49 protein-coding genes, 1 tRNA gene and 1 pseudogene (1 of these 51 running past the window's edge) are annotated in these 57,671 nt (G+C 68.7%); 34 read left to right on the forward strand and 17 right to left on the reverse strand.

The annotated features are described in order from the left end of the window. From BM076_RS30500 to BM076_RS36875, 4 genes and pseudogenes are all read left to right on the forward strand, one after another. Window positions 1-299 (forward strand): FG-GAP repeat domain-containing protein (locus BM076_RS30500; protein WP_143120677.1); only part of this gene is annotated, 299 nt, incomplete at its 5' end. Between the two features lie 72 nt (window positions 300-371). Further along, complete coding sequence (locus BM076_RS30505; protein WP_093716978.1) at window positions 372-812, forward strand: DUF5753 domain-containing protein; 441 nt, start codon at window positions 372-374, stop codon at window positions 810-812. Window positions 813-874: 62 nt separating this feature from the next. Beyond that, window positions 875-1,387, forward strand: a pseudogene (locus BM076_RS38360) (RHS repeat-associated core domain-containing protein); the annotation flags it as partial. Window positions 1,388-1,394: 7 nt separating this feature from the next. Beyond that, complete coding sequence (locus tag BM076_RS36875; protein ID WP_177246692.1) at window positions 1,395-1,667, forward strand: hypothetical protein; 273 nt, start codon at window positions 1,395-1,397, stop codon at window positions 1,665-1,667. Between the two features lie 607 nt (window positions 1,668-2,274). On the opposite strand, the gene BM076_RS30515 is transcribed toward BM076_RS36875, so the two are convergent. Together BM076_RS30515 and BM076_RS30520 are read right to left on the reverse strand one after the other, a co-directional pair. Next, on the reverse strand, window positions 2,275-3,843 hold the full coding sequence (locus tag BM076_RS30515; protein ID WP_093716980.1) for a hypothetical protein: 1,569 nt from the start codon (window positions 3,841-3,843) through the stop codon (window positions 2,275-2,277). Between the two features lie 534 nt (window positions 3,844-4,377). After that, entirely contained in the window at window positions 4,378-4,782 is a 405-nt protein-coding gene (locus tag BM076_RS30520; RefSeq protein WP_093716981.1) for a type II toxin-antitoxin system PemK/MazF family toxin, read from the reverse strand. A gap of 157 nt (window positions 4,783-4,939) precedes the next feature. Here BM076_RS30520 and BM076_RS30525 point away from each other — a divergent pair, with 157 nt between their 5' ends. From BM076_RS30525 to BM076_RS30610, 18 genes are all read left to right on the forward strand, one after another. After that, window positions 4,940-5,479: a flavoprotein gene (locus BM076_RS30525; protein WP_093716982.1), complete on the forward strand. Its 540-nt coding sequence runs from the start codon at window positions 4,940-4,942 to the stop codon at window positions 5,477-5,479. A gap of 833 nt (window positions 5,480-6,312) precedes the next feature. Further along, window positions 6,313-7,593, forward strand: coding sequence for an N-6 DNA methylase (locus BM076_RS30530; protein WP_177246693.1), 1,281 nt, complete (start codon window positions 6,313-6,315; stop codon window positions 7,591-7,593). Further along, on the forward strand, window positions 7,584-8,933 hold the full coding sequence (locus BM076_RS30535) for a restriction endonuclease subunit S (protein WP_093716984.1): 1,350 nt from the start codon (window positions 7,584-7,586) through the stop codon (window positions 8,931-8,933). The genes BM076_RS30530 and BM076_RS30535 overlap by 10 nt, the downstream gene beginning before the upstream one ends. A 149-nt stretch (window positions 8,934-9,082) precedes the next feature. Next, on the forward strand, window positions 9,083-9,679 hold the full coding sequence (locus tag BM076_RS30540) for a hypothetical protein (RefSeq protein WP_093716985.1): 597 nt from the start codon (window positions 9,083-9,085) through the stop codon (window positions 9,677-9,679). After that, entirely contained in the window at window positions 9,676-10,053 is a 378-nt protein-coding gene (locus tag BM076_RS30545; protein WP_093716986.1) for a hypothetical protein, read from the forward strand. Before BM076_RS30540 ends, BM076_RS30545 begins: the two co-directional genes overlap by 4 nt. Before the next feature lie 11 nt (window positions 10,054-10,064). After that, on the forward strand, window positions 10,065-12,062 hold the full coding sequence (locus BM076_RS30550) for an HsdM family class I SAM-dependent methyltransferase (protein WP_093716987.1): 1,998 nt from the start codon (window positions 10,065-10,067) through the stop codon (window positions 12,060-12,062). Further along, window positions 12,055-13,515 (forward strand): restriction endonuclease subunit S domain-containing protein, encoded by a 1,461-nt coding sequence (locus BM076_RS30555; RefSeq protein WP_143120679.1) that lies wholly within the window; start codon window positions 12,055-12,057, stop codon window positions 13,513-13,515. The genes BM076_RS30550 and BM076_RS30555 overlap by 8 nt, the downstream gene beginning before the upstream one ends. Further along, window positions 13,512-13,970 carry a hypothetical protein gene (locus tag BM076_RS30560; protein WP_093716989.1) on the forward strand — a complete coding sequence of 153 codons (459 nt, stop codon included), beginning with the start codon at window positions 13,512-13,514 and terminating at the stop codon, window positions 13,968-13,970. Before BM076_RS30555 ends, BM076_RS30560 begins: the two co-directional genes overlap by 4 nt. Further along, window positions 13,967-15,103 (forward strand): serine/threonine-protein kinase, encoded by a 1,137-nt coding sequence (locus tag BM076_RS30565; protein ID WP_093716990.1) that lies wholly within the window; start codon window positions 13,967-13,969, stop codon window positions 15,101-15,103. The genes BM076_RS30560 and BM076_RS30565 overlap by 4 nt, the downstream gene beginning before the upstream one ends. After that, on the forward strand, window positions 15,100-16,326 hold the full coding sequence (locus BM076_RS30570; protein WP_093716991.1) for a hypothetical protein: 1,227 nt from the start codon (window positions 15,100-15,102) through the stop codon (window positions 16,324-16,326). Before BM076_RS30565 ends, BM076_RS30570 begins: the two co-directional genes overlap by 4 nt. Then, window positions 16,323-16,928, forward strand: a complete 606-nt coding sequence (locus BM076_RS30575; protein WP_093716992.1) for a hypothetical protein — start codon at window positions 16,323-16,325, stop codon at window positions 16,926-16,928. The genes BM076_RS30570 and BM076_RS30575 overlap by 4 nt, the downstream gene beginning before the upstream one ends. After that, on the forward strand, window positions 16,925-18,100 hold the full coding sequence (locus tag BM076_RS30580) for a hypothetical protein (protein ID WP_093716993.1): 1,176 nt from the start codon (window positions 16,925-16,927) through the stop codon (window positions 18,098-18,100). Before BM076_RS30575 ends, BM076_RS30580 begins: the two co-directional genes overlap by 4 nt. Then, window positions 18,097-22,176 carry a hypothetical protein gene (locus BM076_RS30585; protein WP_093716994.1) on the forward strand — a complete coding sequence of 1,360 codons (4,080 nt, stop codon included), beginning with the start codon at window positions 18,097-18,099 and terminating at the stop codon, window positions 22,174-22,176. The genes BM076_RS30580 and BM076_RS30585 overlap by 4 nt, the downstream gene beginning before the upstream one ends. Beyond that, the gene (locus BM076_RS30590; protein WP_093716995.1) at window positions 22,173-23,081 is read left to right on the forward strand and encodes a hypothetical protein; all 909 of its coding nucleotides are present in this window, start codon (window positions 22,173-22,175) and stop codon (window positions 23,079-23,081) included. The genes BM076_RS30585 and BM076_RS30590 overlap by 4 nt, the downstream gene beginning before the upstream one ends. Next, window positions 23,078-24,217 (forward strand): hypothetical protein, encoded by a 1,140-nt coding sequence (locus tag BM076_RS30595; protein WP_093716996.1) that lies wholly within the window; start codon window positions 23,078-23,080, stop codon window positions 24,215-24,217. The genes BM076_RS30590 and BM076_RS30595 overlap by 4 nt, the downstream gene beginning before the upstream one ends. A 2-nt stretch (window positions 24,218-24,219) precedes the next feature. Next, window positions 24,220-25,914, forward strand: coding sequence for a helicase HerA-like domain-containing protein (locus BM076_RS30600; protein WP_093716997.1), 1,695 nt, complete (start codon window positions 24,220-24,222; stop codon window positions 25,912-25,914). Continuing rightward, window positions 25,911-26,522, forward strand: a complete 612-nt coding sequence (locus BM076_RS30605) for a hypothetical protein (protein WP_143120680.1) — start codon at window positions 25,911-25,913, stop codon at window positions 26,520-26,522. The genes BM076_RS30600 and BM076_RS30605 overlap by 4 nt, the downstream gene beginning before the upstream one ends. Window positions 26,523-26,524: 2 nt before the next feature. After that, window positions 26,525-28,105 (forward strand): serine/threonine-protein kinase, encoded by a 1,581-nt coding sequence (locus tag BM076_RS30610; RefSeq protein ID WP_093716999.1) that lies wholly within the window; start codon window positions 26,525-26,527, stop codon window positions 28,103-28,105. Here BM076_RS30610 and BM076_RS30615 read toward each other — a convergent pair. The 7 genes from BM076_RS30615 to BM076_RS30645 form a co-directional block, all read right to left on the reverse strand. Continuing rightward, on the reverse strand, window positions 28,086-28,817 hold the full coding sequence (locus BM076_RS30615; protein ID WP_093717000.1) for a DUF5131 family protein: 732 nt from the start codon (window positions 28,815-28,817) through the stop codon (window positions 28,086-28,088). The two genes, BM076_RS30610 and BM076_RS30615, sit on opposite strands and share 20 nt — an antisense overlap. A gap of 49 nt (window positions 28,818-28,866) precedes the next feature. Continuing rightward, the gene (locus tag BM076_RS30620; RefSeq protein WP_093717001.1) at window positions 28,867-29,904 is read right to left on the reverse strand and encodes a serine hydrolase domain-containing protein; all 1,038 of its coding nucleotides are present in this window, start codon (window positions 29,902-29,904) and stop codon (window positions 28,867-28,869) included. 85 nt (window positions 29,905-29,989) lie between these two features. Next, window positions 29,990-31,084: a glycosyltransferase family 4 protein gene (locus tag BM076_RS30625; protein WP_093717002.1), complete on the reverse strand. Its 1,095-nt coding sequence runs from the start codon at window positions 31,082-31,084 to the stop codon at window positions 29,990-29,992. Next, entirely contained in the window at window positions 31,081-31,605 is a 525-nt protein-coding gene (locus BM076_RS30630; RefSeq protein ID WP_093717003.1) for a dCTP deaminase, read from the reverse strand. Before BM076_RS30630 ends, BM076_RS30625 begins: the two co-directional genes overlap by 4 nt. Then, entirely contained in the window at window positions 31,602-32,144 is a 543-nt protein-coding gene (dcd, locus tag BM076_RS30635) for a dCTP deaminase (protein ID WP_093717004.1), read from the reverse strand. Before dcd (BM076_RS30635) ends, BM076_RS30630 begins: the two co-directional genes overlap by 4 nt. After that, a complete protein-coding gene (locus tag BM076_RS30640) occupies window positions 32,141-33,331 on the reverse strand; it encodes a metallophosphoesterase family protein (protein ID WP_093717005.1) in 1,191 nt (396 codons plus the stop codon). Before BM076_RS30640 ends, dcd (BM076_RS30635) begins: the two co-directional genes overlap by 4 nt. Then, window positions 33,328-34,617 (reverse strand): UDP-N-acetylglucosamine 1-carboxyvinyltransferase, encoded by a 1,290-nt coding sequence (locus BM076_RS30645; protein WP_093717067.1) that lies wholly within the window; start codon window positions 34,615-34,617, stop codon window positions 33,328-33,330. The genes BM076_RS30640 and BM076_RS30645 overlap by 4 nt, the downstream gene beginning before the upstream one ends. Before the next feature lie 229 nt (window positions 34,618-34,846). Here BM076_RS30645 and BM076_RS30650 point away from each other — a divergent pair, with 229 nt between their 5' ends. From BM076_RS30650 to BM076_RS30660, 3 genes are all read left to right on the forward strand, one after another. Next, entirely contained in the window at window positions 34,847-36,115 is a 1,269-nt protein-coding gene (locus tag BM076_RS30650) for a helix-turn-helix domain-containing protein (protein ID WP_093717006.1), read from the forward strand. Then, window positions 36,112-36,657: a flavoprotein gene (locus BM076_RS30655; RefSeq protein ID WP_093717007.1), complete on the forward strand. Its 546-nt coding sequence runs from the start codon at window positions 36,112-36,114 to the stop codon at window positions 36,655-36,657. Before BM076_RS30650 ends, BM076_RS30655 begins: the two co-directional genes overlap by 4 nt. A gap of 141 nt (window positions 36,658-36,798) precedes the next feature. Then, a complete protein-coding gene (locus tag BM076_RS30660; RefSeq protein WP_245796542.1) occupies window positions 36,799-37,281 on the forward strand; it encodes an ATP-binding protein in 483 nt (160 codons plus the stop codon). A 34-nt stretch (window positions 37,282-37,315) separates the two neighbouring features. Here BM076_RS30660 and BM076_RS30665 read toward each other — a convergent pair. Continuing rightward, window positions 37,316-37,386: transfer RNA gene (locus BM076_RS30665), tRNA-Gly, on the reverse strand. Window positions 37,387-37,787: 401 nt separating this feature from the next. Here BM076_RS30665 and dcd (BM076_RS30670) point away from each other — a divergent pair. Continuing rightward, entirely contained in the window at window positions 37,788-38,363 is a 576-nt protein-coding gene (gene dcd, locus BM076_RS30670; RefSeq protein WP_093717008.1) for a dCTP deaminase, read from the forward strand. 14 nt (window positions 38,364-38,377) lie between these two features. Here the strand turns inward: dcd (BM076_RS30670) and BM076_RS30675 are convergent, their stop codons facing one another. From BM076_RS30675 to BM076_RS30685, 3 genes are all read right to left on the reverse strand, one after another. Then, complete coding sequence (locus BM076_RS30675; RefSeq protein WP_245796544.1) at window positions 38,378-39,310, reverse strand: Yip1 family protein; 933 nt, start codon at window positions 39,308-39,310, stop codon at window positions 38,378-38,380. Window positions 39,311-39,450: 140 nt separating this feature from the next. Next, window positions 39,451-41,724 (reverse strand): (Fe-S)-binding protein, encoded by a 2,274-nt coding sequence (locus BM076_RS30680; RefSeq protein ID WP_093717009.1) that lies wholly within the window; start codon window positions 41,722-41,724, stop codon window positions 39,451-39,453. 210 nt (window positions 41,725-41,934) lie between these two features. Then, a complete protein-coding gene (locus BM076_RS30685; protein ID WP_093717010.1) occupies window positions 41,935-43,212 on the reverse strand; it encodes a nucleotide sugar dehydrogenase in 1,278 nt (425 codons plus the stop codon). A 130-nt stretch (window positions 43,213-43,342) separates the two neighbouring features. Between BM076_RS30685 and BM076_RS30690 the strand changes: the two genes are divergently transcribed. From BM076_RS30690 to BM076_RS30710, 5 genes are all read left to right on the forward strand, one after another. After that, window positions 43,343-44,224, forward strand: coding sequence for an LCP family protein (locus BM076_RS30690; RefSeq protein WP_093717011.1), 882 nt, complete (start codon window positions 43,343-43,345; stop codon window positions 44,222-44,224). A gap of 133 nt (window positions 44,225-44,357) precedes the next feature. Continuing rightward, on the forward strand, window positions 44,358-46,235 hold the full coding sequence (dnaK, locus tag BM076_RS30695) for a molecular chaperone DnaK (protein WP_093717012.1): 1,878 nt from the start codon (window positions 44,358-44,360) through the stop codon (window positions 46,233-46,235). Further along, complete coding sequence (grpE, locus tag BM076_RS30700) at window positions 46,232-46,900, forward strand: nucleotide exchange factor GrpE (RefSeq protein ID WP_093717013.1); 669 nt, start codon at window positions 46,232-46,234, stop codon at window positions 46,898-46,900. The genes dnaK and grpE overlap by 4 nt, the downstream gene beginning before the upstream one ends. 65 nt (window positions 46,901-46,965) lie before the next feature. Beyond that, window positions 46,966-48,165, forward strand: coding sequence for a molecular chaperone DnaJ (gene dnaJ / locus BM076_RS30705; protein WP_093717014.1), 1,200 nt, complete (start codon window positions 46,966-46,968; stop codon window positions 48,163-48,165). Window positions 48,166-48,169: 4 nt separating this feature from the next. Then, window positions 48,170-48,646, forward strand: a complete 477-nt coding sequence (locus tag BM076_RS30710) for a heat shock protein transcriptional repressor HspR (RefSeq protein ID WP_322936686.1) — start codon at window positions 48,170-48,172, stop codon at window positions 48,644-48,646. Between the two features lie 120 nt (window positions 48,647-48,766). Here BM076_RS30710 and BM076_RS30715 read toward each other — a convergent pair whose 3' ends face one another. The 3 genes from BM076_RS30715 to BM076_RS30725 form a co-directional block, all read right to left on the reverse strand. Then, window positions 48,767-50,434 carry a phosphodiester glycosidase family protein gene (locus BM076_RS30715; RefSeq protein WP_245796546.1) on the reverse strand — a complete coding sequence of 556 codons (1,668 nt, stop codon included), beginning with the start codon at window positions 50,432-50,434 and terminating at the stop codon, window positions 48,767-48,769. A gap of 204 nt (window positions 50,435-50,638) precedes the next feature. Then, on the reverse strand, window positions 50,639-51,043 hold the full coding sequence (locus BM076_RS30720; RefSeq protein ID WP_093717015.1) for a pyridoxamine 5'-phosphate oxidase family protein: 405 nt from the start codon (window positions 51,041-51,043) through the stop codon (window positions 50,639-50,641). Between the two features lie 10 nt (window positions 51,044-51,053). Continuing rightward, window positions 51,054-52,319: a cytochrome P450 family protein gene (locus BM076_RS30725; RefSeq protein ID WP_093717016.1), complete on the reverse strand. Its 1,266-nt coding sequence runs from the start codon at window positions 52,317-52,319 to the stop codon at window positions 51,054-51,056. Between the two features lie 269 nt (window positions 52,320-52,588). Here BM076_RS30725 and clpB point away from each other — a divergent pair, with 269 nt between their 5' ends. Both clpB and BM076_RS30735 read left to right on the forward strand, forming a co-directional pair. Next, window positions 52,589-55,195 (forward strand): ATP-dependent chaperone ClpB, encoded by a 2,607-nt coding sequence (gene clpB, locus BM076_RS30730; protein WP_093717017.1) that lies wholly within the window; start codon window positions 52,589-52,591, stop codon window positions 55,193-55,195. Between the two features lie 129 nt (window positions 55,196-55,324). Beyond that, entirely contained in the window at window positions 55,325-55,864 is a 540-nt protein-coding gene (locus BM076_RS30735; protein ID WP_093717018.1) for a type III secretion system chaperone family protein, read from the forward strand. 57 nt (window positions 55,865-55,921) lie between these two features. Here the strand turns inward: BM076_RS30735 and BM076_RS30740 are convergent, their stop codons facing one another. Further along, window positions 55,922-57,154: a hypothetical protein gene (locus BM076_RS30740; RefSeq protein WP_245796547.1), complete on the reverse strand. Its 1,233-nt coding sequence runs from the start codon at window positions 57,152-57,154 to the stop codon at window positions 55,922-55,924. Between the two features lie 125 nt (window positions 57,155-57,279). Here BM076_RS30740 and BM076_RS30745 point away from each other — a divergent pair, with 125 nt between their 5' ends. Continuing rightward, window positions 57,280-57,671, forward strand: the 5' portion of a protein-coding gene (locus BM076_RS30745; RefSeq protein WP_093717019.1) for a GNAT family N-acetyltransferase. It continues 265 nt past the right edge of the window; only the first 392 of its 657 coding nucleotides appear in the window; its start codon is at window positions 57,280-57,282; its stop codon lies beyond the right edge, outside the window.

The raw sequence follows: 57,671 nt of genomic DNA on the forward strand, positions 1-57,671 counted from the left end.
TCACCGGCGACGGCCACGCCGACCTGATCGCCCGCGACACCACCGGCGAACTCTGGCTCTACGCCGGCACCGGCAAGACCGCCGCCCCGTACGCCCGCCGCACCCCGATCGGCCCCGGCTGGAACACCTACACCCACCTCCTCGGCGTCGGCGACCTCCACGGCGACGGCCACAACGACCTCCTCGCCACCGACCCCACCGGCCTCTGGTACTACGAAGGCGCCGGCAACCCCCAATCCCCCTTCAAACCCCGCACCAAAATCAGCGACGGCTGGCAGGCCTACAACACCCTCCTCTGACCCACCGACCGGTCCCGGCCAGAACTCCGGATCCCGGACACGGCCCGGACCGTGTCCGGGACAATCGCCGCCATGCTCCGGCTCGTCGTCGACTTCCTGGCAATCCCCGATGACATCGAGGCCGGCGTCGCGGCCCGAACCGCACGAGCGCGGTACATCGGGCAGGAGGGCCGCACCTACCATGTGCTGCTCGGTGAGCAGGCCCTGCTGACGAACATCGGCGGAGCCGAGGTCATGCGGGGCCAGTTGCGGCACCTCCTCGACGCCACCCACCGCCCCGGACTCACCCTGGGAATCATCCCCGCCCGGGCCCGCCTCCAGGTCTACCCGGGCGACGGCTTCTCCATATTCGACGACCGCCGTCTCGAGGTCGAAGGCTACCGGGGCGCCGAAACGATCACAGATCCGGAACGCCTCACAATATTCCGCAAGGCATTCAGCCTTCTGCAGCCATCAGCCCTGTACGGCCAAGAGGCGCGCGACCTCATCAAGGCGTCAATGCCAGGAACTTGATGCCCACCGTCACGTGAACGGACCGGGCGGCGATCGGTCCGGGGCATCGTGGCGACGGGGCAGTGGCGTGGCGACAACGTTCGACGCCGTGGGGAGAAGCGAGTGAGCCGCCGCAAGGGTATGCGGACTGTCCGCTTCGCTTCCCGGGCCAGTATTTCGACGCGGAGACCGGACTCCACTACAACCTGTTCCGGTTCTACGCACCCGAAACCGCCGCATACATCAGCCCGGACCCACTGGGACTGGCGCCGGCGCCCAACCACCACGCCTACGTTCTCAATCCCCTGGCGTGGATCGATCCGCTCGGTCTGGCCTGCGGCGACCCTGTGCCCAGTTACATGGACCAGAAGGCCAAAGCTCTCCGGGACGCCGGCGTGCCGGAGTGCCAGGAACCGCTGGGAGTGCGCTACGTGTACTCCACGGGACCGAGCTGGCAGGGCAGCCCGAAACTGTTCGACGCCAATCATCAGCCGATCATGTTCCGGGAAGAGGACCATCTGACGGACTCGGGCGACCTGGTGACCTTCCAGGACCACTGGACGGGCCACCGGGAGCCCGGCGATCCCGGACATCAACCGCCTCATGTACACGTACGGCCGCACGAGAACCCGAGAAACGGTCAACTGCCCGGAGACGCTGGAGGCCGAGCCGGAGCGGCGGGTACGGGTGGAGGTTGCCGCGGACGGCGTGGCCCTGCGGTTCACGGCCACTGCCGATGCTTTGGTCGGCAAGCCGAGTGCGTACCGGGTCACGGCGCAGGGAGAAGAGCACTCCTACGTGAGTAAGGTCGATCGATTCCGCTTCGGGCACGGTGTGCCGGAGGTCTGGGAGCGGAGTTTCTATGGACGCATCTGAACGGCCGTCCCAGTGGCCCCTGTTGCTGGACAACCCCGCCGCGATCACCGAATTCTCCGCATCTCCGCCTGGCACGGCACCCCGCCCGAAACGATCACCCTCACCCCCGCCGAATCCGCCCCCCGGAGTCCGTTTCACGGTCTCCGGCCCCCACCACGACATCCAGGTGACCGCCACCACGGCATCCGTCGTCAACGTGAAGGCATTCATGGCCTCACCGACCGCCGAATAATCCTCATTCCGCGGTTGACGGATACGGTGCGGAATGCGCGCTCCTGCCGGCGAGGACAGCTTCCACGGCACGGTACTGGCCTGTGTACGCAAGATCCGGCGGCACTATTTCGGGCCCGACCAGAAGATTTTGCTGCTCGACGTCATGAGTGACCTGGCGATCGACGGCGCCGCCCGGCCGGAGAGCGCCGAGGCAGCTGCCGTCGTCCCCCCCGCACCTCACTGTGCCGTCCGCCCATCTGGACCGCCTGCGCAGGGCGGTCGAATCCCATCGGATCAGTGCGCCCCGGCCGGGCGCCGACCGTGACCATGCCGAAGTCGAAGTCGAAGCCCCGCCCCCGGCGGCGGGGGCGGGGCGTCGCGGGCGTACGAGCGGCTATTTCACCCGGACGTACGTCTCCGGGCCGTTGGAGTCGATGTGGCGGCTGTCGGTGGTGAACCACACGACGACCCACGTGCCACTGCGCGTCGCCTTGCCGCGCAAGTGGTAGGTGCCCTTGGAATCGGTCTTCACGCGGCTGACGTAATGCCACGTCTTGCTGCCGGCCGGCCGGAACTCCAGGTACGCGTAGGTGCGGGAGACCCCGGACCATCTGCCCGATGTGCTCCGCTGCTGCACATGTCCGCCCAGACCGACGTACGTGTTCTTGCGCACCGTGGTGTGGCCGGGCTTGCCACCGGTGACGCGGGTGGGCGTGCGGTAGACCTTGACCGCGGTGCTGTAGGAGGGCGAGTAGTCGGGGGTGCCCGGGAAGTACGCCCGCCAGTAGCCGTTCGCCTGGCCGCCGTAGGTCGCGTAGGTCCTGAACTCGTCGCCGGACAGACCCTGGCGGCCGATCCGGGTGGTGCCGACGGTGTGCCACGACCTGCCGTTGGACGAGTACTGGATCGTCATGGAGTGCGTGTTGTTCGCGAACTCCGACCCGTGCAGGTCGAGGTGGCCGTCGATGACGGCCTCGCCGTACTCGTCCTCGCTGACGTGGAACGGCGTCACGCGACTGGTCGTCGGGATGTGCACGTAGACCGGCGTCCTGGTGCTGTCGGTGCTCAGCAGGAACGGGTCGTAGTCCCAGTAGTTGCAGAAGTAGTACGCGCCCGCCGGCCCGCTGGTGACGGAGAAGGTGCCGTTGGCCGTGGTGGTGACCGTGGCGGAGAAGTACGCGGGTTGCAGGGCGTAGATCTTCTGGCCCGGTGTGCCCACCCACGTGGACCCGACCCGCCGTTCGAGCACACCCTTGATCGTGGTGTGGCCGCCTCTGGGAACGTTGATGTTGCTGCCGCTCAGCATGCGGATCCGGGTGGTCTCCGCCTTCGCCGGCACGGTGAGCGGTACTTGGTCGCTGCCGCTGAGGAAGTACGGGTAACCCGCGGTGGCGGTGCCGTCGGCGCTCGCCGTCCGGTACGTGATGCCGCGCGTCACCGTCACGGGTGCGGCGACCCGCCCGTCCGCGCGTGCGGACGCCACGGCGACGGTGTCGTAAGGACTGCCGTTCGGGTCGGTCAGGGCGACCGACACCCCCGCCGGGTCGAGCGGCGCCCCGGTGCCGGGGTCGGTGACGGTCACCGGGGCCGAGACGGTGTACGACCGGTGCTCGTAGTCCACGGAACTCCGGTCGGACGCGAGCTTTCCGACGGACACCCGCGCCGCGTACGTGAAGCGGCCCGCGTCGGCGAAGTGCTCCACGTTCCCCGTGGTGTCGGTGACGTCCACCGAGACGTCGTAGACACCCATCGCGGGGAGGACGACCCGCTGCGCCGACACCCGGTTGCCGTAGGTCGGGTCGGTCACGAATTCCGACGTCGTCGCCGCGTCCGGCGTCTCCGCCGAAGCGCCGTGCGCCCGGAAGTGCGCGGTGATGCCCGCGACCGCCGCCCCCGCGGTCTCGCTGTACACCGACAGCGACAGCTTCCAGTGGTCGGACCAGGCGTTCCCGACCGAGTACACCTGGAACCGGTGCGGCGGCGCGGTGGTGTCGGTCGGATCGGGACTCGCGGGACCGGTCGTATCGGTCGGACCAGTCGGATCGGGCGTCGCGGTGTTGTCGGTGGGCTCCGGGCTCGCGGTGTCGGTGGGTGTGACCGTGGGCGAATCCGTAGGCGTGCCCGTGGACGGATCTGTGGGTGTGTCCGTGGGCGGGTCGGCCTCGGTGGTTGTCGGTACGTCTGCCGTACCGGGGCTTTCGGCCGGTTGCGAAGCCGGTCGGCCCGGCCCGGAAGGCCCGGGATCGGCTGCGGCTACCGGAAGCGCGAGCGCGGCTGTCAGCAGCGCGCCGGCCGTCACGGCAGGCAGAAGAGCGCGAAGTCTCACTCGGTGTATCCCCCCAAGGAAAACGAGTGCCCCGGCCGTCCGCACCATTCGCGGCGCCGATCACGGCCGGAGGTCGGCTCATACTAGAGCCGCCCACCGACACCCCGACGCGATGGGCAGCCCCCACCGACCTCAACGGCCCCCGCATCACCGCTCGGCCCGAGTCTCCGTCTACCCGAGGTCACCGCGACGGAGGGCCTCCCTTATCCCGCTGAGCTTCGCGGTCGTTGCCGGGGTCCCCTCCTGCTCTTGTTCGGCGCGTCGGAGGGCATCGTCGATCTCGCTGAGCTTCCCGGAAGACAGGACGGCCGCCCGCTCCATGAGGTCGTCCCGGGACACGGTGGTCAGCCACGTGCACGGGGTGAAGCCCGGACGCGGGAACGCGAGCCGCAGCACGCCCTCGATCGGCAGCCCTTCACCGGCGCCGACCGCCACTTCGATGCCCAGACCGCTGATGTCGAGGCCCGCCGGAGCGACGACCTGCATCCCCCGGAACCCGGACGCGTCGTCTCCCGACAGCAGTACGACCAACCTCCGCTCGTCGAATCGGACCCACCAGACCTCGCCACGTTGCACAAGCCCTCCCGTCCACAGCCCGGCCGGCAGCCGCTGCGCGACCTGACGTGGCCACCATTGATCATCGGCGTGCGAAGACAAACCATCACGCGCTGGCCGCAGCGTAGACCCCGCCTGCCGGCAGAAAGCGTCGTACGCTGCCGTTGGGGGTGTCCGCGTGAGCGGTGGGCCTGGGAAGCCGTTCCTGTACGTCGTGGTGTGCGCGGCCGGGGTCGCGAAGGACGTGGGGGTCCTCATCTCGGCTGCGCAGGGGCGGGGTTGGGGTGTGGGGGTGGTGGCCACGCCTCTGGCCTTGGGGTTCATCGACCAGGCGGCGGTCGAGGCGCAGACGGGTTATCCGGTGAGTTCGGCGTGGCGGAAGCCCGGTGACGTCCGGCCGTTGCCTCCGGCGGACGCCATCGCGGTGGCGCCGGCCACGTTCAACACGGTCAACAAGTGGGCCGCCGGAATCGCGGACACGCTGGCGCTGGGCATCCTGTGCGAGGCGTATGGTCTCGGCATTCCGACGGCGGTGCTCCCGTACGTCAACAGTGCGATGGCGGCGCATCCGGCGTACGGGCCGAGCCTGGCGCTGCTGCGCGGCATGGGGGTCCTGATTGGCGGGCAGCCGCCGCATCCGCCGAAATCCGGTGGAAGGGCCGACGCCTTCCGGTGGGAAGAGGCACTGGAATTGCTCGCGCCGGGAATGGTGGAATGAAAAAGCCCCAACCGGTGGGTTGGGGCTTGATTCAAAGAGCGGATGACGGGAATCGAACCCGCGCTCTGAGCTTGGGAATCACTGGTGCTTGGCGGGAGTACCTGCTGGTCAGGCGGCTCCCGTGCCGTCTGGTGCCTCGCGTCTGCGTGCCCGCGCCTGGCCGTGATTGGCCTTGGCGTACCGCTGGAGCTGGTGCGGAAGTTGTGCGGAGCAGCGCCCGAAGGTGCTGCGGCCGCCCGGTTTCGGTCTCCGGCCCGCGGTCCCATGCCCGTCGTCTGTTCGTTGGGACGGTGCGGGCTGCCAGGTGTCGTTCTGCTCCCCGCGCCCGCGGGGATGGACCCTCCTCGGCCACAGCCTCGGCCTCGCACCAACGGTCCAGTGCATCGTCGTGGCCACCGAGGCCGGGGAGCAGTAGTCGCGGGTCGAGCCCGCGGTGCCAGCAGCGGGCCTCGAGGTGGTACGCCCCTGGTCCGTGGTGTGCCGCTTCGACCAGCACCGCGGTGCTCAGATGGTGATCAGGCTGACGAGTCAGCCCTGGCCGGGGGGGAGTCGTCCAGCGTGGAGAGCATGCGGAACGTCGTGTGCGCGGCCTCGGCCGGGCCAGCCCGCACCACGTGGTGGAGGCCGTCGTTGGCTTATACGACGCCTCGCCGGCGCGACGAGTTCCAGGGACTCACCGATGGCGGTCCGAGTGTCTGGGCGCCGTTGTGCGCAGCCGCGGACTGGAACGAGCCATTGGGAACGTGAGCGCGTGATGGCTCTTGACTGCACTTCTCGTCCTGACTACCCTTCGAAACTCAATGGGCGCGTGAGCGCGTGATGGAGAGATGGTCTTGGACGCGAGAACCTACCTCAGCAGCCTCGGGATCGACGTAACCGACGCCGCGCAGCCGGTCATCGGACGGCTGGCGCTCGCTGGGGAGTTCATGCTTGGCGGTGAGCGCGGTGTGCTGCTTCGCCCCAAGCGCGGTGATGTGTCCGACCGCTACCTCGAGCTCCTCGCGGGCGAGGGCTACGCATTCGTGATCGTCGACGGCGGCAGCTATCCATCGTTCTACGCTCGCGATGAGGGGGGGCTCGTCCCCGTGCGGGCACTGCCCGTCGCCGAGCGCAGCCACTTTCCGTCGGTAGGAGTCCTTGGCGCCTGGGGGCAGTTGATTCACGCGGCCGCCGGTCACAGTGATGCGACGAAGCTGGGCGTCGCCCAGATGGTCGCTCGCCTGGATGGCGATGAGGTATTCGGGCCGGACCTCGTACGCCCCACGGGCGGTGTGCCTGTGTCGCGTCTCGGTGGTGACGAGTCGGTCGCAGTAGAACCGCTCCGCACGGCGGCTGCGCTCCTGGCCGGCTTTCGACTCCGCCCGAACGCGCCCGAGGAGTTGGTCCGTCTCGTCGTCGCGCTGTCCTCACTGCTTCCCGACAAGGGCCAGTTCTCCGGGCTGACCGAGAGCGTGGCGCCGTTGGTGCGCGGGCATCAGCTCGGCGCTCGTCGTCTCCTGGTCTCAGGCGGAGCCGGGGCGGAGATCGCTGCACTCCTCGGCGCGGAGGGGACGATCTTTCTTCCGGCCGAGCTTCGCCTGCTCGAGCCGCTGCTGGAGCGCATGCTTCCGAGCGTCGAGCGTGTGTTCGCTGACTTCCTGCAGTCGAACCTCGATGGGTCCTACGACGGTGTGATCGTCGTCCCGCCGATCGGCCTCCAACTGAGCGGAGCCCAGCTGGCCAGGTTTGAGTTGTCGAAGCGCGGGGGCAAGGTGCGCAGCCGCGTGCCTACAGAGCTGCTGTTCATCGAGCACGCGCTTGCGGCGATGGCCGATGGCGCTCTCCTCGTCACCGTCTTGCCCGAGGGCCTGCTCTCGAGCGCCGGGCATGCGGACTTCCGCGAGTGGCTGCTCGAACACGTGCGTCTGCTGGCGGTCGTCAGCCTGCCTGCCGGAACCTGCCTCCGCGGCACGGGGGTGAAGTGCTCCGTCGTGATACTCCGCAAGCCGGCGTCGGCCGACGACTACCCGATCCTCATGGTCGACGTGGAGGCGCACGACCTCCGCGGCGACATTGGCGCGGCGCGGTCGAAGCTCGACGACTTCCTCGAACGCGAGGTAGCCACATGCGCGTAGCCACGCTCTCCCGCGCCGACCTCGGCAAGCGGCACGTTCGCCTCGACCCGGCCTTTTACCTCGGGCGCGAGTTGGTGCGGTCGACAATGAGTTCGGAGGGCAGTCGACACGTTAGCCTCGAGGATATCGTCGAGTCCATCCACGACGGGGCTCGCCTGCCTTCGGCTGCATCGGGGATCCCGATGCTCCGCCTGAACAACGTGCGGCCCTGCGAGTTGGACTTGAGCGGCATGGCCCATGTCGACGGCACCGTCGCCAAGTGGATCAACGTCCAAGAGAACGACGTCCTGTTCACGCGGGCAGCCCAGCCGTTTCGTGCGGCCGCGGTCCAGTCGGGGATGCCTGCAGAGCTCGCCGTGTCGTCGGAGTTAACCATCATCCGGCCCCGGCCGGCGGTCTTGCCCGAGTACCTGGCCGCCGTGTTCTGCACGCCGACGCTGAACCGGATCCTGCGTGACCTCGCGTACCGCGGTGGCTCGTCGGCGCTGCCGCGCCTGCGCCTCTCGGACATCGCGCGCCTCCCGATCCCGCTGCCCCCGCGCAGCCTGCAGGAGTCGCTCGGGCTGCAGTACCAGCAGGCCGTCGACCTGACCGCGAGCGCCCGTGCCGAGTTCAACGCGGTTGTGATGGCGATCCACACCGAGATAGACCACTGTGTCTCCGGGGTCAAGCCCCCCAGCACCGCCATCGAGGTTCTCCGATCGCAGCTGGCGGACCGGTGGGACGTCCCGTTCAACCGCGGGCGCGTGTTCCGCCATTCTTCGGCAGCATCGTCGGCCATGCGGCCGTTGCTCCAGCTTGCGAAGCCCGCGGGCACGAGCCTTCGTGGCCTCGCCGATGACGAGGAGGTCTTCGCCGTTCAGGCCGACGACGTGAACGAGAGTACTTTCCTTGTTGAGGGCGGCGAGGTTCGGCCCCTGTCCGACCTGTCCTCGCGCATGCGGCAGCGGCTCGAGGTGGGCGATGTCCTACTGTGCACGACCGGCTCGGGCGACCAGGTCGCTTACCTTGACGAGGAGCTCGGCCCCGAGGAGCAGCCGCTCCTCGGGAGCGCCACCTTCACTGCCCTCCGCTTCCACGAGACGCCCCGCGTCTTCGCTGTCGCGCTCGCCCATTCCCTCGTCCGCACGCAGCTGCGGCTGCTCTCCTCCGGGTCCGTGCAGCGATTTGTCAACAAGCGCGACCTCGACGAGTTGCTCGTCCCGGTGCTGGGTCAAGTCTGGCGAGAGGACTTCGAGACCCGGCTCACCCGAGCGATGCAGCGTCGCCGCGAGGCATTGCTGGCGCGGACCGCGCTCATCGAAGCTGCCGACGACTACCTCCAGAAGGCGGCGCTGTGAACGCCGTGGCGCCGAGCATGAGCTCTCCTGGGGGCTGGAGTCGCCTTGTGCGGAGTGATGTGCTCACGCGGGCACTCGGGTCGGCGCCTCGCTTTGCCGTCGTGCCGAGGAACAACATGGCGTCACGCGATCGGGTCGTACGACAAGCCATGCAACTGGCCCCGCTGAAGCGCATAGTTGAGATGGTCGTGCTAGGCGAGGACGACCCGACGTGGCTCCAGCACAAGATCGAATTCAAGAACCTCCGCAACGTCCACTACTACCTGGCGGCCGCGCGCTGGGCCCGGCTGTTCAAGGAGGGTGGGACCCGGCCGACCAGTCTCGGGCGCCGCTACGTCAGCTTTCGCTTCGAGCCTCGCGTGATCCTCGAAGGGGTTCGTGGCCGCGCGATCTTTGAGGAGATCAGGCGCGTGGCTGGCGACGACGTGCTGACCCCGGACGTCGTCGCTAGCGTCCTGCGGCGTTGGAGCTTCCGTTACAGCAAGGCCACGGTCACGCGACGCGCCCGCCACTTCTGCGCGATCCTCGGCCGCATCATCGACGAGGCCGCGAACCCGAAGGAGCGCAAGCTCGTTGGTCACTCGGCGTGGTTGGAGCCGCAGGACCTGCTGGCCATCAACGGCGTCGCCGCGATCTGGCCGGCCCTGCAGCTCACGCCGGTCAAAGGCATCCGGCGTTCGAAAAGTACTTCGCGGGGCGAGGCGACCGACGCCCAGCTGCGCCTCCCGCTCAAGGAGGAAGCATGATCGGCCCAATCACCTCGAAGATCCGCGACTTCCTGATCGGCCGCGGTCCCGCGACGCCCGAGCGCGTTGCGGAGGCCGTCCCCGAGCTCACGGAGGTGGGAGGTGCCGAGCGGGCCCTCTTGCTGATGAGACTCGATCCGACGCTCGAACGGACAGGTAACGACATGTGGGCGGCGCGGGGAACGGCGAACACCGACGACAGCCGAGTCCGAAACGCCGTCGAGAAGTTCTTCGACGGCCGCCTCGGTGCTCCGCTGGCAAGCGCGGTGCGGGCGGTAGCGAACGAGACCAGCTTGCCAGAGCACCTGGTGCGCGAGCTCCTCACCGAGCAGTTCGTCGTGGCGGGCACCAACATTTTCAACCGGCGACGGTAGCGAGAGGACCCATGGCCAAGAGGAAGAACACCACAGACGAGCTCCGCGATGGGGCGCGGGAAAAGCTCTCGCAGCTCGGCTACCAGCAGATCAAGGACGACTTCGCGCTCTTCGATCCGCTCGGCGACGGATCCATGTCGGCGACCGCCGAGCTTGTCGCGCTCGACGAGGACGAACCCATCATCCTCTTTGCCAGCGGCGAGCCCGGCGATGCCTCGCGGCCTGCCGTGCAGGACGACGCGAAGTTCAAGGCCGGCCTCGGCGCCGCCGCCGGTAAGCCGTTTCGCTTCGTCTGGGTATGGGATGACGAGAACGACTTCATCTTCGACGTCGAGAAGGACGCGCAGGTCTCGGCGCTGCCGGCCCGGGACGAGTGGAAGACCGTCGCCCGGCCGATCTCCGAGTCCCGCACCCGGCTCGTGCAGGAGGTCTCGGCCGAGTACCACCGTGGCGACTTCCGGGCAATCCAGCGCAAGTTCGATCAGCTGCACGAGGCCATCTACTCGCGCGGCGGCGTCAAGCCCACCAATGCCGCTATCGACGAGCTCGGCAAGCTTCTCTTCCTCAAGGTCCACCTTGAGAAGGCGCCCGGCTATGTGCTCACGAGCGGCGCCGCGAAGGGCAAGCGGTTCGCCGACGTCTACTCGGCTAGCCACGTGCGGGAGCACAAGAAGGACGCGGTCATCCAGCTCAAGGACGCCTTCCGCGAGATCAACAACCTCCCGCAGTACAAGGCGACCGACATCACTGGCGAGGTGCACACGATCTTCTCGTACGACGAGCCGCTGCGTCTCGAGAACCCGGAGGTCCTCGCCCTCGCCATCGAAGCCCTCGAGCTTCGCGATCGTGAGGGCAAGCCCATCCGGCTCTCCGTGCCCGACCGCGAGCTCCTCGGCAACGGCGAGAAGGCCCGCGAGATGCGGGCGCACCTCATCCACGAAGACTTGCTGGGCTGGGCCTTCGACGTGTTCCTTCGCGGCAAGTACGCGAGCGACGAAGGGCTCGCGACCTACCTGACGCCTGGCCAGGTCGTGGAGTGCATGGCCCGCATGGTTTTCCACGACATCCCCGACGCGGACCTGTGGGCCCGACGGGGCGACGACGGGCAACGCGAGCGCTGGAACCCCCAAACCGACGAGGAAGCCGCGCTCCCCGCCTTCCTCGTCGGCGACATCTGTTGCGGTACTGGGCGCTTCCCCATCGGCGCTCTGCGTGAGGTGAAGCGGCGCGTGCTCGACGACCGCCACGTCGGCCACTCCGACGATGACAAGCTGCGCTGGCTCTCGCAGATGAAGCGGCACAGCTTCGTCGGCGCCGACCAGGCCGCGGGATCGATCCAGAAGGCTCGCATCAACATGCTGCTGTACGGCGAGGACCACAGCCAGCTGCTGAAGGTCGACGACTCGCTGGTCGACCCGCATATCGATCGACTCATCGGGAAGTTCGACGTCATCCTGACCAATCCACCGTTCGGCTCCGGGAAGTATGACGATCCACGCGGGCTGGCGCGCATGCGCGATGAGGCGCGCGGACTCGAGCTCGGCTGGTCGTGGGCCCCCGGGAACCGGGCAAAGCGAAAGGAGCTCAAGAAGGCTGACCCGGCCTCGCTGTTCATCGACCGCAACCTTCAGCTTCTGAAGCCGGGCGGGCGGCTACTCATCGTCGTGCCCGATGGGATCCTCTGTAATTACACGGACGCTTACATTCGCGAGTACATCATGGGGACGAAGGACGACGAAACGGGAGAGTTTCTCGGCGGAAGGGCGATCGTTCGCGCGGTCGTGAGCTTGCCTACCGAGACCTTCTCCATCGCGGGCACGGGCGCCAAGACCAGCTTCCTCTACCTCCAGAAGAAGCGGCATCCGGCTGAGAAGCAAGGCGCAGTCTTCATGGCCGTTGCCGAGCACGTCGGGTACCTGAAGAAGGGCAAGACAGAAGCGGTTGACCCGGCTGGGAACGACCTTCTGGGCATCTCTGACGCCTATTCACGGAGGCCTTCTCATGGCTGAAGCGAGTAAGCACGTCTGGGCGGATGCGACACAGCTTGAGGCTCGACTCGATGCTGACTTCTACCAGGCCCACTTCCTAGAAGCAGAGCGCAGGCTAAGGCGTGTTCCAACACAGAGGTTCCACAATCTCTGGCGCGACTCGAACCGGATCTACATCGGGATCGCGGGCTTTTCGGAAAGAACCCAGGATCGAGACTACACGCCCTATATTCGTCCGACTGATGTCGGAATGAACGGCGAGATTGACTGGAACCACATTGCTTGGTGCTATGCCGAATGGCTCGACGACTATTCCGTCAGCGGTTGCGCGAAGGCAGGGGACCTGCTTGTCGAGGTGAAAGGCAACACCCGCCGAGTGGCGATAGTCGACTCAAGTGTTCCTGCCAACTGTATTGTCTCGGGGAGCTTCTGGCGTCTAACTCTGGCCGACTCGGTGAATCCCAGGTTCGTTCTCGCCTACCTCCTGTCTAACACCGGACAGCTTCTGAAGCGACGCTGGGTGTCCAACTCTGTGATCTCCTGGATCGACCCGCACTCCTTTCGTCGCTTCCAGATTCCGGTCCCCGACCGGCGCATCCAGGACTACATCGGCGCGAAGGTCGAGTTGGCGGAGCTCTGTCGCGCGCGTTCCGGAAGCCTTCGTGCGGAGGCCATCGGCCACTTCGACGCACTTCTCCGGACGTCCAAATTCGGCCCGGGTGCGGATCTCTCCAACGTCGTCGACGCCCGAGCCCTCACCGATCGTCTGACAGGCGAGTTCTACCTCCCTCGCTACTTTGCACTCGAAGCACATCTCGCGGGCCTTGGGGTTCCGGTCAAGCCGCTCCGCTCGCTGCTTCGCAGTGATATCACTCGATCCTCCACCCCCGAGCGAGATGAAGCCGCACCCATCCCGTGCATTCTCACCTCGGACATCGACCCTCAGGAGATTCGCTGGCGCAACCCGAGCTTGCGCGTCACGCAGTCGGTGCATGACCGCCACGGCGGTCGGCTCGGTGGGCGAGATGTCGTATACACCTCCGTCGGCCCGCCCGTAGGGGAAGCGGCTGTCGTGCTGCCGCAGTTCCTCCCGATGGCTGTCGGTGGCGATGTGTCCATCCTTCGCCATGGCGAGGATCTTCATCCCGGCTTCCTCGCTCTGTATCTCAACTCGGCGTTCGGGAAGATGCAGAATGATCGGTACTCACGCGGAATCCGACAGCGGCGCGTGTACCCCGAGGACATCGGCGCGTTCTTGATCCCGGTGTTCGGTGCCAAGGATCAGGCCTACGTCGGGGAGCGGATCGTTCGGCATCAGGTCCTCAACGAGCTGGCCGTCGACCTGGTCAACGAGGCCAAGGCCGATGTCGAAGATATGATCGAGGGCACCCTGGACGTGCAGGCGATTATCGCCGGAACGCTCAAGCCACCGACCGCGGACGACATCCCGGAGCTGGCGGAGGACGACGCATGAAGGTCCTCGGCATCGCTCCCAGCTCGGCCGACTTCAAGTGGGCGCTCCTCGATGGCAGCCGGGCTCAACCCCGCGTTCTGCCGCTTCCGTCCACGTCGCAGAAGCTGCCCGCCGACGCGTGTGAGGGGCACGCGCTGGTGAGCCTTCGAAGGCTGCTCTCGACCTTCCTGGCGGAGCAGGGAGTAGAGCGAATCTGCGTCCTGCAGGCCGGCTCCTCGCAGTTTCGAGGGCCGTCGGCCTCGCGCGTCAAGGCAGAGGGGATCGTCCAGTTGGTGGGTGCTGAGCTCGAGCTGACCGTCGACCTTGTCGCGCCGCAATCTCTCCGTGCGCAGGAGAAGCGCTTCGCGTCCATCACGTCTGCTTCTCCCGAGAACGTTTTGAACGGCGGCGCGGACTTCAAGCCGAAGACCTGGCGTGACGCGGTGCTCGTCGCGTGGTGGGGGCTCGACGAATGAGCACGACCCTTCAGGACGTCCAGCAGCTCATCGCTGCGACCGGGAAGTACAGGCTCGAGGCGGAGAACACCGAGGGCGCGAACGCGTACGCCTTTCGTGCGCATCACGTACCCCTCGACCTGCCGGTGTTCCTGAAGGTCCTCTATCCCGATCCGAGCGGTGACCTCTTCGCGGAGCCGCGCCTGCTCGTGGAGGCGACCAGGACCGAGGGCAACGAGAGCAACCTCGTGCGGGTCCACGACGCACAGCGCCTCGGCGACGACTTCGTCCTCGTCGCCATGGAGTATGTCGGCGGCGGCAGCATCCTCTCGCGCCTGAGCGGTGGCCCGCTGCCGATGATGGAGGCCGTCCGCGCGGCGATTGGACTCCTCCACGGGCTCGCGCAGCTTCACCAGGCACTCCTCGTTCACCGGGACATCAAGCCCGCGAACGTGCTGATCTCGCAGCGTCACGGGCGCATCTGGCCGAAGATCACCGACTTCGGCTCGGTCGCACGACTCGCTCATGCGAGTGCGAGTGTGACCGCCTCGCGCCACAGCGCGCTCTACGTGCCGGTCGAGGGATGGGCGACGCCGAGCCGCTACGACGTGCGGTCGGACCTCTACCAGGTGGGCCTGGTGCTCTTCGAGATGGTCCACGGCGCTCTGCCGTACAACGACGACGCCTACCTGGACCGCGAGGCGAGGAAGGAGCTTCGCGAGTTGGCAGAGGCATCGGGCGGCTGCGTCGACGATTTCGACAGGCAGAAGGTGGTCGACCGGGCGCTGGTCCGGGCAGCGTCCGGCAAAGGCGTGATCTCCTTCGGGCGGATGCAGCCATACGTGCCCAAAAGCCTGGCGCGCATCATCAACAAGGCGGTCGCGCCCGACGCCGCCGCCCGATACCAGACGCCGTCCGAGATGATCGGCGATCTCGAGGCGCTCCGGCTGCCTGACTGGAGGCTAGCTCCCTGCGGTGAGCAGTACGCCGCCGACGGATGGTCGGGCTGGGACTGGAGCATAAGGAAGGATCCGAAGAAGCCGGAGCAGTGGGTCGTCCTGCGCTCCCGTAAGGCGGCGACGAACTTCCGCCGCTGGGCCGCGGCCGACAGCGCGCGAGCGGCCTGTCAACTCGTCATGGAGGCTGCGGCATGAGTCTGCCCGCCCGCCCGAACGACGCGGTCGCGCTCTTCGAGCATCTTGCCCAGTGGGGCGAGGTGTCGGCTTACGAGGCCGATGACCTCGGCGCTAAGCCGTGGGTCACGGTGTTCGAGAACGCAGGTGCCCTCGAGGCGGTTCACGACGAGCACGGTCGTCCGGTGGCCTGGCACCTGACGCAGCCCTTCGTGCACCTTGTTGAGTGCGACGCGCAGCAGGCCGGCCGTCGTTTGTGCTTCGCGGTGCCCGAGTACCGCGCCTACCTGCTCAGCATCCTCGTCGAAGGGCTGGTCGATGCCGGCCGCGCGGGCATGACCGTGGAGCTCGAAGAGTGGACGAAAGACGGGCTTGCGCCGCTGCTGGCTGAGCTCAACGCCTTCCTTGGGCCCCTTGAGGACGACAAGCGTCTGGTCGATTTCACGTCGGCTGAGCTCGAGGCTCGCATGGCCGACCTCTTCGAGCGCTCGCGGTCGTTCGCCGCCTGGGACAGCTACACACTCGGACACTCCGCGCGTCCGAAGGGACTCTTCGAGTTCGCGCTGCGGCGCTTCGGCCCCGCCTGCGCGGCGCTGCCCGTCGCTGTCGAGAGCGCTGCGGTCCTGCGCCCTCTGCCGCTCAGTAGAGAGGACGGGTTCGGCCTTGGCAGCGCCTTTATTCCGCAGCCGTGGAACACGCAGCGCTTCGGCGTGCTGAGCGGCGCCCCGATCGTCGATGCGCGTGGCCAGCGCATGTTCGAGGAGGACGCGCCGCTGAACGAAGTGCTCGTCGAACATCTCCGCGATGCCGTGGTGAAGCACCCGTTCTACGCCGCGGTGATCCACCTGGGCATCTGCGCCTGGCGCTCGCCAGCGTCGACGATGCCCACCGTGGAACTCTACGTGCCCGCGTCTGGCGCCCTGCACGACGTCTCGGTGCTCGTGGGCTCCCGCGGGGTCGGCCGCGTGGCCGAGCTGCTCGGCGACCTCGTTCGCGCGCAGGGATACGCACCCTTCGGCCTCGTCGACGGCCAAGTCTCCGACGAGCTCATGGGCAACCTGCTCCGGAACCTCCTCGAGCTCCGAATCCTGCGCCACCAGGACGAGCTTCTGGTGCTCGACGACGACTACCAGTCGTCGCTGATGGCGGCGCGCCTGCGCACCGTGTTCCGGCCCGGCAAGGAGCTGCAGAAGCGCATGGTCGAGGAACTCGCGTTGCGGGCGTCGGAGGGAGGTGCCGCATGATGCCTCGCAAGGTCGACCTGGCAGTCGACTGGATGCGCAGCCAGCCGCGGCGGGTCTTCCACTACCGGGACGAGGTGTGGGCGGCGCTGGCGGAGCTCCATTCGGACGAGTTCGCCGTGAGTGACGATCGTAAGACGCGGTGGTTTTCGCTGCATCGAGACATGGCGCAGGACGCCCGTTTCCTTCGAGGTGACAAGGGGATGTTCGAGCTCGTCGAAGGTGCCCTCGCTGAGGTCACCTCGGCCGAGGCGGGCGATGTGGCGGCGCTGATCCACGTCGGTGGGGATGTGGCGCATCTCGAGCTCGACCGCGCCGGGCGGGGCCCTCTGTGGCGCCACGTCCGCTCGATGCTCGAGCAGGTCGGATACTGGCTGGTGGGGGCCAGCACCCAGGATTCGCTCTGGGCCGGCGCCGTCCACGTGATGCTGAAGAACCGCGAGCTGCTCGATGTGTTCGAGCGCGACGGCGACGTGCTGCGTCTGACCGGCGACTACCAATCCAAGATCAAGGCTCATCCGGGACACCTGCAGAACCGGGGCGAAAAGCCCTACCGCGTTCGCCTGTCGCAGTTCCTGGCGACTTTCCACGGAGGACAGGCATGAACACGCCGTTGGTGCGTATCGCGCTCCCCAAACTGTTTCTATGGAGCGAGGCGGCTCGCATCCAGGAGTACCCGGAGGCGGCGGCCCGTGCCGAGCCAGGCCGCGTCTATTCACGGGCCGATCTCGAGCGCGTGGTCTTCGACATCGCTCCCACGATGCAGTTCAGGGGCGGGGCGCCGCGCGGCAAGGGGACCGACGGCGTCATCAACACGTACGGGATGGAGCGCAGCGGCGCCCGCTACCGCATCAACGGGATCAGCCTCTTCGAGCGGGTCGACAAGGGCCTCCGGGCCACCGCGGAAGGCGTCGCGCTGGGGAAGGCGTTTCGCGAGGCGGACGCTGACGTCGACTGGGCTCGCGCCCTCGCGAAGCAGCTGCTTCGACGTGAGCCTCGCGCGCGCTTGGTGATCGGGCTTTGCGTTGCGGGCTGGCAGCTGGGAGTTGAGGCACCGGGCGGTATCCCCACGGGCGCGGTGTCGCTCACGTCGCCCGAGGGCGATGTCCTCGAGATCGCACAGCGCAACTGCGACGGCTTCAACATGCTGCTGCGCGACAACGCCGAGCTCGCCCTCGGGCCGTGTTGGCGCACTGACCTCTCGGCTCTGGGCGAAACCGCGGCGGTCGTGTGGGAGGGCGTCCAGGGTGGAACACCCTCGACGAACGACCTACCGACCGCGCTCAAGAAGGCTCTGGCCGTGTTCTTCCACATCCGAGCCTTCGATGGTGGTCCCTCGACCTGGGGCCTGGACGCCGGTGGACTCGCTGGTGCGCTGGCGGTGGAGAACCTCGTCGAGCTCGGATTCGAGGGAGCAGCGCCTGTGCGGCTGACCGACGACGAGGCGTTCGCGCGGGCGCTTCGCGATTGCGCGGACTCCGAGGACTTTCTCATCGTGAGTCAGCTCAGCGAGCGCTTCGGCGAGCTCCTTCAGGTGCCGGACGAGGATCGAGCCGTCGTCCTCGACAGCTACATCCGGACGGCGATGTACCACGAGCAGCTGCGATTGCTCGACCGCCACCCAGGACAGCCCCGCATGGGACGAGGGCTGTTCGGCGAGCCCGGCGCACGTCGCGTCCGCATCGACTTCACGCCCCTCTACAAGACCATGAACGTCGAGACTGCGGAGCAGACCCCCACGGGTTCCTCCAGGGAGATGCAGGGAGAAGACCGATGACCATCACCAAACCGTGGGCCGCCAAGGGGGTCGCACTTTATCCGCCTTCCTTCTCCATGGTGGGCCAGAACCAGGTGTTCAACGCACTCCACCAATTCCGCCGATCCTTCTGGGACGGTGCCGCGAACGACATCGCCGGCTTCTTCATCGCGTTCGGCGACTGGGGTCTGGGCAAGACACGGCTTGGCTACGAGCTCATCGCGGAAGCGACGGGCCACGTCGACCGGTGGCTACTCAACAAGAACGAGTACGTCATCCCGCCCTTCCATCAGCCAGACAAGAAGCCGCGTGTGCTCGAGCCGGCGCTGCAGGATGGCATCCTGCCGCTCTACATCCGCTACAGCACCGTGTGCGACGACGCGCTCGACGCTGCGACGTGGGTGGCTCGCCTGGCGGTCGAAGCCCTGCGGCACACGTTGCGCGCCGACCCTGCCGCTGGCGGGCCGCGGGACCTCTACGAGGACCTCAAGGCGGCGATGCAGGCCAAGGGCGTGAACCTGAAGGCGCTCTCGCTCGTCGACGACGACACGCGATCGTTCGAGGATCGGCTTCGCGATGCGAAGAAGGTCTTGGGCGATGCTGGCCTGAACCACCTCTGGATCATCGTCGACGAGGTCGAGACGCCCGGTGACCTGAAACGGGGCCTTCGCGAGGACACGCAGACCAAGGTCGACGACGAGTACCTCCTGATGGTCTCGGAGGTCATCAAGCACGAGAACTGGCGAAACCAGCATCCGGACGTGAACTTTCTGCTGCTGTGCAGCGTGGGCATGCGCGACCAGATCCGTATCGGTCCGAACTTGCGCCGAGCGAGCTCGGTCACGATCGAGCCGAACCAACTGACCGACGTGCAGAGCTACGTCGACCACATTAAGGGCGGTCTGGTCGACCCGCACGCCGTCGAGTACCCGGTGGGGACGCTCGAGGGCGCGTTCCTTTCGGCCAACCGGAACTTCGGCTGGCTGAACGTGATCATGTCGTCCATCCACGAGACGTACGCCCGGCACATGGAGCGCGGCTACCGCTCGAGTGCGTGGGAGCTCCTGAAGGACTTTGCCAAGACCGATGCCCGGGCCAAGCATATCTTCAACGACGACGCCGTCCTCCCCCTGCTCGGCAAGGTAACCGGGGTCCCCGAGCAGGAGCTGGAGCGGCTCGTGTACGGCCAGCTGCCGGCTCCGGTCGGCGGGGCGGCGAAGGCGGCGTTGACCGAGGAGATGGCCGATGCGCTGCTCGCCCACGAGGTCGCGGGCCGCGGACACGCCTTCGCGGAGCTCTTTCAGGTTCACATCGACGAGCGCGCGCTCGCGAACGAGCTGACCCGCCCCGAGTTCGGCTTCAAGGCGCAGGAAGGGAAGACGGATACGTACTTCACCCCGACCTGCGAGGTGTCCGTCGTCGGACTGCTCGAGGCATTGCGAGCGTTCTCCGTTGCGGTCGGGGGAGCCCCGGGCGCCGCTGGTGACTTCGTCGTCTACGCCGACCTGGAGAAATGGGGCGAGCAGCTGGCGGCGCTCTACCCGCGAGAGGGCATCGAGTTCGCGGCCGAGTCGCTCCACCGCATCTTCTCGAAGGCGGAGTACCGGGTCGACGGGACTCGGTTCATAGGGATGTCGTTCCGGCTTTGGCGCGAGTTCAACAAGCTCCTGGTCTCGGCGGCTGAGAGTGTTCGCTTCTTCAGGGACGGCAAGTACGAGGCTTCGCTCGACGAGTACGTCCGCGGCATCAGTCAGACGAAGGCGAAGCGCGGGACGGCGATCTGCCTTGGCCTCGCGAAGCTCCTCGACGACCACCTCAAGGATGAGGCCACCAAGCACATCTCGGGGCTCAAGGACGTTCCGCACAAGGCGCTCACCTCCGCGTTTGGCTCGCCGTCGCTCGACGGGCTTCGGGTCACGCCGGATGGTCGGTGCACGGTCGTGTACTGCCTGGACGCGCAACAGACCCTCGACAAGCTGCGCGCCTACATCGGCCTCGAGCGGGTCCACCCGATCCTCGTCCTGTTCCCGGCAGGCGCGGACGTGGCATCGTTCGAGCAGCAGCTCGATACGTCGCCGGCCCTTCGCCGCTGCGTACTGACGCGGCGCCTCGTGTCGCAGGAGGAGGAGTTCCTTCTCAAGTACTCGGGCCGGGGCTCCGCCTACAACCCCCACGAGGCACGCCTGAGCAAAGTCGCGAAGGGGCTCGAGGGTTCCTACCGCGACGAGTGGCAGGCGAAGAGCCGGGAGTGGGCGAACGGACTCCGCAAGACCGGCTACCTCCTCGCTCCCATCTGGAGCCGCAAGACCGGCAGCAGCACAGCCGATTTCGCGAAGGGCTACCGCTACATGTTGGCGAACGACTGCTCGCTCGATGCAGCCGTCGACACGGCCGGCGGACCCCTGAATAACGTGGAGTTCGAAAACTGCCGGCAGGCGGCGAAGAAGAACATCGATCCACCTGTGGCGTGGAAGTACGGCGACCTCCTCGGCGTGCTGACGACCGACGGCAGCCTGCTTCCGAAGGTGCCCCGGTGCTTCTTCGCGCTCCTCCAAGAGCTCAAGACGCAGTCGGCGGTGAGCAAGCTCGCCAACAGCTTCTTTTTCGCGGTGCCCGACAGCGAGATGAAGGCACCGCAGCAGCTCGAGCAGATCCTCGAAGTGCTCATCGGCATCGGGCTCGTCCGTAAGAAGAACGACCTCTACAAGGCTGTCGACCGGACGATGCTCGAGAGCCGCCGCCAGTCGGCGTCGACCTGGCTCGAAGGGGAGTGCAAGGACTCGGTCAAGACGCTCACCGACCTGTTCCCGACGCAGGCCAGCATTCTGCTGAACAACAACTACCCCACGGCCAAGCAGCAGCTGGTGACGGCGGAAAGGAAGATCCAGCAGGTGAGCTCGGACCACCTGACCGCTGACATCGACAGCCTGACCGAGAGATCGCTCAAGACGATCGTCGCTCAGGTCCTGGACATCGAGGAGCGCATCCTCGGTGTGTGCCCGCTTGAGATAGGCGAGACGACGCTCCACTTCGACTGCTCGCCGCCGCGAATCCCGTCCTACGAGACCCGGTATTCGACGCTCTCGCTGTGGGAACGCGTCACCTTCCTGGCGTGGCTGAAGAAGACGTTCCTGGCTACTCGGGACGAGATGATCGAGGAGATCGACCATCTGCTAGGCGAGGCGGCCACGCTCGATGAGGCCGAGGGCCATCCGTTCCCCATCGCCCCGGTCACGCTGCCGCTCAAGGCCATCAAGTCCGAACTCGAGAACGCAGTGAAAGGGCCCGCCGCGGCAGGCACGAAGACGCGGATGGCGACGATCCCGGTCGCGTCCTACACGCTGATGATCGACCAGTACCTGGTCAACTCGCAGTACGAACACTCGTGGAAGCGCATGGACGCGCTGAGGGACCTGATCAGCAAGGAGCAGCCCGGTAGCTTCTTCGCGCAGTTCAAGAAGCTCCATGAGCAGTGGGCGAAGGCGGTCAAGGACTACAAGGCCGCCGCCTCCGCATGGCAGTCGCTGGGCGACTTCACGGCCGACGCTCCGCAACTGGTGCAGGCATCGCTCAACCCGCTCAAGCTCGAGGTCCAGAAGTTCCGCGGCCTCGTGGAGGGAGGCCTGAAGCAGCAGGTGCAATCGCTGATCGATCAAGTGGCAGAGACCGAGCTCTTGAAGAGCCTGGAGACCGAGGTCGTCGCGACCGCCCAAGCGGTCCAGCGGCTCCCGCAGGAGGTCACAGAGAAGCTCGACGAGCTCAAGACGCAACTCCGGCAGGTGATCCGCGAGAAGGAACTGCGCGCGCTCAACCGGGTCCTGAAGTCGAACAGGAAGGCCGCCAAGGCGGAGCCGACGCCGGCTGCGACTTTCGGGGCCACGAAGGCGCGCTACGAGGCGTTCAACAGCGAGGTCTCCCAGGAGGGCGCAGGCTTCTTTGAGGGTGCTGGCAAGGGCCTCCACTTCGGTCTGTGGGTCGATATCTCCGGCGATCTGGAGGCCGGCGCCTACGACGAAGACCACCACCCGGACCACGCCGACGCGATTCGCGAGCTCAAGGAGATGAAGCTCATCCGCTCGAAGCTGGAGCTCCGATGAAAGCGCGCATCGTCGAGGCACAGGCTGACCTGTTCGAGATCGGCGTCCTCTCGCAGACGGCAGAGGTCGAGAGCGTTCCCATGGATCGGCTCCTGGCTGATCCGTCGGGGCCTCCGCTCGTCGTCGTCGGTGGGTTGCTGGATGTCGAGCGGCTCGTCGACATGCGCAAGCTATCGTCCGCGCTCGCGCGGTCGCGGGTCGCCGTCATCGTCGTGCCGCCGTTCACGGATCTGGTCCTCGGCCGCTACTTCGAGACGCCGGTCCAGCTGGGAGCCCGACGCCGCGCCGCGGATTCGGCTGCTCGCATGACCGACGGTGCGCTCGAGGAGGTCCTCGGCGGAGAGGTGAAGGTCCGGTCGGACCACTTCTTCGACACAGTGCTCGGCGCAGGCGTGCTCGCCGTGGATGCCCAGAACAAGCCCGTGCTCCTCCGGTACCAGGCGACCAACACCGCGGGTCCGGTGTTCTTCTCCGCGCTCCAGCTGCTTACCTACACGGCGCTGACCGACGAGGCGCATCGCCAGAGCCTGCTTGGGCACCTCTTGTCGTGGACTCCGTCGATCACGGCGGAGGCCAGGGAGATCGCACGGCGGCCGTCGAGCCCGCCGAAGGCCGAGGCAGTCGGCGAAGGGGTACTCGTCCCCGTTGTGCTGCTCCTTGCGGCCGGCGGCCCACAGACAGCAGAGCTCCTGCGATCTCGAGCCGGGGCGCTCCTTGGGGTGGACCTGAGCGCAAATGACGTCGGTCGAGCCATCGAGGAGCTCACGCGTCAGGGGCTCGCGGCCTCCGGTGCGTCGGCACCGAGCGATCGCGGGGCTCTCGTCCGGTTTCTCGAGGGGCGCGGGATGCACGCGTACCTGCGTGAGCTCAGGGCACTGCTTGCCTCAGAGGAGACGACGACATGAAGAGCATCGAGCTGGCTCGCGCACTCGCCGCGGCAATGAGCCTGCGGCTTCCCGGCACCGCCGGGAAGATCGCCAACAAGATGCGGTACATCGACTCGAAGGCTCCGCTCTTCGTGCGTGGCGGCATCATCCGCAGCGTCGAGTCGCGCCGGTTCGATCGCGTCTACGCCGTCGGCGTTTCCTCCAAGAGCCGGAGCATGCCCGCCCTGGGCGGCATTCTCTATGGAGCTGCAGCGCTCCGTCATGACATCGTCGTGTCTGGCAACCAGGTGACGGAGGGCTTCCAGGACAGCCGCGTCGACATCAACGACATGAACTTCCTGGACGCGTCCGAGCGACTTGCGTGGAAGGAGTACGTCCTCGTCTACCAGCTCCTGACGGACCTGCTGGATTCGGATACGAAACCGGATGTCATCTTCGTCGACATCCCGCTCCTTGTCCCGCGTGCCGAGCAGAGTCTCAGCCTCGCCGAGCCCGACGTCGAGGAGGAGTGGTGCGAGCTGATTGAGGTGATGGAGGCGTTCTGGCAGCGGTTCCTGCCGTCCATCTACCCGAACGACCCGAACGGTCCGTTCCTCGTCTCGCTTCAGTCGCGCCGCGACCTCAACGCCGCCGTCTTGAACGCGCTCCGTGAGAAGGGATCGGCGGGTTCCCCCGAGGCGATCGGCAGCGAAGCGCTGGACCTCGTGCAAGTCGAGTGGGTGCAGCTGCGGCGGGTCGGTATTCTCCGCTTTCTCCGTGGTGCCCTGCGCGCAGGGCATCGGACGGCCGCCTACTACTACGAAGCGCTGGGACGCCAGATGAAGCGCTTCGAGCCTCGGACGGTCGCGAACCACGGGCTCATCGGCTTCCACATCCAGGTCGGCCTCAGAACGCCGATCTGGAAGATCGAGACCGTCGGTGCTCCGGGGCAGTGGGACTCCGAGGCCCTCGACAGGCTGGCCAGCATCACCGCCTTCCTGACGCTGAACGACAACCCGCGGATGAAGCCGCTGCCGCTCTGGTACGCCGAACAGCTCGTGATGATGCCGCGCGAGGTCCTGTCCGGCTACCTTCGTTCGACCCTGGGCATGCTCAAGGACCGTGCCGTTGATCGAGCCTGGCTCGAGGGCGTCGACACCATGGATGAGGAGTGAGCATGTTCCGAGACGACGAAAACTACATTGGCAAGCTGGTCGGCAACACCGGGGAACCCAACAAGCTGACGATCGCGCTGCGTACGAGCTTCTCGGCGCGGCGTGGGGAGTTCGTGCGGGTCGCGCACCAGGAGCGCGAGTCGGAATCGCTGCTCGACGTGCTGGGCCGCATCGTGGGGCTCTCGCGGTCGAACATCCTGTTCAGCCCAGCGCTCGGCGAAGGGATCAGTGAAGTCGAGCTGCTGCCGCAGTCGCGGCTCTCGGGCGAGACCGTGTATGCGACGCTCGAGCTGGTCGGCTACAAGGATCCGTTCACCGGCGAGATCCGGATACCCCGACGGCCCCTGACGCCGGGGACGAAGGTTTACGGAGTCGACTACGCGTTCCTCACGAGCTTCTACGAGTTTTCAGAGGACACCAGCATCCATCTGGGCAACCTCGTCGGCTATGAGAAGGGCGAGAACATCGTCCCGGTCTTCCTCGACGCGAACACCTTGGTGACCGAGCACCTCGCCGTGCTTGCGATGACCGGCTCGGGGAAGAGCTACACCGTCGGGCGCGTCATCGAGCGGCTGGTCTCGCAGCTCAACGCGTCGGTCGTGGTCTTCGACCCGCACGGCGAGTACGGCAAGGCCTTCCGAACCGGCAAGCTCAACTTCAACGACCGGCTCGACAAGGTCGAGGATCCTCGGGACCGGCAGAAGCTCGCCGAGATCCAAGACGCCCTCCAGCAGCTGCAGGACCGCGGGGGCGGCATCAAGGTCTACACGCCGCAGCTGCGGAGCTTCGACGAGAAGTACGCGGGGAAGAACATGCGCCTCGCTCTTCAGCTCGACCACTTCGACGTGGACGAGTTCTCTGGTGTGCTCCCTGGACTGACGGAGCCGCAGCAGCGCGTGCTCGACGTCGCGCTCCGCTACTGGAAGGAGAACATCGACGAGCCTCGCGACATCCAGGAGCTCTTCGCGGTCCTCGATGATCTCGACCGCCTGAAGGAGTGGGTGACGGAGTCCGGCAGCCAGGGCGAGGCCAACGCGCTCCGCGGAGGGAGCGCCAACATCGCTGCCATCCGCCTTCGGCGCATGATCAACGAGGCGCAGAGCTTCTACTCGCGCGCTGCCGGTGAGCCGTTCGACGTCTATGAGATGGTCGGCGACGACAATGCCGAGGCCGGACGGCTCTGCATCATCGACCTCCAAGGGCTCTCGAACACGGCGCGGCAGGTCATCGTCGCGCTCATCTCGAGTGAGCTGATGAAGGCGGCGGCCGACAAGCAGCGCCCGACCCGACCGGTGTTCATTGTCTACGAGGAGGGGCACAACTTCGCGCCCGCCGGCGAGGCTGCGATCTCGAAGAACATCATCAAGCGCATCGCGGCCGAGGGCCGGAAGTTCGGCGTGGGCTTCGCCATCGTCAGCCAGCGTCCGAGCAAGCTCGACTCCGACGTGACGAGTCAGTGCAACACTATCGTCGCGATGCGCATCAAGAACCCGGACGACCAGCGGTTCATCCAGAAGACCTCCGACTACTTCTCTGCAGCGGACCTGGCAGAGCTCCCGACGCTGTCGACCGGTGAGGCGCTGATCTGCGGACGGGCGATCATCGCGCCGCTCGTCGTGAAAGTCGGCACCAAGGCGCTCGTCCACGGCGGTGAGTCACCGCGCGTGTGCGAGCGCTGGGGGAGGCCGGGAGGATGATGGGTGACCGCTGGACATCACCGGCGGACCTGGTGTTCGAAGGGCTCACCAACCGCCAACTGATGGTCGAGCACTTCCCGATGCTGCTCTCGGGGATCCCGGACATCGGGCTCACAGTGCACTCGCACTTCCTCACGGTCCTGGCCACCGCGGGGCAGTCGCAGGGCTACTCCGCCGTGGCGGAGTGCCCGATCTGGTGGGCCCGCGACAACGGCCTCGGAGACGTGCGCGCGGACTCCGTGTGGTTCGAGAAGCACTCGGGCGAAGCCTCGCTCGCGTTCGAATTCGAGAGGTTCGAGCGCGGTGACGAGGGGAAGCTGAGGGGCAAGGTCGAGAACCTAGCGATCGCGTCGACCACGTCCCCGAGCTTGAAGCTGTGTGTCCTGATCTACTGGGTGCGCAGCGGCTCGGCTCCGCGCAGCATGGACGCCATAATTGCAACCTACCGCGAAGGGTTCAGGCGTCGTGGCAGTGACGTGGACCCGGCACGGACACCGTTGATGATCATCAAGTGCGTGATGCGCCCCGCTCCCGATTCCGAACGTCTCGTGTTCGGCGAGTTCCTGCGCGACGAGCGCAACGAGCGGCTCGCCTTGGGGAGGGCGTAGTCATGGCGCTGATCGTGTTCCGCGGCGAACCCAGCGAGGAGCTGGGCGATCGGTTTCGCTTGCTAGCCGAGCTCGGCAAAGGGAGCTTCGGCGAGGTGTGGCAGGCGCGGAGACTGAAGGATGGTGCCACGGTCGCGATCAAGATTCCGAAAGACCAGGAGAAGGGCGAGGAGGTGCTTCGCAAGGAGTCAGACATCATCAGGGAAATCCGTCACCCGAACATCGTTCGAGTCCACGGTTTCCACAACATCAGCGAGCTCTTCGTGATCGAGATGGAGTTCGTCGATGGCTACGACCTGGCGAAGGTCCTCGACAGCGTCAGTACGCGGGCGCCGCTCACCTTCGAACAGATGCTGGAGTGGACGATGCAGATCCTCGACGGTCTTGCTGCCGTCCACGCCGCGAACATCTCGCACAACGACCTGAAGCCGCAGAACATCCTCGTCGACAAGGCGTCCGGGGCAGCGAAGATCACCGACTTCGGGTCGAGCCGCCGGCTCGAGGATGTGTGGGTTTGGACCAAGCGCCAGGGCACGGAGGCGTACATGGCCCCAGAGGTGGCGCTCGAGGGGAAGCGCGCCCGGAACGTCAGCGACATCTACTCGATCGGCGTTCTCCTCTACGAGATGGCCACGGGACGGTTGCCCTACTCGAGCCCGCATCAGCTGCTGACCGGCGTGCAGATCGCCAAGCCTCGTGAGATCAACCGCGATGTGCCTGCCGATCTCGAGGACGTAATCCTTCGCGCGATGGCGTGGCGGCCCGAGAACCGTTTTCAGAACTGCGGGTCGATGCGCGCCGCCGTGCAGGCATGCCTTGACCGGTTGCGCGCTGAGGCGGTGACGGCAGCCATGCCGGCTCGCTCGGAGCCCAGCCAGCTCGGCTTCCAGCCGCCCTCGTCGAGTCCGCTCTACTACCTCGAACTGGCCAAGCAGCGGCTCGCCGAGGGCGACGCTCAAGGTGCCCTGGAGGCGGCGGAGGCCGCTGTCGATCGGAGCGACGGCCATCCTCAGTACCTGCGGATGCTCGGCGGCATCTGTATGCGACTGGGATACGACCGCAAAGCGGCCGAAGCGTACGAGCAGCTGCTCGTTGCCTTCGATCGTGGCTACCCGGTCGAGGGTCAGCAGCGACGCGACGTGCTCGAGCGACTCGGTCAGCTGTACACCAGCCTCCAGCGGTACGGCGACGCGGTGGCGATCTACGAGCGCCTTGTGGACGCCATCAACCGGCCGTACTCGCGGTTCCGGCTCGCCGTCGCGGCGGGACTTGATGGCGATTACGGGCGCGCGATCCAGTTGCTCGAGACTGTTCGAGCGGAGCGGCCGGATGCCGTCGTCGTCTACTCCAAACTCGGATGGGCGCACGCCCTCAACGGGAACGACCGCTTCGCTCTCAGCTTCTACAACCAGGCCCTGGCGCTTGACGCCTTCGACCTGTTCAGCCTCTTCGAGCTCGGGAAGTACTACTTCATGGTCGGTGATCGGCGACGCGCCCGGGAGTACTTTGAGCGAGTCATGGACGCGGACAAGCAGGGCTTTTACGGCGACCGCGTCCGCGAGCTCACGAGCCCGACGGCCTGAGCTCCGCCCACAGATCGATCGAGCTGGTTCTGTGCCCAGCGTCGCTGCCGTTGGCCGATTTTGATGGCGTAGGGTCTCGCCCTTGTGGCACGTGATCGCATAGCCGGGGACAAATTCCCGGACCGGTTCGGATGGGGCTGCTGACCGGGACGTTCACACCGGAGCTGTCGGAGTCGTAGCAGACGTCGCGGATCTCTGTGAGCCATTCCTCGCGCACAGGTCCGTGGCCGGGTCCAGACTCGCCGCCGGCGATGCCCCAGCCGATACCGTCGAAGCGCAATTCGCTCAGCGGCCCGAGTAGCGGCTCGGTCGACAAGAAGCGAATCGCGGCGGGTATCTGCCGCAGGTCGTCGACTCGGTCGCGTTCTTGACCGAGGCGCTGACTGGAGGGCCAGTCGAGTTGATCCGCCACTCGTCGAAGCCATCGTGCCCGCTTCGTCAGCAACTGGTAGGTGTTCTGAGGCGCCTCGGCGATCACCTCGAATACCTGGTGTACGAAGTCCACCGGAACCTTCGCGTGGAACAAGTTGTTCCGTTCGGGACCCACAGACGTCGGGCACTGTCGTACTGAGGGCTTCTGAACCGTCCGCGACGTGCTCCGCAGAGGTGTTGCGCGACTGGTGAGTGCCGATCCGCGTGTCGGCGAACCGTGTCCGTGTGGGTCGCTGTAAACGCGCGACTGGCGGGGCGGAGACAGGGGCGGCGTCCCCAGCGGCGAGCGTCAGCGAGCCGCCCTGATCCTGTGGGGGAGCATCGAGCGCCTATGGCCTACCGAATGCTCGGGAGCGGAAGCCGTTGCGGATGTCCGTGAGGGAGGCGTGGTCACGCGTGTAGTAGAGCTTGTTGGTGAGGAGGGTGGCCCAGCGGTGGTGGGTGGGGGAGATCCAAAGAGCGGTGCCCGTGAAGCCGTAGTGGACCCAGGTGTCGTCGGTGGGGGTGGTGCCGGGGGCGGGGTGCCAGAAGAGGCCACGGGGCGGGGTGAGGGTGCCGGTGTGGAGGCGGAGGGAGTCTTTGGTCCAGGTGGGGCCGAAGGCGGCCTCGGTGGGGTTGAGCATGTGGCGGGCGAAGGCGGAGAGGTCGGCCGCCGTGGAGAAGACGCCGGCGATGCCGCAGGTGCCGCCGAGGAGGCGGGCGGAGAAGTCGTGGGCGGTGCCCTTGAGGTGGCGGCCAGTTCCGTCGTCCAGTTCGGTGGGGGCGCTGCGGGCGACGTTTTCGGGGGTGAGCGGGCCGAAGGTGGTCTCGGTCATGCCCAGCGGTTGCCAGACCTGGGTGGTCGCGAGCTGGTCCAGGGGCTGGCCGCTGAGGTATTCGGCGAGGTAGCCGAGGACGAGGGCGGCGCGGTCGGTGTATTCCACGGCCTCGCCGGGCGGGCGGTGGAGGGCCTCGTGGAGGACGCCGTCGCGAATGTCCTGCGGGTCGGTCCCGTAGAGGTTGCGCAGGTTGGCGCGCAGGGGAAGACCCGCGGTGTGAGTGAGCAGGTGGTGGGCGGTGGCGTCGCCGAGAGGGTGGCCGACGACCTCGGGCCAGAAGGTGCCGAGTGGGGCGTCGAGTTGGAGCTTGCCGCTCTCGACGAGGATGCCGGTGGTGGACCAGACGGCGAGGATCTTCGTGAGGCTGGCGATGTCGAAGACCGTGTCGAGCCGCATCGGCTGGTCCGGTTCGGCGGGGTCGAGAAGCCCGACGGCTCCGCTTGCCGTAGTGCCGTTTGGGTCACCGACGGCCCAGACGGCTCCCGGGTAGACCTTGTCGCGTACGCCGTCGTCCAGGAGTTGGTGGATGCGGCCGGTGTCGAGCGTCATGGTCTCCCCGTCGAGTGCCGGTGGTTTCCCTCCGGCCAGAGTAGTGAGGCGGTCGTTGGCGGATGATGCGCCACGGCGGTGGTGGTCAGCCGAGCTGGTCGCTGAGGGCGGTCAGGGCGGAAGCGGTCGTGCTCAGGGGGTAGCGGGCGACGTTCGCGGAGCCGGCTTCGCGTAAGGCGTCGAGCATGCCCGGGGTCGTACGGAGCCGGTTGATGTCGCGGGCGAGTGCGGTCGGATTCGTGAAGTCGGTGGCCAGCCCTGATGTCGCCAGCGACTCGTTGAGGCCGGGCACGGGCTGGTAGATGACGGGAAGGCCGCAGGCTTGGGCCTCCAGCGCGACGAGGCCCATCGCTTCGAGCGTGGAGGAGGGCATGACCAAGGCGTCGTAGTCGCGAAAGGTTGTCCACAGTTGGGGACGGCGGAGCCAGCCGAGGTAGGTGACGTGCGCGCCGAGCTCGTGGAGGAGCGGCGCCAAGGCGCTGAACTGCGAGGGTGGTGCCGCAACGCTCAGTTCGACGTCGGGGATCACGACGAGAGCATGGAGCAGGTTCTCCACGCCCTTCTCCGGCGTGAGGCGCCCCGCGTAGAGCAGGCGTAAATGGCTCGCACGAGGCGTTCGCGATGGCTCCGGCGGCGTGGCGAGGAGAGCATCCGGGACACCCCACGGGATGTGTTCGATCTTTGGCCGGGCGGGCGGGGCGAGAGCAAGCAGCCGGTCGACCATCGCCATCGTCGGAATCACGATCACGTCCGCCGCATCGGCACAGTGCCGGAGAACCGCGCGTTGGTCGGCGTACATCTCCGCGTAAAGGAGGTCCGTGCCGTGGACCAGGGCTATGCGCCGAGCCTTCGGCAGCGCGGCAAGCAGGGCCGGCGAGGCGCCGAAGGCAAGGTGGTGAAGGTGGAGCGTACTGATGTCCGCGGGATTGACGGCGTCTTCGATCGCGCGGCCCAGAGCCCGGACGTACGGGGGAAAGCCAGGTCCTTCGAGGCACTTGCCGGATACGTTCAGGCTCCCCAGTCCTTGCGGGAGCGATGCGTCCCCGGACCCGGCCGCCAGCATAAATGCTCGCGCCGGAATCAGGGGACGGTGCCCGGTATAGAGGTCGAGGAAGAGCTCGACGCTCCCGCCGGGGCTGGGATACGGCAGGTCGAGCGCGGTGGCGACGGAAGCGTTCACGTCAGCTCCTCGTACAGCCGGGAGGCTTCAACGCCTGTGCTGGTGGCGTACTTCAGGCCGTGGCTCTGGTAGCTCGCGGCAGCTCCGAAGGGGTGTAGGAAGGTCAGCTTGCCGAAGGTCATCCGTGGATAGATCCGCACCCCGACGGCGGCTCGGATCTCCAGCGTCCAGTGAATCGCGTGGCCTTGGTGCCCGAGGGGCGCGGAGACATGGACCCAGATCCCGAGCGCTCCGATGGTGCGTGAACCGTTGAGGAGTTGGACGTACCGCTCGGAGCTGGTCTTCTCGTAGGTGCTGCCGAGGTAGAGCACGCCGGGTCGCAGTACGAATCTGTCGGAGGGAATGGCGAGTTCGGCGGCCGTCGTGGGTCGTGCGGCGTCGAGCTGGCCGTCGCAGACGTACAGCGTCTCGCCGAGCCGCCAGTCGTAGGCGTTCGGGGAGACGCGGCCGGGGGCGTACGGCTCGATGCTGATCTCGCCGGCCGCACGGGCAGCTGCGATGGCGGGGCCGGTGAGGATCACGACGCCACCACCGGCACAGGACGGCGGTCGTCACGCCAGGAGGCGGAGGCCCTCGGACCGTTGGCTGCCTGGTACTTGCCGGTGTAGGGCGCGATCGGGCCGACCGAGACGAAGAACATGATCTGCCCGATCTTCATCTCGGCGTAGACCCGTAGCGGGCGGATCGGGGACAGCATCAGCGTCCACTGCCCATGGAAACCGATGTCACCGATGGGGGCGGTGATCTCGACGAAGAGGCCGAGGCGGCCGACGGACGACCGTCCGAAGAGTAGCGGAACGAAGGTGTCCGAGCCGACATGCTCCACGGTGTGACCGAGATAGAGCTGGCCCGGTTGCAGCACGTACCCCTCCGGGCCGATGTCGACCTGCGCAGTGGGGTTGCGGAAGCGCGCGTCCAGAACGCCGCCGGTGTAGACGAGAAGCGTCGGGCCGAGACGGACGTTGTAGCTGTTCGGATTGACCTGGGACTGGTCGAACGGGGTGATGCGTAAGCGGCCGTCGTCGGCCGCCGCCGTGATTTCGGGGCCGGTGAGGATCAACGGGTACCTCCGGTGAGAGCCTGCTGGACGGACTGCGCGAGGGAACGGCCGGTCGGTACAGCTGGAAGGTGCAAAGCCCCGGCGAGGTAGTCGGTGGTGATGAACGCATTGAGGGGCGACGGCAACGGGGACGGCACCACCACCATCGGACCCGCGAGTGCCGAGAGATCGGACACCAGAGATGTCGCTGTCCTTTCCGGGCAATTGACGCTTACGAGCTGGTTGCCGAAGGGCTCGACGGCGAGGACATCGCCTCGCGTCAGCGTCCCGTGAAGCTGCACGGCGCGTAGTGCGGTCTCATTGAGAAGAACGGCGCTGGAGGTCTCCGAGTACACGGTCGTGGCGATGTCCTCAAGTAGCAGCCGTCTGTCCAGGACGGTGTGGCGGTACGGCGCCCTCACCTTGTCGATCGGCTCCCGAAGATCGCGGGCGATCGCGGTGATCCGTGCGCGCACCGCTTCCAAGGTGTTTGGGAGAGACAGCGATGAAGCATCGGCGAAGCGGGCTGCTCCGGCTTCCCAGCCGCTCTCGGACGGACGCGCCTGCGCGAACCCGGCACCTTGCTCGTAGCCCTTGAGTACCTGCACGCCGCCGATCCGAACGGGTCCGTACGCGTCACTGTGGCAGTGGCCGGCGAAGACGATGTCGAGGAAAGGGCAGGCTTCGGCGAGCCGCAGATCCTCCTCGAAACCGGAGTGGCTGAGGACCACCCATGCGTCCACCTGGCCATAGGCACGCTTCAATTCACGCAGCGCCAGAGCCGGGTCGGTCACCCGCTGCCCGACGCGCTGCCCGTACGGGACGGCGTTGAACGCCTGGACGCCGATGATGCCCGTGACCGCGACCGTCCGCCCGGCGATGCTCCGTACGTCGACCGGCCGGAAGAGCCGACGACCGTCGCGGCCGTACGCGTTGGCGCAGACGGTGATGCGGTGCAGCTCGGATTCGAGGTAGTGCGGCCATCCGTGGTTGCCAGGAGCGACGACGTCGTACAGGGCGAGCAACATGTCTCGTTCGAGGACGCCGCGGCCGAGGCGGTAGTAGCCCGTGCCCTCGAAGAAGTCGCCGCAGTCCGCGATGAGGGTGTTGGGTCGGACAGCCGATAAGTGGGTCATCAATGGCACGGCGTTGTCGAAGGAGGAGTGGAAGTCGGTTGTGGCGAGGATCTGTTGGAGGTCCGATCTCACGGTGTGACCTCGCAGATGTCCGCCCCGAGGGCTCGGAGTTTGCCCGGCAGATCGGCGTGGCCCCGGCGGAGCTGTTCCAGACCGCCCAGCGTCGTGATGCCCTGGGCGGTCAACCCCGCGATGAGGAGTGCGGCGCCTGTACGGATGTCGGTGGTCTCCACTCCGGCACCGGTCAGCCGCTGCGGCCCGGCGAACCGGCACTGCGTGGGTGACACCTCCTCGATCTCCGCTCCCATACAGCGCAGTTGAGGGATGAGATTCGCGTGGCGGCCGGGGTTGATCGTGTCCGCGAACGCGTGATGGCCCGGGATTCCGAGGGCGAATGCCAGGAGCGAAGGCTCGAAGTCGGCGTCGAGTCCGCTCGGGGAGAGCGAAGCCGAAGCGTGGATCGGGAGTTCATCACGCGCGATGTGCCGCGCGTCGATTTCGATGCCGTTCACGTGCTCCGTGACGACGACTCCCGTCCGGCGCAGATGCTCCAGGGCCGGGGCGAGGTCCCCGGCGCGCACGCCCTCGATGCGCGCCGTTCCCCGCGTGGCCGCGACCGCGCAGGCGAGGGTGCCGGCCTCGACCTTGTCGCCTGGCACGGTCCAGGTCAGGTCGTGGACGGTCGCAGTCTCGGTTGGCGGTGTGAGTACCAGGAGGTCACGCTCAACGGCTTTCACCCAGCCGATCGATTCGAGAGCTCCGACCACGCCGAGAGTCTCCGGTGACAGGTTCGGCGTACTCAGCCGTAACTCCTGTCGGGAGACGACAGCACGGAGGATCGCCACGATCGTGGCTCCTCGGGACCGGAACGGCAGGGCGACGCTCACCGTTCCCTGCTCCGCCCGCGACCTTTGGATCTCGTATCCGTACCGGTGCGTCGAGCAGCGGTCACCGAATGCCTCGTACACGCGGAAGTGCTGCTCCATGCCGCGGTCGCCGATCCGGCAACCGCCCGGCCACGGCAGACGGGCCCTTCCGAACCGTCCGAGGAGTGCCGGCGCCAGGTAGTACGAGGCGCGGATCGTGCTCGCCGCGGTGAGGAGTTCGGCTTCGATGCGATGCCTACGACTAGGCGTGATCACCATGGACCCCGCCTCACCCGGGATGTGCACGACATCGAAACCGGCTCCGACCAGCAGCCCGAGCATGGTGTGGACATCCGTGCTGTCCGGGATGTTGGTCACGCGTACGGGCGCGCCGACGACCGCCGCGGCGGAGAGAAGCGGAAGAGCCGCGTTCTTCGAGCCATCGACGATCACGGTTCCTTCGAGCGGCCGTCCGGGCCGGATGGCGATCACCTCGGCCGGTGGTGCGGTGTTGTCCGGGACGGTGTCCCTGGGGCTGGCGTGTCTCATGCTGGGCCTCCTCGCGGCTGCTCTCCACCACGAAAGCGCCGGAATCATGGGTTGCCCCGCTCCGTCCGCGGGTGCCGCATGGGTTATGCAGACTCCGCATGACGTACGGCGGAAGGGCTTCTAGCCTGGAAGGCCGGGGCAGGATCGGCGACGGCGGAAGGAGCCGGCGCGTATGGCTGCGGAGCAGGACGAGGCAAAAAGGATCGGGGAGATCTTTCGGCGGGCGCGGGTCCTCGCCCGTCGCTCCCAGACCGAGGTGGCGGCCGCGTTGGGCTACCACCAGTCCAAGGTCAGCCGACTTGAACAGGGCAGGGGCACACAGGACTTACGCGTGCTGCGTGCGGTGGCTGACGAGCTCCGCGTCCCTCTCCACACCCTTGGGCTGGCGCCCCCGCCCACTGCCGACCGTCCGGAACGGGATACACCAGAGGACATGCACCGTCGCACCTTCCTAGCCGCAGGCGTCGTCCCGCTCGTAGGGCCCTCTGCTCAGCCGACCCGCCCGACCGGTGAACTCGTACGGTCGCTGCTTCCGGGCGCCGACTCCGCTGCGGGTACTGGCGAGGAAGATCTACGTCGGCTGGAGATCAGGATGAGCAGGCTGCGCGCGTTGTTCACCTCCTGCGACTACGCCCGGTTGGAGCTCGAACTCCCCGCTCTGATCGCCGACCTCCGCCAAGTTGCGGGCACGTCCTGCGACGCGGCCGGCCTGCTTGCCGCGGCGTACCAGACCTCGGCGAGTCTGCTGCTCAAACACGGTGATCATGGACACGCGTGGCTCGCTGTCGGCCGCGCGATGGGCGAAGCCGAACGGTCCGGCGACCCGGTCGTCGTCGCCTCCAGCGTCCGCGTGCACGCGCACCTGCTGGCGCGGGAGAACCATGCCGCTCAGGCGGTGACCCTCATCCGGCACGTCGTGGACCAGATGTCAGGCGCGTACGACCTCAAGTCCTCGCGTCATCTCGCGGTCCTCGGAATGCTTCTCCTTCGGGGAGTGACGGCCTCCGCACTGGCCGGAAGCCGGAATTCCGTCCGCGACTTCCTCACCGAGGCTCGTGACGTAGCGGCGAGAATGCCGGACAGCACACAGGACACCTGGTCCAACTTCGGTCGCGTCAACGTCGAGCTGCACGCCGTGAACGCCTCCGTCGTCCTGGGCGACGCTGGCTTGGCCCTCGACGCCGCACGTCCGCTCATGCGCCGGCACATTCCCGTCCCCGAGCGCCGCGCCGCCTTGTGGACCGATGCCGCGCACGCCTACAGCCAGCAGGGACGTCTCGCCGATGGGTACCAGGCGCTGCGGATCGCCGAGAGCTGCGCGCCGCAGGACGTGGGGCGGCCGGCGGTCCGCGCGCTGGTGGCCGACATGGCGGCGCGCGACCGGCGTCGTACGCTGCCGCAGTTGCATCACTTCGCCCGTCAGTTGGGGGTGTCCGCGTGAGCGGTGGGCCTGGGAAGCCGTTTCTATACGTCGTGGTGTGCGCGGCCGGGGTCGCGAAGGACGTGGGGGTCCTCGTCTCGGCTGCGCAGGGGCGGGGTTGGGGTGTGGGGGTGGTGGCCACGCCTCTGGCCTTGGGCTTCATCGACCAGGCGGCGGTCGAGGCGCAGACGGGTTACCCGGTGCGTTCGGCGTGGCGGAAGCCCGGGGATGTCCGGCCGTTGCCTCCGGCGGACGCCATCGCGGTGGCGCCAGCGACGTTCAACACGGTCAACAAGTGGGCTGCCGGAATCGCGGACACGCTGGCGCTGGGCATCTTGTGCGAGGCGCACGGGCTCGGCATCCCGACGGCGGTGCTCCCGTACGTGAACAGCGCGATGGCCGCGCACCCGGCGTACGAGGCGAGCCTGGCGCGGCTTCGCGATATGGGGGTCCTGATCAGCGGCCTGGAGCCGCACCCACCGAAGTCGGGCGGCGGCGCCGACACCTTCCGGTGGGAGGAGGCGCTGGAGTTGCTCGCGCCAGAAGTGAACCCACGCGGCTGAAGTCGCGCTGGAATTCGGCGCGCATGCACGATGTGCATGGACTGCTGCTCCATGTGCATGACGTGTGGTTCGCGCCCAGTGCCGCGCGGTTTGGTCTTCCCCAGGACACGTCAGGTGCAACTCAGTGGGGAGACCACGATCGTGCGTACGGAGAATGACGGCCAGGCGTCCGTGTCGGTGCGGAGATGGACGCGCGCAGCCCGATGCGTCGGACCTGCCCGGCATGAATTACGACGGCTGCTCGGCGAATGGGAACTGGCGTCGCTTGCCGATTCCGCGGAGATCGTCGTCTCGGAGCTCTTCACAAATGCTGTGCGTCACGTGAAGGCGCCGCGCGACCGGCTGGTCGAGACCCGGTACGAGCGGTTGGCCGGCGGCGTACGGATCGAAGTGCATGACGCGGATGCCTCCTCCTGGAAGGCAGTGCCCGAGCCGTCGCCCGAGGAGGAGTCCGGACGTGGCCTCGCGCTGGTCGACTCCATCACGGGCGGCTGCTGGGGCGTGAGCGAGCGTGCTGGCGTCGGCAAACTGGTGTGGGCGGTCGTCGCTGCTGACGGCGTCGATGAATACTTCGGGACACGGGAACAGCGAGTGCAACCGGTAATTGGGCTGGAAAAAAATTGAGCCCCAGGCAAAGAACCTGGGGCTCAATTCAAAGAGCGGATGACGGGAATCGAACCCGCGCTCTGAGCTTGGGAAGCTCATGTTCTACCATTAAACTACATCCGCTTGAGGGCACCCCGGAGGGTGACGTCTGGGGACACTCTACCGCATGGGGAGGCGGGGGTGGGGGCGTAGGTTGGGGCGGTGTGGTGGGTGGGTGCGGGGTGGGTTCTTCCCCTAATGTGTGGGTTTGTCGTCCACGCCGTAGGTTGGGGAAGGGACTTGATGGAGCGCACCGTTGTTCGTTGTGCCGAGGGGCATGTGTTCAGTACGGCTTCGTTCCCGATGCAGCATCTGGGGGCCGAGCGGTTGGGGCCCGGGAGGTTGTTGCGGTGTCCCAAGTGTGCGCGGCTGAGGCATGCCGTGCCGGTGTCGGGGGGCGTGGAGAAGCGGTAGCGCGGGTGGTGGGGGCGGCGGCTCCGGCGGGGGAGTTCGGGGCCGCCTCGGGAGGGCGTTAACCTCGTGGCGTGCTTCTCTCTGACAAGGACATCCGGACCGAGATCGACAACGGACGCGTGCGCGTGGATCCGTTCGAGCCGTCGATGGTGCAGCCGTCGAGTATTGACGTACGGCTCGACCGGTTCTTCAGGGTGTTCGAGAACCACAAGTACCCGCACATCGATCCGGCGGTCGAGCAGCCCGATCTGACCCGGCTGGTGGAGCCGGAGGGGGATGAGCCGTTCATCCTGCACCCGGGGGAGTTCGTGCTCGGGTCGACGTACGAGGTCATCACGTTGCCGGACGACATGGCGTCGCGGCTGGAGGGGAAGTCGAGTCTGGGGCGGCTGGGGCTGCTGACGCACTCGACGGCCGGCTTCATCGACCCGGGGTTCTCCGGGCACGTCACGCTGGAGCTGTCCAACGTGGCGACGTTGCCGATCAAGCTGTGGCCGGGCATGAAGATCGGGCAGCTGTGCCTGTTCCGGCTCTCGTCACCCGCCGAATTCCCGTACGGGTCGCAGCAGTACGGCTCCCGCTACCAGGGGCAGCGCGGGCCCACGCCGTCCCGCTCCTACCTCAACTTCCACCGGACCAAGGTCTAGGTCCGGGCTCAGCTTCAGATCAGCGGGAGCTTGAACAGGCACAGCAGCGCGATCAGTTGGATCGACGCGGCGCCGAGCGCCTTCGGCCACGGCAGGTCGTGGGACTTGCTCACCATGGACGTCAGCAGCGCCGCGCAGGCCAGCCAGGTGATCCAGCCCAGGAGTTGGACGAAGCCGTTGCCGCCGCCCAGGAAGAGGGCGAAGAACAGGCGCGGGACGTCGGTGAGGGTCGTGATCAGCAGGGCGAGGCCGATGGTCGGCGCCCAGGCGCCGTCACCGCCGAACTGCCGGGCCAGGGTGTTGGTGACCGCGCCCAGGGTGACGGCGGAGATCACGACGGCGACGGCCGTGGTGAGCACCCAGGGGATGCTGGTGGACAGCGTCGCGTCCAGGACGTCGCTGCGGGCCGCGTCGAAGCCGAAGACGGCGAGCAGCCCGTAGAGGAAGGTGACGGTCAGGGCGGGGCCCCACACCGTGTGGTCGCGCATCTGCCAGAAGGTCCGGCCGGGGCGCAGCACGATGCCGCTCAGCAGCTGCTTCCAGTGCAGCCGCGGGCCGACGGGCGGCGTCGCGGACTGGCCGGCGCGGTAGGTCGCGACATTGTCCTGGCTGTACTGCGGCTGACCGGGGTACGGCTGTCCGGAGTACGGCTGCTGCCCGCCGTGACCACCGTGTCCGCCGTACGGATCGCCGCCCTGCTGCCCCGCGTCGTACGCCAGCGGCTCCGGCACGCCCATCGTGAACTGCCGCGTCTGGCCGGGCGCGTCGTCGTGACCGCCGCCGTTGCCGTACCCACCCGGGCCGGGAGCGTAATACTCCGGATACTCCGGCTCCCCGGCGCGCGGCGGACCGTACGATCCGGCCGCGCCGGGCGCTCCGTACGGCCCCTGGCCGTTCCCGCCGCCCCGGCCGCCGCTCTCACCGTGTCGATTCCTGAATCCAGCCACGTATTCGAACGTACCCGTTCCGCGGTCGCGCCGCGCCCACGGCCGGGTCCGCCGCCGTCCTTTGCTGCCAACCTGTGACACGTGGCGGCGGACCCGTAAGGGAAGCCCCTCAGGGGCCCGGAAGAAGCTTCCGCACAGGATCAGGAAGCGCTGCCCGCCGCCGCTTCCTCACCCTGCTCCGCTGCCTCCAGCGGCGTCTTCACCGACTGCAGCAGCAGCTGCGAGACGTCCACCACCTGGAGCGACTCCTTCGCCGCGCCCTCGTTCTTCTTGCCGTTGACCGAGTCGGAGAGCATGACCAGGCAGAACGGGCAGGCGGTGGAGACGATGTCCGGGTTGAGGGAGAGGGCCTCGTCGACGCGCTCGTTGTTGATGCGCTTGCCGATCCGCTCCTCCATCCACATCCGGGCGCCGCCGGCGCCGCAGCAGAAGCCGCGCTCCTTGTGGCGGTGCATCTCCTCGTTGCGCAGACCCGGGACGGAGGCGATGATCTCGCGCGGCGGTGTGTAGACCTTGTTGTGCCGGCCCAGGTAGCAGGGGTCGTGGTACGTGATCAGGCCCTCGACCGGGGTGACGGGCACGAGCTTGCCCTCGTCCACCAGGTGCTGGAGCAGCTGGGTGTGGTGGACGACCTCGTACTCGCCGCCGAGCTGCGGATACTCGTTGGCGATGGTGTTGAAGCAGTGCGGGCAGGTCGCGACGATCTTCTTCGACGCCTTGGGCTTGCGGCCCCCGGGGACGACCTTTCCCTCGTCGTCCAACTCCTCGCCGAAGGCCATGTTCAGCATGGCCACGTTCTCCTGGCCGAGCTGCTGGAAGAGGAATTCGTTGCCCAGGCGGCGGGCGGAGTCACCGGTGCAGTTCTCGTCGCCGCCCATGATCGCGAACTTCACGCCCGCGATGTGCAGCAGCTCGGCGAACGCCTTGGTGGTCTTCTTGGCGCGGTCCTCCAGGGAGCCCGCGCAGCCGACCCAGTACAGGTACTCGACCTCGGTCAGGTCCTCGACGTCCTCGCCGACGACCGGCACCTCGAAGTCGACCTCCTTGACCCACGCGAGGCGCTGCTTCTTGGGTAGGCCCCACGGATTGCCCTTCTTCTCCAGGTTCTTGAGCATCGTGCCCGCCTCCGACGGGAAGGACGACTCGATCATCACCTGGTAGCGGCGCATGTCGACGATGTGGTCGACGTGCTCGATGTCGACCGGGCACTGCTCGACGCAGGCGCCGCAGGTGGTGCAGGACCACAGCACGTCGGGGTCGATGACACCGTTCTCCTCCGCGGTGCCGATCAGCGGGCGCTCGGCCTCGGCGAGCGCCGCGGCCGGGACGCCGGCCAGCTGCTCGGGCGTGCCCTTCTCCTCGCCCTCGGCGTCCTTGCCGCCGCCGGCCAGCAGATAGGGGGCCTTGGCGTGCGCGTGGTCGCGCAGCGACATGATCAGCAGCTTGGGGGAGAGCGGCTTGCCGGTGTTCCAGGCGGGGCACTGCGACTGGCAGCGGCCGCATTCGGTGCAGGTGGAGAAGTCGAGGATGCCCTTCCAGGAGAAGTGCTCGACCTGGGAGACGCCGAACTGGTCGTCCTCTCCCGGGTCCTCGAAGTCGATGGGAACGCCGGCCGACGTCATCGGCTGGAGCGCGCCGAGCGCGACCGGGCCCTCGGCGTTGCGCTTGAACCAGATGTTGGGGAAGGCCAGGAAGCGGTGCCAGGCCACGCTCATCGTGGTGTTGAGGCCGAGCACGATCGCCCAGATCATCGTGACGCCGAGCTTGACCATGGCCACGGCGTAGACGGTGTTCTGCAGGCTGCCGGTGCTCATCTTCCGGAAGGCGGCGACCAGCGGGTACGAGACGAAGTACGCCGCCTCGTAGTGGTCGACGCCGTGCAGGGCGCCCTCCAGGCCGCGCAGGGTGAGGATCGCCAGGCCGATGACCAGGACGACGTACTCGACGAAGTACGCCTGCCAGGCCGTCGAACCGGCGAAGCGGGACTTGCGGCCGGCCCGCGAGGGCAGGTTCAGCAGCCGGATCACGATCAGGGTGAGGATGCCGAGCGTGGTGAGGGCCGCGATGAACTCGGTGTACAGCTCGTACGGCAGCCAGGTGCCGATCCACGGCAGGATCCAGTCGGCCTTGAAGAGCTGGCCGTACGCGTTGATGATCGTCAGGCCGAGGGTGAGGAAGCCGACCGCCACGAACCAGTGCGCGACGCCGACGACGCCCCATTTGTTCATCCGGGTGTGACCGACGAATTCCCTGGCGAGGGTCGTGGTCCTGGCCACCGGGTCGTTGGTGCGGGAGCCCTCGGGGACGGGCTGGCCGAGGGTGACGAACCGGAAGATCTGCGCGACGGCGAGGCTGATCAGGGCGACGCCGACCGCGGTGAGGACCAGCGACACGATGATCGCGGCGAGCTGCATGTGGGCTCCTCGGGCCTGCGCGGCGGTTCAGTTGGGGCGGTCGGGCCAAGGGTGTGGGGCGCTCTTGGCGGGGGCTCGGCACGGCCCTGGCAAGGTCGTACTAAGCGGTAACTTATTTCGGTCTCCGCTGAGATTACCCGGGATCCGGGGGCGCATACAGCCGGACGGCTCGTGATCTGTGTCGCGGCGCACCCGCGTCCCGGCCCCCGGCTAGAGCCGTTCGACGCTCTCGCCCCGGCACCGGTCGCGGGTGTCGAAGACGTACGTCGCCGCCCGCGCCACCATCGTGTAGTCGAACGTGTCGTGGTCGGTCGTCACCACCACGACGTCCGCCGCCGCGGCCTCCTGCTCGGTCAGCTCCACGCACAGCACGTCCGCGGGCAGCCGGGCCGGATCGGCGTACGGCTCGACCGCGTGCACCCGCGCGCCGCGTGCGGCGAGCAGGGCCGCGACGGCGAGGGCGGGCGATTCGCGCAGGTCACCGCTGTTCCGCTTGTACGCGAGGCCGAGCAGCAGGACGCGCGCCCCGGCGAGCGCCTTCTCCCGTACGTCCAGGCCCGCCGCGATCCGGTCCACGACCCGCTCCGGCATCGCGTCGTTGACCTCCTGGGCGAGGGCGGCGAACCGCAGCAGGCCGTGCGGGACGGGCAGCCGGTGGCCGCCGACGCCGGGGCCGGGGTGGAAGGGCAGGAAGCCGTACGGCTTGGTGGCCGCCGCCTCGATCGCCTCGTGGACGTCGGCCCCGAGCGGTCCGGTGACGGTCGCCAGCTCGTTGACCAGCGCGATGTTGACCTGACGGAAGGTGTCCTCGATCAATTTGGTCAGCTCGGCGGTGCGCGGCGAGGAAACCGGCACCGTATTGCGCACGATTCTGGCGTAGAAGCCGTCCACGGCCAGCAGGGAGCGGACGTTGACGCCGGAGACGACCTTGGGGGTGTTCTCCAGCCGCCACCTGGTGTTGCCCGGGTCGGTGCGCTCGGGGCTGTAGCCGAGGTGGAAGGCGCTGCCCGCGGTCAGGCCGCTGCCCTCCTCCAGGACCGGCCGCAGCAGGTCCTCGGTGGTGCCGGGGGCGGTGGTGGACTCCAGGATCACCGTGGCGCGCGGGCGCAGGTGGGGCGCGATCGCCCGGCCCGCGGCCTCGATCGGGCCGCGGTCGGGGACGCCGTCACGGACCGGGACGGGCACGGTGATGACGCAGATGTCGAAGCCGGCGGCGTCGGCGTAGTCCGTGGTGGGCAGGTAGCGGCCGGAGGTGAGGGCGGCGGTCAGCCGTTCGGCCGGGACGTCGCCGACACCGCCGGCCTCGCCGGCCGTCAGCCGTTTGACGCGCTGCTCGTCGGTGTCGATCCCGGTGACGGTGAAGCCGGCCTCGGCGGCCCGCAGGGCGAGCGGCAGTCCGACGTGGCCCTGGCCCACGACGACGACGTGCTGACGGTCCCCGGTGCCGGGGCGGGCTTCGTGGTCTTCGTGGTCTTCGGTGACAGCCATGGCGCTTAAATTAGCCCTGATTGTGACAAATATGGCAAAAGCGACATCGTTTGGGACGGGCGATGTCGGATGCCCGGATGTCGGATGTCGGCCGAACGAACCGTGGCGGGACGAGGACGGAGGAGGCGGGATGCGCGCCGTGCTGCGCTGGGTGGCGATCGGCGCCGGGGTCGTCCTGGTGGTGACGGGGGGTCTGGGCTGGGCGTCCTACCGGAAGTTCAGCGGCAACATCCGTACCGACCGGGTCGCGGAGCGGGTGCTCGCCCGGTACGAGAAGGACCGCCCGCGTGCCCTGGTGCCGCGGGCGCGCAACATCCTGGTGCTGGGGTCGGGTGGAGCTTCCTCCAACGGGAACCGTCACCAGGGTGGCCCTCTCGGCGGCGGATACGGCGCGTTCGGTGAAGCCGCCCCCGACGAGGCCGCCGCCGTCCTCCTCCACCTGTCCGCGGACCGCCGCCGCGCCGCGGCCGTCGCCGTACCCGGTGCCATGAAGCTCGCCGTCCCGGCCTGCCCGCGGCCCGGCGGCGGCACCAGCCCGGCCGCGTACGAGCCCTTCCGGCTGGCCTTCCGCGGCGGCGGCGCGGCCTGCGCGATCCTGGCCTTCGAGCGCTTCAGCGGCATCCGTGTCGACCACCATCTCGTGGTGGATTCCGCCGGGTTCGACCGGGTCGAGGCGATGTCCGGGAGCGAGGCGACCGCCGGGCGGCGGCGCCGCGCCCTGCTGCGCACGCTGGCCGGCCGGGCCCGGGGCGGGGGAACACTGCGCCACCCGGCCAGGTTCTTCGGTCTGGTGGACACCGCGACCTCCTCGCTCACCGCCGACCCCGGCCTCGGGTCGCTGCCCGCGCTGTACGAGCTGGCCGGGAGCCTGCGCAAGGTGCCGGACGGCGCGCTCGCCTTCCGTACGCTGCCGGCCGGGGCCGCCGCCCGCCCGCTGCTGGCGGCGCTGCGCACCGATCAGCCGGTGCAGCCGGTGCAGCCGGTCCGGCCGTCGTCACGGGAGGGTCACTGACCTGCGCGGATGCCATGGGTGCGCACATAAGGAGAAGGTAAGTTGAGTCGGGTCGACTCACGTCTGTTGACAGGAGATCCCGGGTCGTGCACCCTTGAGTCAGTTCCACTCAAGTCAGCAGGAGGATTTCACCATGGCACGTGCGGTCGGCATCGACCTGGGCACGACTAATTCCGTCGTCAGCGTTCTCGAAGGCGGCGAGCCCACCGTCATCACCAACGCAGAGGGCGCCAGGACCACGCCGTCCGTCGTCGCCTTCGCCAAGAACGGCGAGGTGCTCGTCGGCGAGGTGGCCAAGCGCCAGGCTGTCACCAATGTCGACAGGACCGTCCGGTCGGTCAAGCGCCACATGGGCACCGACTGGAAGATCAACCTGGACGGCAAGGACTTCAACCCGCAGCAGATGAGTGCCTTCATCCTGCAGAAGCTCAAGCGGGACGCGGAGTCGTACCTGGGCGAGAAGGTCACCGACGCGGTGATCACCGTCCCCGCGTACTTCAACGACTCCGAGCGCCAGGCCACCAAGGAGGCCGGTGAGATCGCGGGCCTCAACGTGCTGCGCATCGTCAACGAGCCGACCGCCGCCGCGCTGGCCTACGGCCTCGACAAGGACGACCAGACCATCCTGGTCTTCGACCTCGGTGGCGGCACCTTCGACGTCTCGCTGCTGGAGATCGGCGACGGCGTCGTCGAGGTGAAGGCCACCAACGGCGACAACCACCTCGGTGGTGACGACTGGGACCAGCGCGTCGTCGACTACCTGGTGAAGCAGTTCCAGTCCGGCCACGGCGTGGACCTGGCCAAGGACAAGATGGCCCTCCAGCGGCTGCGCGAGGCCGCGGAGAAGGCGAAGATCGAGCTGTCCTCGTCCACCGAGACCTCGATCAACCTGCCGTACATCACGGCGTCCGCCGAGGGCCCGCTGCACCTGGACGAGAAGCTCACCCGCGCCCAGTTCCAGCAGCTCACCTCCGACCTGCTGGAGCGCTGCAAGACGCCGTTCCACAACGTCATCAAGGACGCCGGCATCCAGCTGTCCGAGATCGACCACGTCGTCCTGGTCGGCGGCTCGACGCGTATGCCCGCCGTCGCGGAGCTGGTGCGCGAGCTGACCGGCGGCAAGGACGCCAACAAGGGCGTCAACCCGGACGAGGTCGTCGCCATCGGCGCGTCGCTCCAGGCCGGTGTACTCAAGGGCGAGGTCAAGGACGTCCTGCTGCTCGACGTCACCCCGCTGTCCCTCGGTATCGAGACCAAGGGCGGCATCATGACCAAGCTGATCGAGCGCAACACCACGATCCCGACCAAGCGCTCGGAGATCTTCACCACGGCCGAGGACAACCAGCCGTCGGTGCAGATCCAGGTCTACCAGGGCGAGCGCGAGATCGCCGCGTACAACAAGAAGCTCGGGATGTTCGAGCTGACCGGTCTGCCGCCGGCCCCGCGCGGGATGCCGCAGATCGAGGTCACCTTCGACATCGACGCCAACGGCATCATGCACGTCGGCGCGAAGGACCTCGGCACTGGCAAGGAGCAGCGGATGACCGTCACCGGCGGCTCCTCGCTGCCCAAGGACGAGGTCGACCGGATGCGCCAGGAGGCCGAGCAGTACGCGGACGAGGACCACAAGCGCCGCGAGGCCGCCGAGACCCGCAACCAGGGTGAGCAGCTCGTCTACCAGACCGAGAAGTTCATCGCGGACAACAAGGACAAGCTTCCCGAGGACGTGAAGTCCGAGGTCGAGACCGCGGTCGCCGACCTCAAGGAGAAGCTGAAGAACGAGTCGACCGACGACACCAACACCGCGGCGATCCGCGAGGCCACCGAGAAGGTCGCGGCCACCAGCCAGAAGCTGGGCCAGGCGCTGTACGCCAACGCCCAGGCCGACGGCGCCACGGCCACCCCGGGCGCTGCCGAGGACGCGGCCAGCGCGGACGCCGGGGCCGACGACGACGTCGTCGACGCCGAGATCGTGGACGACGAGACCGGCAAGAGGGACGGTGCCGCGTGACGGAGGAGCCGAAGGGCTTCGAGCAGGAGCCCGACGTCCCTTCCGAGGCCGGCGACAAGCAGCCGGAAGCAGCCGCCAAGGCTGCCGGGTCCGCCGACGAGGCGGGTCCGGCAGCCCCGGCCCCGGACGGGGACGCGAAAGAGCTGACGGCCCTGCGGGCGCAGCTGGACCAGGTGCGGACCGCGCTCAATGAGCGCACCGCCGACCTCCAGCGGCTCCAGGCCGAGTATCAGAACTACCGCCGCCGGGTGGAGCGGGACCGGGTCGCCGTCAAGGAGATCGCGGTCGCCAATCTGCTGACGGGGCTGCTCCCGGTGCTCGACGACATCGGCCGGGCGCGGGACCACGGCGAGCTGGTCGGCGGCTTCAAGTCGGTCGCCGAGTCGCTGGAGACGGTGGCGGCGAAGCTGGGCCTGCAGCAGTTCGGCAAGGAGGGCGAGCCCTTCGACCCGCTGGTGCACGAGGCCCTGATGCACAGTTATTCGCCGGATGTCACGCAGACCACATGCGTGCAGATCCTCCAGCCCGGGTACCGCATCGGGGAGCGCAATCTGCGGCCCGCCAGGGTCGCGGTGGCCGAACCGCAGCCGGGCAGCCATGCCAAGGACGAGGCGGCCGAGAAGAAGGCGGACGACGAGGAGACCGGTGGCCCGGACGAGGGCTGACGGAGCGGAAGCGAACCGGGGCGTGATGCCGCGCCCCGCCGTGGTGGAGAGGAGGGACGTCGGGGATGAGCGTCAGTAGGGACCTGTTGGAGAAGGACCTGTACAAGGTCCTCGGCGTGCCCAAGGACGCCACGGACGCGGAGATCAAGAAGGCGTACCGGAAGCTCGCCCGCGAGTTCCACCCGGACGCCAACAAGGGCGACGCGAAGGCCGAGGAGCGCTTCAAGGAGATCTCCGAGGCCAATGACGTCCTCTCCGACGCCAAGCGCCGCAAGGAGTACGACGAGGGCCGCGCGCTGTTCGGGAACGGCGGCTTCCGCCCCGGTCCCGGCGCGGGCGGCACCGGCGGCTTCAACTTCGACCTCGGCGACCTGTTCGGCGGCGGCGCGGGCCAGCCGGGCGGCGCGGGCACGGGCGGTCAGGGCGGCGGCTTCGGCGGCGGCCTGGGCGACGTGTTCGGCGGCCTGTTCAACCGCGGCGGGGCCGGCACCCGGGTGCAGCCGCGCCGTGGCCAGGACATCGAGTCCGAGGTGACGCTCAGCTTCACCGAGGCGGTCGACGGGGCCACGGTCCCGCTGCGGATGTCCTCGCAGGCTCCCTGCAAGGCGTGTTCCGGCACCGGCGACAAGAACGGCACGCCCCGGGTGTGCCCGACCTGCGTCGGCACCGGGCAGGTCTCGCGCGGCGGCGGTGGCGGCTTCTCGCTCACCGACCCCTGCGTGGACTGCAAGGGCCGCGGCCTGATCGCCGAGACGCCGTGCGACGTCTGCCACGGCAGCGGCCGGGCGAAGTCCTCGCGCACCATGCAGGTCCGCATTCCCGCCGGGGTCACCGACGGGCAGCGGATCCGGCTGCGCGGCAAGGGCGCGCCCGGTGAGCGCGGCGGCCCGGCGGGCGACCTCTACGTGGTCGTGCACGTCGGGGCGCACCCGGTCTTCGGCCGCCGGGAGTCCAATCTCACCGTCACCGTGCCGGTGACCTTCGCCGAGGCGGCGCTCGGCGGCGAGATCAAGGTGCCGACCCTGGGCGGCCCGCCGGTCACCCTCAAGCTTCCGGCCGGCACGCCGAACGGCCGTACGCTGCGCGCCCGCGGCAAGGGCGCGCTGCGCAAGGACGGTTCACGGGGTGATCTGCTCGTCACCATCGAGGTGGCGGTGCCGGAGAAGACCGAGGGCAAGGCGCTGGACGCACTGGAGTCCTACCGGGAAGCGACCGCGGAATTCGACCCGCGGGCGGAGCTGTTCAAGGCCGCAAAGGGAGCGTGACCTGATGAACGTCGACGGAAGCGGCAGCGGCATGCGGGGCCCGCGCGGTGGGCGCAACCCGTACCAGCTGACCGAGGAGTCCCCGGTCTACGTCATCTCGGTGGCGGCCGAACTGTCCGGGCTGCACCCGCAGACCCTGCGGCAGTACGACCGGCTCGGCCTCGTCTCGCCCGACCGCACCGCCGGGCGCGGGCGCCGCTACTCCTCGCGCGACATCGAGCAGCTCCGCGAGGTGCAGCGGCTCTCCCAGGACGAGGGCATCAATCTCGCCGGCATCAAGCGGATCATCGAGCTGGAGAACCAGGTCGCGGCGCTCCAGTCCCGCGTCGCCGAACTCTCCGCCGCCGTGGAGGGCGCCGCCGCCGTCATCCAGCAGCGCGAGGCCGCCGTCCACGCCTCCTACCGCCGCGACCTGGTCCCGTACCAGGACGTCCAGCACACCAGTGCCCTGGTGGTCTGGCGGCCCAAGCGCGACGGCTGAGCGCCGCACGCACGACACGCACGACACGACGGACGGCCCGGCTCCCCTCCGAGGGGAGCCGGGCCGTCCGTCGTGTCCGTCGCGGTACGGATGGCGGGCGCGACCGGAGGAGGCGTCGGGTCAGTGGAGGCGGGGCGGGAGGACGTGGACGGTGTCGCCCACGGGGCGTTCGCCGGTGGCGTCGGAGGGGTGGTTGAGGAGGGTGCCGTCCTGGGTGAAGGCGGTGGAGCCGCCGCCGTCGAGGTTGAGGGCCTGGACGGCGCCCAGGGAGCGCATGTAAGCGGCGGCCTCGTGGAGGGTGAAGCCCTCGCTGCCGTCGCCGGTCCGCCGGCCGTCGACGGTGACGAGCAGGAGGCGGCCCTTCGCGTCGATGCCCGCCATGGTGCGCGGCTGGCGGACATTGGCCCAGGCGTAGCCGAAGGAGAGGTCGCCCGGGTCGACGGTGCCCTCGGTGGCGGCGTCGATGCTGATCCGGCCGTTCTCGACGAGGGTCGGGGCGGCGCTGACGACGCTGTCGCCGCGGCCGAGCGGCACGATCCGGCCGGAGGCGTCGCGTACGGTCTCGTCGACCGCGACGCGCTGCCCGGTGCGGGCGTGCGCGGTCAGCCAGCCGGCGGCCGAGCCGATGCCCTGGAGGACGCTGCCGCCCGCGGGCACCCGGCCGCCGCGCGCGCCGACGGAGACGACCCGGCCGGCGGCGTCGAGGACGGCCTGCGCACCGCTGCCGGTGGGCAGCGCGGCGCCGAACAGCGGGGTGAACAGCACCAGGTCGTCCGTCTCGTGGCAGGTGACGTCCTGCCAGGGCAGCTCGCTCGGGGTGGCGCCGGGCCGCCCGCAGTCCCGTACTGTGCCGGGCACGCGGTTGACGCCCTGCACGGCGTAGGACGAGCCGTCGGCGCGCGCGGCGGCCGTACTGGTCAGGTCGGCGATCCGGGCGTGCCGGCCGCCGTGGTCCAGGATCAGCGCGGCCCGCGCGCCGGCCGCCATGGACGCCAGGCGCCCGTCGTAGACGCCCAGCGCGGACTGGGTGCCCTGGACGCCGTCGTCGTCGGAGGTGACGAAGAAACCGCCGTTGACGGCGACGAGGGAGCCGAGCTTCGCGGCGACCGAGGACGTGGTCTCGCGCTGGGCGACATTGCCGTCGTGGGTGCCGGTGACGGTGCCGCGGAAGACCCGCGGGTCGATCACCGCGATGTGGATGCTCTCGACGTCGGCGGGCTGTTCCGCGTCGTAGCCGGTCCACTCGACGGCGGTACGGAAGCCCGCCGCGGTCAGTGTCGTCGCGGCGGCGGTGGCGTCGGCCTGGGTGCCGTACGCGCCGGCGCGCACCCGGTAGCCCATCGTGCCGTGCGGGGTGTCGGTGTAGTCCGGCCAGTCGACGCGCTCCACGCGCGGGTCGGCCCCGGCGGCGCGCAGCGCGGCGGCCGTGTCGTCCGCCCACGCCTTGGTGTTGACCTCGACGGCGGTGGCCGCGCCGGTCAGCCTGCTGGTGGCGGGCCGCTGGACGGCCACCGTCCAGGAGGGGGCGGCGTCAGAGCGCCATTGCGTGCCGGAACGCACGGTGACGCCGGGCGCGACCTGCCGGCTCGTCCACCGCGCCGAGACCGGGCTCGGGTGCCGGAGGACGGCGGTCTCGGCGGTGGGGCGGGCCGACGTGGTGACGTGCGCGGGCGCGACGGCCTGCGCCGCCGAGTCCACGCCGAGCGGCGCGAGGGCCGCGACGACCGCGACGGCGGACATGACGGTGCGGACGCGTATCCGCGCGGCACCCCTGATGCGGCGGCCCATGACGACCCCTTCACATGCGACGACGGCTCTCGGCGGGCGGACGGCTGCGTCCGCTGTCGATGAGAGCCGCCCCGTGCGAAGGGGCCGCTGTGCGGGGGTGAGATTCCGGCGAACAGACGGCGAATGACGTCATCCGCCGTCTGCCGTGGCCCGTACGGGCGTTGGGCAGGGGATCGGGGGCGGGCCGGGTTACGGGGACGCGCCCTAGGCGTTGCCCATCGCCCTGGTCAGGGCGATCTCGATGACGATCCGGTCCGGGTTGGGCGCGGGTGTGCGGCCGTAGCGTTCGGTGTAGCGGCGGACCGCCTCGGCGACGCGCTCCGGGTCGTCGCTGACGGTGGCCACGCCTTCGAGGGTGGCCCAGGTGCGCCGGTCCACCTGGCAGACCGCGACCCGCGCGCCGTCCGGCCCCGCGGCCCGTACGTAACGGGCCTTCGCACTCGCCGTGTTGGCGATGACGCGCGCCAGGCCCGCCTCGGGGTCGTACGTGACGCCGACGGGGACGACGTGCGGGGTGCCGTCCGGGCGCGGGGTGGTGAGCGTGCACAGGTGGTGCGCACGCCAGAAGTCCAGGTAGCCGGGCGCGGGGGAGCGGGGGTCGAGTGCCATGCCGGGGACGTTACGCGGCGGGCGGGTCCAGCCGTACGGGCAGGGCGGCGGCGCTGTTGCCGACGAAGCCGGGCAGCGGCGGGAGTTCGGCGTCCGGGACCGCGAGGGTCAGACGGGGGTGGGCGGCGTAGAGGCTGCGCAGCGCGATCACCGCTTCGAGCCGGGCCAGCGGCGCGCCCAGGCAGTAGTGGGCGCCGTGGCCGAAGGCGAGGTGGCGGCCGGCGGGCCGGGTGATGTCGAAGCGGCCGGCGTCGGGCCCGTATTCGCGCGGGTCGCGTCCGGCGGCGGCGTAACCGGCGAGCACCGCCGTACCGCGCGGCACGGTCGTACCGTCCACCACCAGGTCGGTGATCGGGTAGCGGAAGGGGAAGTTGGCGACCGGGCCGTCCCAGCGCAGCGTCTCCTCGACCACCGCGTCCCAGGACACCTCGCCCGCCAGGACGAGCGCGAGCTGGTCGGGGTGGCCGGACAGGGCGCGCACCGCGTTGACGATCAGATTGAGGGTGGTCTCGTGGCCTGCGACGAGCATCAGCAGCAGGGTGCCGGTCAGCTCCTCGTCGCTGAGACGGGCCTCCTCCCCGTCGGAGCCGCCCGCCGCGATCAGCGCGCTGGTCAGGTCGTCGCCGGGCGCGGCGCGGCGCTCGGCGACGACGCGGGCGAGGATCGCGTACGTCTCGCGCTGCGCGGCCATCGCCTCGGCCCCGCCCGTGGTGGTGCTGACCAGCTGATGGCTGAGGGTGTGCAGCCGGTCGCGGTGGGCCGGGCCGACGCCCAGCAGCTCGCAGATCACGCCCATCGGCAGCGGATACGCGTACGCCGCGCGCAGATCGGCCACGCCGTCGGCGTCCGCGTGGCCGGGGAGCGCGTCGAGCAGCCGTGCGGCCAGTTCCTCGATCCGCGGGCGCAGCGCGGCCACCCGGCGCGGGGTGAACGCCTTGGTGGCCAGGCCGCGCAACCGCCGGTGGTCGTCGCCGTCGGCGGTGGTCATGCCCTTGACCAGGGCGAACGCGTTGAGCTGCCACTGCGCCGGGACCCGGCCCTCCTGGAGGGCGGCGAAATGCGCCGCGTTCTTGGCGACCTTCGGGTCGGCCAGGAAGTCGCGCAGCTCCCGGTAGCGGGAGACGATCATCGCGGGGACGCCGTCCGGCAGCGTGACCGGGCAGACGGCCCCCGCCTCCCGCAGCGCGGCGGCGTCGGCGTGCAGGGCGGCGCCGGTCGGGTCGAGGGGACGCGGGTCGTTCGGGTCGAGGGGACGCGGGTCGCGCGGGTCGCTCATGGAGGTCCTCTGACAAGCCGTACGGGCGGCGGGTAGACAGAAGCGGGGCGTACCGGCGTGGGGGGACAACTCCCGTGCTGACCACGGGAGTTGAGGCAGGCATTGTCGCACCGCCGCCGCAATTTATTCAACGTTCATACAAAATCCCGGCCACCGGTCGCGGCTCTGTCCACAGGTGGGTCCCAAACTTGCCTTGAGTGGAATAGACTCAACTTGCCTCATGTTGCTCAAGGCAGGTTTACGTCGATCAAGAGGAGGACCCGACGCCCGTGGAAGCCGAGCTGACCAACAAGAGCCGGGAAGCGCTGAACGCCGCCAACACCCGGGCCGTCTCCGAGGGCAACCCGGACCTGACGCCCGCGCATCTGCTGCTCGCCCTGTTGAGCGGCACGGACAACGAGAACATCCTCGACCTGCTCACCGCGACCGGTGCCGACCCCGATACGCTGCGGGCGGGCGCCGAACGGCTGGTCGAGGCCCTGCCGAAGGTGCAGGGATCCACCGTCGCGCCCCCGCAGGCCAACCGCGACCTGCTGGCCGTCATCGCGGACGCCTCGCAGCGCGCCAAGGAGCTGGGCGACGCGTATCTGTCCACCGAGCACCTGCTGATCGGGATCGCCGTCAAGGGCGGCCCGGCCGGTGAGCTGCTCGCCGCCCAGGGCGCCAAGGGCAAGAGCCTGCTGGACGCCTTCGAGACCGCCCGCGGAGGGCAGCGCGTGACCAGCCAGGACCCCGAGGGCACGTACAAAGCCCTGGAGAAGTACGGCACCGACTTCACCGCCGCCGCTCGCGAGGGCCGGCTGGACCCGGTGATCGGCCGCGACCAGGAGATCCGCCGCGTCGTGCAGGTGCTCTCCCGCCGCACCAAGAACAATCCCGTGCTGATCGGCGAGCCCGGCGTCGGCAAGACCGCCGTCGTGGAGGGCCTGGCCCAGCGCATCGTCAAGGGCGACGTCCCCGAGTCGCTGCGCGACAAGCGGCTCGTCTCGCTCGACCTCGGCGCGATGGTCGCGGGCGCGAAGTACCGCGGCGAGTTCGAGGAGCGGCTGAAGTCCGTGCTGTCCGAGATCAAGGACAGCGACGGCCGGATCATCACCTTCATCGACGAGCTGCACACCGTCGTCGGCGCGGGCGCCGGCGGCGACTCCGCCATGGACGCGGGCAACATGCTCAAGCCGATGCTGGCCCGCGGCGAGCTGCGGATGGTCGGCGCGACGACGCTGGACGAGTACCGCGAGCGGATCGAGAAGGACCCGGCGCTGGAGCGCCGCTTCCAGCAGGTGCTCGTCGCCGAGCCGTCCGTCGAGGACACCGTCGCGATCCTGCGCGGCCTCAAGGGCCGCTACGAGGCGCACCACAAGGTGCAGATCGCCGACTCCGCGCTGGTCGCCGCCGCCACCCTCTCCGACCGCTACATCACCTCCCGCTTCCTGCCGGACAAGGCGATCGACCTGGTCGACGAGTCCGCGTCCCGGCTGCGCATGGAGATCGACTCCTCGCCCGTCGAGATCGACGAGCTCCAGCGGTCGGTGGACCGGCTGCGGATGGAGGAGATGGCGCTCAAGAACGAGACCGACCCCGGCTCCGTGCAGCGCCTGGACAAGCTGCGCAAGGACCTCGCCGACCGCGAGGAGGAGCTGCGCGGGCTCACCGCGCGCTGGGAGAAGGAGAAGCAGGGCCTCAACCGGGTCGGTGAGCTGAAGGAACGCCTGGACGACATCGGCACCCGGATCGACCGCGCCCAGCGCGACGGCGACTTCGAGACCGCGTCCAAGCTGCTCTACGCCGAGAAGCCCAAGCTGGAGGCCGAGCTGGAGGAGGCCACCCGCGAGGAGCAGGAGGCCGCCGCCCAGGAGACGATGGTGAAGGAGGAGGTCGGCCCGGACGACATCGCCGACGTCGTCGCCGCCTGGACCGGCATCCCGGCCGGCCGCCTGCTGGAGGGCGAGACGCAGAAGCTGCTGCGCATGGAGGAGGAGCTGGGCAAGCGGCTGATCGGCCAGACCGAGGCCGTGCGCGCCGTCTCCGACGCGGTGCGCCGCTCCCGCTCCGGCATCGCCGACCCCGACCGCCCCACCGGCTCCTTCCTCTTCCTCGGCCCGACCGGCGTCGGCAAGACCGAGCTGGCCAAGGCGCTCGCCGACTTCCTCTTCGACGACGAGCGGGCCATGGTCCGGATCGACATGAGCGAGTACGGCGAGAAGCACTCGGTGGCCCGGCTGGTCGGCGCCCCTCCCGGCTATGTCGGCTACGAGGAGGGCGGCCAGCTCACCGAGGCGGTACGGCGCCGGCCGTACAGCGTGGTGCTGCTGGACGAGGTGGAGAAGGCGCACCCCGAGGTCTTCGACGTGCTGCTCCAGGTGCTGGACGACGGGCGGCTGACCGACGGGCAGGGCCGTACGGTCGACTTCCGCAACGTCATCCTGATCCTCACCTCCAACCTGGGCAGCCACTATCTGGTCGACCCGTCGCTGGGCGAGGAGCAGAAGAAGGAGAACGTGCTGAGCACGGTCCGCGCGTCCTTCAAGCCGGAGTTCCTGAACCGGCTGGACGACATCGTGGTCTTCTCCGCCCTCGACCGCGCCGAACTGCGGCAGATCGCCCGGCTCCAGACCGACCGGCTCGCGGACCGGCTCAAGGACCGCCGCCTCGGCCTGGAGGTCACCGACGGCGCCCTGGACTGGCTCGCCGAGGAGGGCAACGACCCGGCGTACGGCGCCCGGCCGCTGCGCCGCCTGGTGCAGACCGCCATCGGCGACCCGCTGGCCCGCGCGATCCTGTCCGGCGAGGTGCTCGACGGCCAGACCGTACGGGTGGACCGGGCGGCCGACGGGCTGATCGTCGGGCCGACGACGGGGCCCGATCTGAGCAAGTGACGCCTCCCGCCGGACGCCACGGGCGGAACACCTTCGGGCGGTACGCGGAACGCGTACCGCCCGGGGTTGCCACGGCCCGGCACGGATGGGGGAGGATGGCAGGGAAACGTCTCGAAGGGAACCTTCACCGTGAGCATCGACCCGTCCTCGATCCCCAATTTCGGGGGCCAGGACCCCGAGCCGACCGGACCCGCCGGCAGCGTGGTCATCCCTGACCAGGAACTGGTCAAGCAGTTGCTCGAACAGATGGAGCTGAAGTACCTCGTCGACGACGAGGGGGACCTCGCGGCGCCGTGGGAGGAATTCCGCACCTACTTCATGTTCCGCGGCGAGGGCGAGCAGGCGGTCTTCGCCGTCCGCACCTTCTACGACCACGAGTATTCGGTGGACGAGAAGCCGCAGCTCCACGAGGTCATCGACGACTGGAACCGCCGCACCCTGTGGCCGAAGGTCTACACGCACACGCACGACGACGGCTCGGTCCGGCTGATCGGCGAGGCGCAGCTGCTGATCGGCCTCGGCGTCGGCCTGGAGCACTTCGTGTCCAGCACGGTCAGCTGGGTCCGCGCGTCGATCGAGTTCGACAAGTGGGTCGGCGAGACGCTCGGCCTGGAGAAGGACGTCGAGGGCGGCGAGGACGGCGGCGCCGAGAGCACCGACGAGAGCTGACCCCGCTCCTCCGCCGACGCACCGCCTCGCGGTACGGGGCGCCTCTTTGCGCGGCGCCTACAGCGGCACGGTGACGACGGTCAGCAGATAGGCCCCGTAGCCGAGCGAGATCCCGGCCAGCGTCACCACCGCCACGGCGGCGGTGCGCGGCCGGGCCTTCGCCAGCGCCCGCGCGCACGGCACCAGCAGCGGGAAGGCGGGCAGCAGGAAACGCGGCTTGCAGGAGAAGAAGCCCGCGCCGCCCAGCGTGATCACCACCAGCACCGCGCTGTACACGAACAGCGGCAGCGGCATCCGGTCCAGCAGCGCCAGCACCAGCAGCAGGGCCGCCGCCGCGCACATCGCCGTGGACACGTACGCGGTCAGCGTCTCGGGTCCGAGCACCATGTGCTTGACGTAGTGCAGCGCGTAGTGGCCGAAGTCGAAGTCCGAACCCCAGCGGGTCTGCACCTCGAAGTAGCCGCGCACATGGCCCTCGCGCAGGCCCACCCAGCCGACGTAGCCGCACCAGCCGAGCGGTGCGACGGCCGCCGCCGTCCAGGCCCGTACGTCGCGCGGGTGCCGGCGGCAGTGGGCGAGCGCGGCCAGCGACACGGCGGCGGCGACGGCCACGGCGTTCGGCCGGGTCAGCCCGGCGAGTACGGCCAGCAGCCCGGCGGTCAGCCAGCGGCGGGTGACGGCCGCGTACAGCGCCCAGGCGGCGAAGGCCGTCATCAGCGGCTCGGTGTACGCCATCGACAGCACGACCGAGTGCGGCAGCAGCGCCCAGACGACCACCAGCGCGGTCGCCGTCCGGCGGCCGTAGCAGCGCTCGGCGACCGCGAAGACCCCCCAGGCCGCGGCGATCGCGCCCGCCCACGCCACCAGCAGCGCGGACGCCACCGAGCCGACCGGCAGTACGGTGTCGGCGGCCCGTACGGCCATCGGGTAGAGCGGGAAGAAGGCCAGGTCGTCGTAGCGCAGGCCGGGCGCCTCCCAGCCGGGGATGAAGGTGCCGTAGCCCCAGTCGGCGATCCGGTGGTACCAGAGGCCGTCCCAGCCGAGGCCGAGCAGATCGCGCGGGTGCCGGTGGGTGCGGTGCGCCCACAGCGTCAGCACCATCACGCCCGCCGCGCGGGCCACGACGAAGGCGGCGACCGCCGGTCCCGCACCGGTCGCGGCCCGTACGACCAGGGCTTTCGGTGACGCCGGGCGGGGCGCCCGTACGGTGCTCCGCGACGGGGCGACCGGTGAGGGATCGACCGGCGAGGGCTCTACCGGTGAGGGTTCGACCGGTTCGGTGACGACCACGTGACCCGGCTCCTCGGGGCTCACACCAGCTCTAAGTCGGACAAAACGACTATCCCTGGCGGGTCGTCCGTCGCCGGGCTGACACGCCCGGGGCGGGTGCGGGGAGCCCGAATTAGGCTGAACGTATGACGTTGATCTCCGGCGGCGCCGCGTCGCCGTCCCGGCCGCAGCCCCCGTCGCCGTCCTCGCCGCGCGCGATCGACCCGCGCGAACTGACCGCGGGCGACCTGCTGCTGCGGCCGTTCACCGAGTCCGACGAGGCGGCCGTCGGCCGCGCCATGGAGGACCCGGGCATCCTGCGGTGGGCCGCGGGGCTGGCCGTCAACGGCGCGGCCCGCGCCGACCGCGCCCGCGTCTGGCTCGCGCCCCGGCTGCTGTCCTGGCAGTACGGCTCGGCGCCGTTCGCCGTCACCGACGCCGCATCCGGCGAGCTGCTCGGCTATGTCACCGTGCGCGACGCGCACCGCGTCCCCGGCCAGGCCGAGGCCGCGTATTGGGTGACCCCGGCCGCGCGCGG

Origin of the sequence: Actinacidiphila alni (assembly GCF_900112845.1) — a bacterium.
GTDB lineage: Bacteria > Actinomycetota > Actinomycetes > Streptomycetales > Streptomycetaceae > Actinacidiphila > Actinacidiphila alni.

Coding starts and splice junctions, on each gene's coding strand:
- BM076_RS30505 (WP_093716978.1), top strand. CDS start 372: ATGCTCCGGCTCGTCGTCGACTTCCTGGCAATCCCCGATGACATCGAG.
- BM076_RS36875 (WP_177246692.1), top strand. CDS start 1,395: ATGTACACGTACGGCCGCACGAGAACCCGAGAAACGGTCAACTGCCCG.
- BM076_RS30535 (WP_093716984.1), top strand. CDS start 7,584: ATGCGCGTAGCCACGCTCTCCCGCGCCGACCTCGGCAAGCGGCACGTT.
- BM076_RS30540 (WP_093716985.1), top strand. CDS start 9,083: ATGCAACTGGCCCCGCTGAAGCGCATAGTTGAGATGGTCGTGCTAGGC.
- BM076_RS30545 (WP_093716986.1), top strand. CDS start 9,676: ATGATCGGCCCAATCACCTCGAAGATCCGCGACTTCCTGATCGGCCGC.
- BM076_RS30550 (WP_093716987.1), top strand. CDS start 10,065: ATGGCCAAGAGGAAGAACACCACAGACGAGCTCCGCGATGGGGCGCGG.
- BM076_RS30555 (WP_143120679.1), top strand. CDS start 12,055: ATGGCTGAAGCGAGTAAGCACGTCTGGGCGGATGCGACACAGCTTGAG.
- BM076_RS30560 (WP_093716989.1), top strand. CDS start 13,512: ATGAAGGTCCTCGGCATCGCTCCCAGCTCGGCCGACTTCAAGTGGGCG.
- BM076_RS30565 (WP_093716990.1), top strand. CDS start 13,967: ATGAGCACGACCCTTCAGGACGTCCAGCAGCTCATCGCTGCGACCGGG.
- BM076_RS30570 (WP_093716991.1), top strand. CDS start 15,100: ATGAGTCTGCCCGCCCGCCCGAACGACGCGGTCGCGCTCTTCGAGCAT.
- BM076_RS30575 (WP_093716992.1), top strand. CDS start 16,323: ATGATGCCTCGCAAGGTCGACCTGGCAGTCGACTGGATGCGCAGCCAG.
- BM076_RS30580 (WP_093716993.1), top strand. CDS start 16,925: ATGAACACGCCGTTGGTGCGTATCGCGCTCCCCAAACTGTTTCTATGG.
- BM076_RS30585 (WP_093716994.1), top strand. CDS start 18,097: ATGACCATCACCAAACCGTGGGCCGCCAAGGGGGTCGCACTTTATCCG.
- BM076_RS30590 (WP_093716995.1), top strand. CDS start 22,173: ATGAAAGCGCGCATCGTCGAGGCACAGGCTGACCTGTTCGAGATCGGC.
- BM076_RS30595 (WP_093716996.1), top strand. CDS start 23,078: ATGAAGAGCATCGAGCTGGCTCGCGCACTCGCCGCGGCAATGAGCCTG.
- BM076_RS30600 (WP_093716997.1), top strand. CDS start 24,220: ATGTTCCGAGACGACGAAAACTACATTGGCAAGCTGGTCGGCAACACC.
- BM076_RS30605 (WP_143120680.1), top strand. CDS start 25,911: ATGATGGGTGACCGCTGGACATCACCGGCGGACCTGGTGTTCGAAGGG.
- BM076_RS30610 (WP_093716999.1), top strand. CDS start 26,525: ATGGCGCTGATCGTGTTCCGCGGCGAACCCAGCGAGGAGCTGGGCGAT.
- BM076_RS30620 (WP_093717001.1), bottom strand. CDS start 29,904: ATGACGCTCGACACCGGCCGCATCCACCAACTCCTGGACGACGGCGTA.
- BM076_RS30650 (WP_093717006.1), top strand. CDS start 34,847: ATGGCTGCGGAGCAGGACGAGGCAAAAAGGATCGGGGAGATCTTTCGG.
- BM076_RS30680 (WP_093717009.1), bottom strand. CDS start 41,724: ATGCAGCTCGCCGCGATCATCGTGTCGCTGGTCCTCACCGCGGTCGGC.
- BM076_RS30685 (WP_093717010.1), bottom strand. CDS start 43,212: ATGGCTGTCACCGAAGACCACGAAGACCACGAAGCCCGCCCCGGCACC.
- BM076_RS30690 (WP_093717011.1), top strand. CDS start 43,343: ATGCGCGCCGTGCTGCGCTGGGTGGCGATCGGCGCCGGGGTCGTCCTG.
- dnaK (WP_093717012.1), top strand. CDS start 44,358: ATGGCACGTGCGGTCGGCATCGACCTGGGCACGACTAATTCCGTCGTC.
- dnaJ (WP_093717014.1), top strand. CDS start 46,966: ATGAGCGTCAGTAGGGACCTGTTGGAGAAGGACCTGTACAAGGTCCTC.
- BM076_RS30710 (WP_322936686.1), top strand. CDS start 48,170: ATGAACGTCGACGGAAGCGGCAGCGGCATGCGGGGCCCGCGCGGTGGG.
- BM076_RS30715 (WP_245796546.1), bottom strand. CDS start 50,434: ATGGGCCGCCGCATCAGGGGTGCCGCGCGGATACGCGTCCGCACCGTC.
- BM076_RS30720 (WP_093717015.1), bottom strand. CDS start 51,043: ATGGCACTCGACCCCCGCTCCCCCGCGCCCGGCTACCTGGACTTCTGG.
- BM076_RS30725 (WP_093717016.1), bottom strand. CDS start 52,319: ATGAGCGACCCGCGCGACCCGCGTCCCCTCGACCCGAACGACCCGCGT.